The 57,671-nt window shown below is 36.8% G+C and carries 60 protein-coding genes, 1 other RNA gene and 1 pseudogene (1 of these 62 running past the window's edge); 54 read left to right on the top strand and 8 right to left on the bottom strand.

Going from position 1 to position 57,671, the window contains the following annotated elements:
- Positions 1 to 246 precede the first annotated feature (246 nt).
- Entirely contained in the window at positions 247 to 891 is a 645-nt protein-coding gene (locus HMPREF1140_RS11635) for a superoxide dismutase (RefSeq protein WP_009664094.1), read from the bottom strand.
- Positions 892 to 1,193: 302 nt separating this feature from the next.
- Here HMPREF1140_RS11635 and HMPREF1140_RS11640 point away from each other — a divergent pair, with 302 nt between their 5' ends.
- From HMPREF1140_RS11640 to HMPREF1140_RS14100, 4 genes are all read left to right on the top strand, one after another.
- A complete protein-coding gene (locus HMPREF1140_RS11640; RefSeq protein WP_009664204.1) occupies positions 1,194 to 1,781 on the top strand; it encodes a Maf family protein in 588 nt (195 codons plus the stop codon).
- Positions 1,782 to 1,923: 142 nt separating this feature from the next.
- Positions 1,924 to 3,492: a DUF438 domain-containing protein gene (locus tag HMPREF1140_RS11645; protein WP_009664067.1), complete on the top strand. Its 1,569-nt coding sequence runs from the start codon at positions 1,924 to 1,926 to the stop codon at positions 3,490 to 3,492.
- Positions 3,489 to 3,773, top strand: a complete 285-nt coding sequence (locus HMPREF1140_RS14095) for a DUF4491 family protein (protein WP_083846519.1) — start codon at positions 3,489 to 3,491, stop codon at positions 3,771 to 3,773. The genes HMPREF1140_RS11645 and HMPREF1140_RS14095 overlap by 4 nt, the downstream gene beginning before the upstream one ends.
- An 88-nt stretch (positions 3,774 to 3,861) precedes the next feature.
- Positions 3,862 to 4,029 (top strand): Maf family protein, encoded by a 168-nt coding sequence (locus tag HMPREF1140_RS14100; protein ID WP_083846520.1) that lies wholly within the window; start codon positions 3,862 to 3,864, stop codon positions 4,027 to 4,029.
- Between the two features lie 98 nt (positions 4,030 to 4,127).
- On the opposite strand, the gene HMPREF1140_RS13450 is transcribed toward HMPREF1140_RS14100, so the two are convergent.
- The 6 genes and pseudogenes from HMPREF1140_RS13450 to HMPREF1140_RS11675 form a co-directional block, all read right to left on the bottom strand.
- Positions 4,128 to 4,292, bottom strand: a complete 165-nt coding sequence (locus HMPREF1140_RS13450; protein ID WP_156789907.1) for a hypothetical protein — start codon at positions 4,290 to 4,292, stop codon at positions 4,128 to 4,130.
- 14 nt (positions 4,293 to 4,306) lie between these two features.
- Complete coding sequence (locus HMPREF1140_RS11650; protein WP_009664154.1) at positions 4,307 to 4,924, bottom strand: hypothetical protein; 618 nt, start codon at positions 4,922 to 4,924, stop codon at positions 4,307 to 4,309.
- 108 nt (positions 4,925 to 5,032) lie between these two features.
- Positions 5,033 to 5,263, bottom strand: coding sequence for a hypothetical protein (locus HMPREF1140_RS11655; protein WP_009664079.1), 231 nt, complete (start codon positions 5,261 to 5,263; stop codon positions 5,033 to 5,035).
- 555 nt (positions 5,264 to 5,818) lie between these two features.
- A pseudogene (locus tag HMPREF1140_RS11665) lies at positions 5,819 to 6,379 on the bottom strand (transposase); the annotation flags it as partial.
- A gap of 143 nt (positions 6,380 to 6,522) precedes the next feature.
- Positions 6,523 to 7,515, bottom strand: coding sequence for an N-acetylmuramoyl-L-alanine amidase family protein (locus tag HMPREF1140_RS11670; protein ID WP_009664150.1), 993 nt, complete (start codon positions 7,513 to 7,515; stop codon positions 6,523 to 6,525).
- Positions 7,516 to 7,585: 70 nt separating this feature from the next.
- Positions 7,586 to 8,260 carry an MgtC/SapB family protein gene (locus tag HMPREF1140_RS11675; RefSeq protein WP_009664068.1) on the bottom strand — a complete coding sequence of 225 codons (675 nt, stop codon included), beginning with the start codon at positions 8,258 to 8,260 and terminating at the stop codon, positions 7,586 to 7,588.
- Positions 8,261 to 8,397: 137 nt separating this feature from the next.
- Between HMPREF1140_RS11675 and nusB the strand changes: the two genes are divergently transcribed.
- The 44 genes from nusB (at position 8,398) to HMPREF1140_RS11885 (ending at position 51,808) form a co-directional block, all read left to right on the top strand.
- Positions 8,398 to 8,835, top strand: a complete 438-nt coding sequence (nusB, locus tag HMPREF1140_RS11680; protein ID WP_009664112.1) for a transcription antitermination factor NusB — start codon at positions 8,398 to 8,400, stop codon at positions 8,833 to 8,835.
- Positions 8,836 to 8,853: 18 nt separating this feature from the next.
- Positions 8,854 to 10,032, top strand: coding sequence for an exodeoxyribonuclease VII large subunit (gene xseA, locus HMPREF1140_RS11685; RefSeq protein ID WP_009664086.1), 1,179 nt, complete (start codon positions 8,854 to 8,856; stop codon positions 10,030 to 10,032).
- Positions 10,033 to 10,045: 13 nt separating this feature from the next.
- On the top strand, positions 10,046 to 10,258 hold the full coding sequence (gene xseB / locus HMPREF1140_RS11690) for an exodeoxyribonuclease VII small subunit (RefSeq protein ID WP_009664201.1): 213 nt from the start codon (positions 10,046 to 10,048) through the stop codon (positions 10,256 to 10,258).
- Positions 10,251 to 11,141, top strand: coding sequence for a polyprenyl synthetase family protein (locus tag HMPREF1140_RS11695; RefSeq protein WP_009664050.1), 891 nt, complete (start codon positions 10,251 to 10,253; stop codon positions 11,139 to 11,141). The genes xseB and HMPREF1140_RS11695 overlap by 8 nt, the downstream gene beginning before the upstream one ends.
- Positions 11,142 to 11,149: 8 nt before the next feature.
- On the top strand, positions 11,150 to 13,027 hold the full coding sequence (gene dxs / locus HMPREF1140_RS11700) for a 1-deoxy-D-xylulose-5-phosphate synthase (RefSeq protein ID WP_009664091.1): 1,878 nt from the start codon (positions 11,150 to 11,152) through the stop codon (positions 13,025 to 13,027).
- Positions 13,017 to 13,808, top strand: coding sequence for a TlyA family RNA methyltransferase (locus HMPREF1140_RS11705; RefSeq protein ID WP_009664145.1), 792 nt, complete (start codon positions 13,017 to 13,019; stop codon positions 13,806 to 13,808). Before dxs ends, HMPREF1140_RS11705 begins: the two co-directional genes overlap by 11 nt.
- Positions 13,809 to 13,825: 17 nt before the next feature.
- Complete coding sequence (locus HMPREF1140_RS11710; protein WP_009664153.1) at positions 13,826 to 14,650, top strand: NAD(+)/NADH kinase; 825 nt, start codon at positions 13,826 to 13,828, stop codon at positions 14,648 to 14,650.
- 1 nt (position 14,651) lies between these two features.
- On the top strand, positions 14,652 to 15,107 hold the full coding sequence (gene argR / locus HMPREF1140_RS11715) for an arginine repressor (protein ID WP_007592901.1): 456 nt from the start codon (positions 14,652 to 14,654) through the stop codon (positions 15,105 to 15,107).
- Between the two features lie 40 nt (positions 15,108 to 15,147).
- Positions 15,148 to 16,797 (top strand): DNA repair protein RecN, encoded by a 1,650-nt coding sequence (recN, locus tag HMPREF1140_RS11720; protein ID WP_009664129.1) that lies wholly within the window; start codon positions 15,148 to 15,150, stop codon positions 16,795 to 16,797.
- Between the two features lie 13 nt (positions 16,798 to 16,810).
- Complete coding sequence (gene glgA / locus HMPREF1140_RS11725; protein WP_009664075.1) at positions 16,811 to 18,253, top strand: glycogen synthase GlgA; 1,443 nt, start codon at positions 16,811 to 16,813, stop codon at positions 18,251 to 18,253.
- Positions 18,250 to 18,735, top strand: a complete 486-nt coding sequence (locus HMPREF1140_RS11730; RefSeq protein WP_009664126.1) for an HD domain-containing protein — start codon at positions 18,250 to 18,252, stop codon at positions 18,733 to 18,735. The genes glgA and HMPREF1140_RS11730 overlap by 4 nt, the downstream gene beginning before the upstream one ends.
- Positions 18,732 to 19,190 (top strand): divergent PAP2 family protein, encoded by a 459-nt coding sequence (locus HMPREF1140_RS11735; RefSeq protein WP_009664058.1) that lies wholly within the window; start codon positions 18,732 to 18,734, stop codon positions 19,188 to 19,190. The genes HMPREF1140_RS11730 and HMPREF1140_RS11735 overlap by 4 nt, the downstream gene beginning before the upstream one ends.
- Positions 19,190 to 19,969: an HAD family hydrolase gene (locus HMPREF1140_RS11740; protein ID WP_009664118.1), complete on the top strand. Its 780-nt coding sequence runs from the start codon at positions 19,190 to 19,192 to the stop codon at positions 19,967 to 19,969. The genes HMPREF1140_RS11735 and HMPREF1140_RS11740 overlap by 1 nt, the downstream gene beginning before the upstream one ends.
- A gap of 9 nt (positions 19,970 to 19,978) precedes the next feature.
- Positions 19,979 to 20,956: a hypothetical protein gene (locus HMPREF1140_RS11745; RefSeq protein ID WP_009664207.1), complete on the top strand. Its 978-nt coding sequence runs from the start codon at positions 19,979 to 19,981 to the stop codon at positions 20,954 to 20,956.
- The gene (locus HMPREF1140_RS11750) at positions 20,943 to 21,422 is read left to right on the top strand and encodes a DUF5721 family protein (RefSeq protein WP_009664114.1); all 480 of its coding nucleotides are present in this window, start codon (positions 20,943 to 20,945) and stop codon (positions 21,420 to 21,422) included. Before HMPREF1140_RS11745 ends, HMPREF1140_RS11750 begins: the two co-directional genes overlap by 14 nt.
- A gap of 1 nt (position 21,423) precedes the next feature.
- Positions 21,424 to 21,942, top strand: a complete 519-nt coding sequence (locus HMPREF1140_RS11755) for a sigma-70 domain-containing protein (protein ID WP_009664187.1) — start codon at positions 21,424 to 21,426, stop codon at positions 21,940 to 21,942.
- A gap of 15 nt (positions 21,943 to 21,957) precedes the next feature.
- Positions 21,958 to 23,181, top strand: coding sequence for a 6-phosphofructokinase (locus HMPREF1140_RS11760; RefSeq protein ID WP_009664082.1), 1,224 nt, complete (start codon positions 21,958 to 21,960; stop codon positions 23,179 to 23,181).
- Between the two features lie 22 nt (positions 23,182 to 23,203).
- Positions 23,204 to 26,938, top strand: coding sequence for a phosphoribosylformylglycinamidine synthase (locus HMPREF1140_RS11765; RefSeq protein WP_009664073.1), 3,735 nt, complete (start codon positions 23,204 to 23,206; stop codon positions 26,936 to 26,938).
- Between the two features lie 27 nt (positions 26,939 to 26,965).
- Positions 26,966 to 28,285, top strand: coding sequence for an aspartate kinase (locus HMPREF1140_RS11770; protein WP_009664161.1), 1,320 nt, complete (start codon positions 26,966 to 26,968; stop codon positions 28,283 to 28,285).
- A gap of 1 nt (position 28,286) precedes the next feature.
- Positions 28,287 to 29,528: an NAD(P)/FAD-dependent oxidoreductase gene (locus HMPREF1140_RS11775; RefSeq protein WP_009664087.1), complete on the top strand. Its 1,242-nt coding sequence runs from the start codon at positions 28,287 to 28,289 to the stop codon at positions 29,526 to 29,528.
- On the top strand, positions 29,509 to 30,174 hold the full coding sequence (cmk, locus tag HMPREF1140_RS11780) for a (d)CMP kinase (RefSeq protein WP_009664138.1): 666 nt from the start codon (positions 29,509 to 29,511) through the stop codon (positions 30,172 to 30,174). The genes HMPREF1140_RS11775 and cmk overlap by 20 nt, the downstream gene beginning before the upstream one ends.
- Positions 30,171 to 31,019, top strand: coding sequence for a 4-hydroxy-3-methylbut-2-enyl diphosphate reductase (gene ispH / locus HMPREF1140_RS11785; RefSeq protein WP_009664081.1), 849 nt, complete (start codon positions 30,171 to 30,173; stop codon positions 31,017 to 31,019). The genes cmk and ispH overlap by 4 nt, the downstream gene beginning before the upstream one ends.
- A complete protein-coding gene (gene rpsA / locus HMPREF1140_RS11790; protein ID WP_009664160.1) occupies positions 31,000 to 32,106 on the top strand; it encodes a 30S ribosomal protein S1 in 1,107 nt (368 codons plus the stop codon). The genes ispH and rpsA overlap by 20 nt, the downstream gene beginning before the upstream one ends.
- Before the next feature lie 74 nt (positions 32,107 to 32,180).
- Complete coding sequence (locus HMPREF1140_RS11795) at positions 32,181 to 33,026, top strand: CPBP family intramembrane glutamic endopeptidase (RefSeq protein ID WP_009664205.1); 846 nt, start codon at positions 32,181 to 32,183, stop codon at positions 33,024 to 33,026.
- Between the two features lie 5 nt (positions 33,027 to 33,031).
- On the top strand, positions 33,032 to 34,054 hold the full coding sequence (cbiG, locus tag HMPREF1140_RS11800; protein WP_009664095.1) for a cobalt-precorrin 5A hydrolase: 1,023 nt from the start codon (positions 33,032 to 33,034) through the stop codon (positions 34,052 to 34,054).
- Entirely contained in the window at positions 34,035 to 34,283 is a 249-nt protein-coding gene (locus tag HMPREF1140_RS11805; RefSeq protein ID WP_009664194.1) for a hypothetical protein, read from the top strand. The genes cbiG and HMPREF1140_RS11805 overlap by 20 nt, the downstream gene beginning before the upstream one ends.
- A gap of 143 nt (positions 34,284 to 34,426) precedes the next feature.
- Complete coding sequence (gene plsX / locus HMPREF1140_RS11810; protein WP_009664051.1) at positions 34,427 to 35,419, top strand: phosphate acyltransferase PlsX; 993 nt, start codon at positions 34,427 to 34,429, stop codon at positions 35,417 to 35,419.
- Between the two features lie 13 nt (positions 35,420 to 35,432).
- Positions 35,433 to 35,666 (top strand): acyl carrier protein, encoded by a 234-nt coding sequence (gene acpP, locus HMPREF1140_RS11815; RefSeq protein ID WP_007592858.1) that lies wholly within the window; start codon positions 35,433 to 35,435, stop codon positions 35,664 to 35,666.
- A gap of 291 nt (positions 35,667 to 35,957) precedes the next feature.
- Complete coding sequence (gene rnc, locus HMPREF1140_RS11820) at positions 35,958 to 36,656, top strand: ribonuclease III (protein ID WP_009664134.1); 699 nt, start codon at positions 35,958 to 35,960, stop codon at positions 36,654 to 36,656.
- Entirely contained in the window at positions 36,647 to 40,204 is a 3,558-nt protein-coding gene (smc, locus tag HMPREF1140_RS11825; RefSeq protein WP_009664049.1) for a chromosome segregation protein SMC, read from the top strand. The genes rnc and smc overlap by 10 nt, the downstream gene beginning before the upstream one ends.
- A gap of 9 nt (positions 40,205 to 40,213) precedes the next feature.
- Complete coding sequence (ftsY, locus tag HMPREF1140_RS11830) at positions 40,214 to 41,143, top strand: signal recognition particle-docking protein FtsY (RefSeq protein ID WP_009664101.1); 930 nt, start codon at positions 40,214 to 40,216, stop codon at positions 41,141 to 41,143.
- A gap of 44 nt (positions 41,144 to 41,187) precedes the next feature.
- Positions 41,188 to 42,417: a threonine ammonia-lyase gene (gene ilvA, locus HMPREF1140_RS11835; RefSeq protein WP_035620563.1), complete on the top strand. Its 1,230-nt coding sequence runs from the start codon at positions 41,188 to 41,190 to the stop codon at positions 42,415 to 42,417.
- A complete protein-coding gene (locus tag HMPREF1140_RS11840; RefSeq protein WP_009664115.1) occupies positions 42,410 to 43,735 on the top strand; it encodes a chloride channel protein in 1,326 nt (441 codons plus the stop codon). The genes ilvA and HMPREF1140_RS11840 overlap by 8 nt, the downstream gene beginning before the upstream one ends.
- Positions 43,736 to 43,745: 10 nt before the next feature.
- Entirely contained in the window at positions 43,746 to 44,627 is an 882-nt protein-coding gene (gene dapA / locus HMPREF1140_RS11845; protein ID WP_009664066.1) for a 4-hydroxy-tetrahydrodipicolinate synthase, read from the top strand.
- A complete protein-coding gene (gene dapB, locus HMPREF1140_RS11850) occupies positions 44,627 to 45,379 on the top strand; it encodes a 4-hydroxy-tetrahydrodipicolinate reductase (protein ID WP_009664062.1) in 753 nt (250 codons plus the stop codon). Before dapA ends, dapB begins: the two co-directional genes overlap by 1 nt.
- Positions 45,380 to 45,381: 2 nt before the next feature.
- Positions 45,382 to 46,638 carry a tRNA(Met) cytidine acetate ligase gene (locus HMPREF1140_RS11855; protein ID WP_009664048.1) on the top strand — a complete coding sequence of 419 codons (1,257 nt, stop codon included), beginning with the start codon at positions 45,382 to 45,384 and terminating at the stop codon, positions 46,636 to 46,638.
- 41 nt (positions 46,639 to 46,679) lie between these two features.
- Positions 46,680 to 46,998: RNase P RNA component class A (gene rnpB / locus HMPREF1140_RS13100), an RNA gene on the top strand.
- Between the two features lie 186 nt (positions 46,999 to 47,184).
- Positions 47,185 to 47,676 carry a Panacea domain-containing protein gene (locus HMPREF1140_RS11860; protein WP_009664137.1) on the top strand — a complete coding sequence of 164 codons (492 nt, stop codon included), beginning with the start codon at positions 47,185 to 47,187 and terminating at the stop codon, positions 47,674 to 47,676.
- Positions 47,673 to 48,041, top strand: coding sequence for a hypothetical protein (locus tag HMPREF1140_RS11865; RefSeq protein WP_051000451.1), 369 nt, complete (start codon positions 47,673 to 47,675; stop codon positions 48,039 to 48,041). The genes HMPREF1140_RS11860 and HMPREF1140_RS11865 overlap by 4 nt, the downstream gene beginning before the upstream one ends.
- 124 nt (positions 48,042 to 48,165) lie before the next feature.
- Positions 48,166 to 49,110, top strand: coding sequence for a 4Fe-4S binding protein (locus HMPREF1140_RS11870; protein ID WP_009664057.1), 945 nt, complete (start codon positions 48,166 to 48,168; stop codon positions 49,108 to 49,110).
- Positions 49,100 to 50,188, top strand: a complete 1,089-nt coding sequence (locus tag HMPREF1140_RS11875; RefSeq protein WP_009664136.1) for a HAMP domain-containing sensor histidine kinase — start codon at positions 49,100 to 49,102, stop codon at positions 50,186 to 50,188. The genes HMPREF1140_RS11870 and HMPREF1140_RS11875 overlap by 11 nt, the downstream gene beginning before the upstream one ends.
- Positions 50,185 to 50,346, top strand: coding sequence for a CD1871A family CXXC motif-containing protein (locus HMPREF1140_RS13615; protein WP_009664104.1), 162 nt, complete (start codon positions 50,185 to 50,187; stop codon positions 50,344 to 50,346). Before HMPREF1140_RS11875 ends, HMPREF1140_RS13615 begins: the two co-directional genes overlap by 4 nt.
- 41 nt (positions 50,347 to 50,387) lie before the next feature.
- On the top strand, positions 50,388 to 51,140 hold the full coding sequence (locus tag HMPREF1140_RS11880) for a hypothetical protein (RefSeq protein ID WP_009664193.1): 753 nt from the start codon (positions 50,388 to 50,390) through the stop codon (positions 51,138 to 51,140).
- A gap of 74 nt (positions 51,141 to 51,214) precedes the next feature.
- Positions 51,215 to 51,808 (top strand): TlpA family protein disulfide reductase, encoded by a 594-nt coding sequence (locus tag HMPREF1140_RS11885; protein WP_009664210.1) that lies wholly within the window; start codon positions 51,215 to 51,217, stop codon positions 51,806 to 51,808.
- A 41-nt stretch (positions 51,809 to 51,849) separates the two neighbouring features.
- On the opposite strand, the gene HMPREF1140_RS11890 is transcribed toward HMPREF1140_RS11885, so the two are convergent.
- A complete protein-coding gene (locus HMPREF1140_RS11890) occupies positions 51,850 to 52,512 on the bottom strand; it encodes a response regulator transcription factor (RefSeq protein ID WP_009664096.1) in 663 nt (220 codons plus the stop codon).
- A gap of 316 nt (positions 52,513 to 52,828) precedes the next feature.
- Here HMPREF1140_RS11890 and HMPREF1140_RS11895 point away from each other — a divergent pair, with 316 nt between their 5' ends.
- The 6 genes in view from HMPREF1140_RS11895 to HMPREF1140_RS11920 are tightly spaced (at most 30 nt apart) and all read left to right on the top strand, a layout consistent with a single transcriptional unit that may run on beyond the window.
- Complete coding sequence (locus HMPREF1140_RS11895; protein ID WP_035620565.1) at positions 52,829 to 53,539, top strand: CpsB/CapC family capsule biosynthesis tyrosine phosphatase; 711 nt, start codon at positions 52,829 to 52,831, stop codon at positions 53,537 to 53,539.
- Between the two features lie 26 nt (positions 53,540 to 53,565).
- Complete coding sequence (locus HMPREF1140_RS11900) at positions 53,566 to 54,246, top strand: YveK family protein (protein ID WP_242822887.1); 681 nt, start codon at positions 53,566 to 53,568, stop codon at positions 54,244 to 54,246.
- A 16-nt stretch (positions 54,247 to 54,262) separates the two neighbouring features.
- Entirely contained in the window at positions 54,263 to 54,943 is a 681-nt protein-coding gene (locus tag HMPREF1140_RS11905) for a CpsD/CapB family tyrosine-protein kinase (RefSeq protein ID WP_009664084.1), read from the top strand.
- Entirely contained in the window at positions 54,940 to 55,938 is a 999-nt protein-coding gene (locus tag HMPREF1140_RS11910) for an LCP family protein (protein WP_009664139.1), read from the top strand. The genes HMPREF1140_RS11905 and HMPREF1140_RS11910 overlap by 4 nt, the downstream gene beginning before the upstream one ends.
- A gap of 16 nt (positions 55,939 to 55,954) precedes the next feature.
- Positions 55,955 to 56,677 (top strand): hypothetical protein, encoded by a 723-nt coding sequence (locus HMPREF1140_RS11915; protein ID WP_009664186.1) that lies wholly within the window; start codon positions 55,955 to 55,957, stop codon positions 56,675 to 56,677.
- A 30-nt stretch (positions 56,678 to 56,707) separates the two neighbouring features.
- Positions 56,708 to 57,671, top strand: partial view of a polysaccharide biosynthesis protein gene (locus HMPREF1140_RS11920; protein ID WP_009664078.1) — the beginning only. 1,088 nt of this gene lie beyond the right edge of the window; only the first 964 of its 2,052 coding nucleotides appear in the window; its start codon is at positions 56,708 to 56,710; the stop codon falls past the right edge of the window.

Here is a 57,671-nt window from a genome sequence, read left to right on the forward strand (position 1 = left end):
CGAAATAAAAATGCCCTTAAAGCCTGTAAAACACTGGGCTCAAAGGGCATTTTAACTTTTGAAACTGTCAAAGACAGGAGTATATACTAAAAAAGTGGATTTGTCAAAAAATACAAAAATACACACTGCAATAACGCTTTTATACTTAAATTAATAATAAAATCATATAAGCTAATTAAGAGAATATATTATTATAAAAGGGTACTATTGCAAGTTATAGTACCCGATACAATATAAAATCAAATTTTATTTTTGTAAATTTGCCAGAGTATTCTTAGCTACATCATAATTTTCGGCAACTTTGTTCCAATCAAGTACTTCAAAGAAAGCCTTTATATAATCAGCTCTTAAATTTTTATACTTTAAATAATAGGCATGTTCCCATACATCTATGGCAAGAATAGGGTAAATCTTACCTTCACTTTCAAGAATAGGATTGTCTTGATTAGGACTTGAAGAAACACTTAAATTACCGGATATATCAGTACTTAGCCATGCCCAGCCGGAACCAAACTGACCTGTTGCAAGTTTAGTTAAACTTTCTTTAAGAGAGTCTAAACTGCCAAAAGCCGTATTGATTTTATTCGCAAATTCTCCTGTTGGTTCATGAGTCGGAGTATCGGAAAATTGTCCGAAAAATAAGTTGTGGTTAAAATACCCCCCACCATTATTGCGTATACCTTGTGCATCAGACTTACCTTCTGATTTATTCTTCCAGTGAGCAAGAATAACCTCCACCGGTTTATTATCAATACCGGCTTCCTTAGTCAAAGTATTAAAGTTTTTGGTGTAAGCAGCATGGTGCTTTAAATAGTGAGTTTCCATAGTAAGGGTATCAAAATGTGGTTCTAATGCATCAAATGCATAAGGTAATTTGATTTGTTCGAACATAATTAACTCATCCTCCTTTATAAAATATTAAAATATCAATATTATTTAAATTAAATTTAATAAATATTAAGCAAAATAGCAATCTGATAAAAAATAATATTGATTTTTATCTATATTATCATAAAAAACAATGCTTTTCAATGCGTAATAACATACAAAAACACATGTAAAAAATTACCTGTATCATTTAGTTAATATTATTATATAATAGCTTTATCAAGGATAGTTATTCAATTAGTATATTAAAAATATAAAACAATAATACTTTTTAAAAACAAATTGATAAGGAGATAAAAATATAAATGAGAGATATAAAAATAATTCTTGCTTCGGCATCACCAAGAAGAAAGGAATTATTAAGTCAGATCGGACTTGATTTTGAGATAATGGTTTCGGATAAGGAAACAGAGATAGACAGTAAAGACCCAATCGAGGCTTGTGAAAAGCAGGCCTGCCAGAAGGCGGAGGATATTGTAGAGCAGGCGACACTAAAATATAAGGAAAAAGATTTTATTGTAATAGCTGCAGACACCATAGTGGCATTTGAAGGGAAAATACTTGGGAAACCGAAATCAAGAGAAGATGCAAAACAGATGATTGAAGCCATTTCCGGCAGAAAGCATAGAGTATATACGGCGGTATGTGTTTATAATTCTATTAAGAAAAGCTATGAGAGTTTTGTAGATGATACTCCGGTGGAAGTAGCCAAACTTTCAGAGGGAGAAATAGAAGATTATTTAGATAAAAAAGAACCCTATGATAAAGCGGGTGCCTACGCCATACAGGGATATTTTTCAAGATATATAGTCGGAATAGAGGGGGATTATTACAATGTAATGGGATTACCGATAGGAAGACTTTACAGGGAACATTTAAGAAATTACATTTAGGATTGGAAATTTCATTGTTTTTCTTTCTTCTTTTTTGCTATAATATTATAAGTTAGATTAGTCTAACCAACTATGCAATACTATATTTTCCTTTCTAATCTAATTGGATAGCAGATAGGAATATCCCCTGAAGGAGAAAACTATGAGAGAGAATTTTCAAAATATTGATGGTAAGAAGTTAGAAATTGTCCATGAAATAAAATCCGCCTATGATGAGGGAAAGATTTCTTTAGAAGAAGCAAGAAAAGCCCTTAAAGATAGAGTACAGCACCTTGCCCCCTATGAAATCGCCATTATTGAGCAGGAAATGGTGGAAGAAACTGAAGATGAGTGCATTAAGGAAGATATTCAAGCTATGCTGGAGGTCTTCCAGGATGTTTTAGTCACAAAGGATCAAGAGCTTCCGGAAAATCATCCCATCTCCTGTTACCGTAGGGAAAATGCCAAAATGAAGGAACTACTGCTTTCCGTTGAGGATTTGGTACAGTACCCTCTCATTAAAAACCAATGGCTGGAGCTTTATGAAGACTTGTTGAAATTCAAGATTCATTTGTCCAGAAAGCAAAACCAATTATACCCGGTTTTGGAAAAGAAAGGCTTTACCCGCCCTACTACCACCATGTGGACTTTGGATGACTTTATCCGGGATGAGATTTCAGAGTGCTACAATCTTCTTTTAGAGGATAAGGAAGAGGAATTTATCGGAAAGCAGGCAGAACTTGTGGCTGATGTTCGGGATTTGATGGACAAGGAAGAAAATATCCTCTACCCTACCTCCTTGGAAATGATCAACGAAGAAGAGTTCCGTTATATGGCTGAGGGAGACCGGGAAATCGGTTTTGCCTATATTAGCGTGCAGGCAGATAAGTCCGGCAATTCAGCTTCGGCTTCCTCTTCTGCCTCAGCTTCTACAGCCGGTGCTCCCCTCTCCGGTCTTTCTTCTGCTCCCGGCTTTGCAGAAGAGCTTGCCGGTCTATTAGGAAAGTATGGCTTTAATAATAAGGAAGAGAAGCTGAATGTTAGCACCGGTCAACTTACCTTGGAGCAGATTAACCTGATTTACCAGCATATGCCGGTGGATCTTTCCTATGTGGACGAAAATGAACTGGTGTGCTTCTACACCGACACCAAGCACAGAGTTTTCCCCAGAAGTAAAAATGTCATCGGAAGAGATGTGAAAAACTGTCATCCAAAGGCTTCGGTACATATCGTTGAGGAAATCATTAAGAAGTTCCGTTCCGGAGAACAGGATAAGGCGGAGTTTTGGATTAATAAGCCGGACCTCTTTATTTACATCATTTACTATGCGGTTCGAGATGAAAACGGAAAGTTCAGGGGTGTGCTGGAAATGATGCAGGACTGCACCCATATCCGTTCCCTACAGGGCTCTCAAACTCTTCTGACCTGGGAGCAGCAGGAAAAGGGAAAAAGCAAGGAGACTTTTGAAGACGAAGAAAATAGAGAAAGTACAGAGTCTTTGACAGCCGGCAAGCTGACAGAAATCACCGAAGACACTCTGTTAAAAGATATTTTGGAAGCAGATCCCAATGTAAAGACTCTCCTTTTCCGATTAAGCGATCGCTTTAAGGCCTTAAACACTCCTCTTGCTCGTATTATGTTGCCGAAAGCCACGGTAAAGATTATGAGTGAACGGGCAGAGGTGGATCTTAACACTCTGCTTCGAGAGCTTAGGGAGTATTTTAAACTATGAGTTTTCAAGGTTTACTCTTAGGATTGGTTTGCTTTCTCTGCATAGGGATATTTCATCCCATAGTGGTGTATGCGGAGTATTACTTTAGTAAAAAAATATCCTGGCTTTTTTTCTTAATAGGTCTATCCGCTTGTATAGCCAGCATTTTTCTCCCTTCTCTTTTCCTCTCCGGAAGTTTGGCCATCTTTGGCATTTCCTGCTTTTGGAGTATCCATGAATTATATGAGCAGGAAAAAAGAGTGGAAAAAGGATGGTACCCGAAAAATCCAAAGAGAAAATAGTTCAATACAACGAAAATAAAGCTATAGATGCTGTAAAAATAGAAAGCTCTCTTTAGGCAACAACTCATGAAAAGAGTTTCAAGCTTCTATTTTTACAGCCACTTTTTCTAATTTTCTATTTGTAGCCAAACTTTCAGAGGGAGAAATAGAAGATTATTTAGATAAAAAAGAACCCTATGATAAGGCAGGTGCCTATGCAATACAGGGATATGTAACGGAGAAAGATGGTTATCGTTATCCATCTTTTTTTATGTAAAAATTTAGGGAGGAGTGACTCATTTTGAGTTACTCCTCCCTCTTTTATGGCTGCCATTTCCCGATAGCCCCCTTTCTTTGTCATTTATATTTTCTCATTCATCCAAGAAAAACGTTGCATACTGACAAAACAGCAGAAATTATAGCTAATATCTTGATTATTTGTCGTTCATTATCTTTCATAATCTGATTTTTGCACACATTAGGTAACCACATAAATACTACCGTTATAAGCCATGATACTCTTACTATTATTCTCAACATAATACCCCCTAACCTTACTGTGGTTTTATCCAATAAAAAGTCGCTAATGGTTGTGGTACTAATGTGTATATTCCACTTATAATTACACCTCTCCCCTGATTATTGAAAGCAATCAACCCTGCAGATACACCTAAAGCTGTTGATACAATTTTAGAAACAAGAGGTTCAGGTATCCAAGTAGACAATGCAACTCCAATACCTGTTCCTGCCACTACTTTATTACTTAAATTATTATCTAAATATATCTCAAAACGGTCAAATGAAAGCCACTTTACTTTGGTTACACCACTATTTGAACTTCTCATAAACATTGCCGGAGTATTTTCAACAATTGTTATAGTGTCACCATCAGCTAAAACGCTAACAGAAACGCCTCTCTCTTCCATCTTTTTTTGTACATAATCTACATACTTATCAGTAATCCTAACGCTTCCATCTGAATTTAATTCCAAGTACCCGGAAGTCACCATCTCATAATTTTTGGGGGCAAGATTGTAATTATCGTCACTCGCCACCATTAATTGGTCATTAGTATCAGATTTATTCTCAATCGCAAAAGCTGAAAAGCTAAAACTAAATAGCATAACTAGAACCATCAAAACACTTGTAAAAATTTTAGACAACTTCTTCATATTACTCCTCCTCTAATATACTTTTTATAATCAAAATTTAAAATCATTTCATGTCCTAATAACTCTAAAAATTATCTACGTTTTTATACCTCTGAGGATTGTTAAAGTTCATAAATTCCACCTCCTTACTTTCTTTATAATGGTCTTTCCACTATTGCAAGCTGAACACCTATAAGTTTCTTTTCCATCCAAATCAAAAACCTGATACATACAAACTCCTAAAGCATTTGCTATATCATTTGCAATCTTTAATGTAGGAATTATTTTTTCAGTTTCTATTCCAGCTATATCCGCTGCTCCAACGGATAATACTCTATCTATTTTACTTTCCTTGATCATTTCTATTATTCATAGAATATCACACTCTTTTACTATGCTAATTAATCTAATGCTCAGCTATTGATAATAATCTTGGTATTAATTTTTACTTCTACAACAAAATCAAAGGATTGATAAAGAAAAACTCCTAAGTAATAGCTATATTACTTACAGTTTGCAATATGGAAATGGACTTTTCTATCTCTCTTAGTTTGCTCTCATTCTTGAAAGTTCCATTTTTCTGATTTATAGAATGTTAGATTTATAGAGTAGCACGTCTATAGCTATTCACTTTCTTAATTTCCCGATCAGTTACTTATATCTTACCATATTTTTTAATAAAAAGCAAATTTCCATATTTTAGTTAGTAATAATTAGCTCATTCAATCAAATATTCATACCATGTGGCTGTCGGGAAATAAATAAATTTACTTCTCGTAGAACGAAATAGAAATATCCTGACAAATACAAGGCATTTTTGCTTTGTAACTTTGTCAGGATATTTTGTTTTTCTGTTATGCTATCTATTTTTGGGCATACCCCACCTTGGCTGAAATTTTGCTTTTGCATTTTTTACTATGCGGTTTTCTCCTGTGGTTTACCTTCTAATTTCTTTAGTTTTGCGTAGAGAAAACGATGATATTTATTTATATTTTTTTCGATTGCAAAAAGCATAAATTCTTTATATACCTTATCTGAAGAACGATAGTTAAAGTGTCGGAAATCCTCATTCTCTTTAATATCTCCAAAATGACCTTCTGTTTGAATAGAGCGTATCTGTCGTTTCAAAATGCCTTTTTCACTCTGGATGTTAGCATGTGACTTCTCTCGAAGCTCTTCCCATACTTCATTTATCTTCATTACTTTGTTCTTATCAACATCCTTATCAGGATTATATTTGTATAAGCATTTAGACTTATGTTCACATCCGCTACAGTCTGAACATCCATATACATCATAAGTTTGTGTATAACCATTCTATTCTTTCTTTTCTGTGTTGATATGTCTCAGTTCACGGCCGTCATGACAGATATAGACTTGCTCATCCTCAAATACCGTTGTCTTCATGTTGCAGTATTTACCTATATCTTTACTGTATGCTCTTGTTTTTCGTTTCTCGTGATCCTGTTTTATGTAAAAATTTAGGGAGGAGTGACTCATTTTGAGTTACTCCTCCCTCTTTTATGGCTGCCATTTCCCGACAGCCCCCTTTTTATACAAGGTGATTATTATAATGTAAACGGATTGTAAAATAAAAGCTGTTATAAATTAAATATATTTTAGTTTCCTTCAGGGTTTAGGCATTTGCCTTCTTTATCAAATTGATAGCTGACACCCTTTATATCAATGGAGCGGTCTCTGGCCATCTTGCCGTCAAGAAGCATATAGTACCAGCTGCCGTCATCATTAGGTATCCATTCATTGGTAGCCATAGTACCGTTTGAATGCACATAGTAAGTATTGTTGCCGTCTTTTATCCACTTACGCATAGCCATCTTACCGTTGTAATTGAAATAATACCACTCGTTGTTGTCAGGATTTTGAGCCCACTCACCTTGTGCCATAGTACCGTTTGAGTGGAAATAGTAGTAACCGTCTTTTATCTTCTGCCAACCGGTAAGCATTGAACCGTTATTGCTTAAATAATACCAGTTGCCGTCTATTACTTTCCAACCTGTGGTTTTTTTGCCGTTAGCATCATAATAATACCAATAACCGTCTTTTTCTTCCCAATTTGTTTTCTCAAGGACATTCACATGGATAGATTTGGTTATATCTCTGTATGTAACATTGATATTGGTCTCACCGACCTTTTTAGCATGTACCTCACCTTGATAAACATCTGCAATATCGGGATCCTCCGAACTCCATACAGCAAATTGGCTTACATTGGTATAAATACCGCCTTCTAAAAATATTGCACTTGTATCAACATCAAACAATAATTCCATATCCATCTCTGTGGGAGCTACAATAAGATGCTTAGTCAATCCGTCGGCAGAATCAGTACCGGCATTTGCCATTGCAAGGCCTGTCATCTTTTTTTCAATGGAATCCACATCATATTCATTTTCATAGTCGACACCGATACTGTTATAAACATCTCCGATATCTGTAGAACTGTTTAATTCCCTTACGACACCTGTCTTAACCGAATTGTCTACAGCTGTAAGGCTGCCCTCTTCACCGGAAGACTTATTTTCACAGCCTGTTATTAAAAAACTACTACCTATACCTAATGATAGTAATAAGAACGGTATAATCCTCTTCATATTCCTCCAAACTCTAAAACATTTACTTAGGGTATTATAGCTATTTAAAAATAGCATTTCAACATATATTTTAATATAATTCCATGAAAAAAATAATTCCCTGAGTATTTTTTACAAGATCCAATATAATATCGCGGCTGTTCTTTTGTTTACCCTGTATTGTAATTGTGGCGGCACCGCAGGTATCGGGTATCAAATTATTTTTGGTTAATTCAAGCTCGACTATATCCAAGTCATTTTGCCTGACATTGCTTAAGAAAATACTTAAAGGTATTTTTCTGTCGTATTCTATATATAATTCGACAGAGGTTGAGTCTTTTCTTAAAATCCCGTCCAAGTTTTGAAGCAATGCCATTACTATAAAAATAGCCACTCCGCCTGCTATAGCACCTTCATAAAACCCTATTCCGACAGTCAGACCGCAGCAGGCGGCGGCCCATATACCTGCAGCTGTGGTAATACCTTTAACTTGATTTCTGCCGGTAAGTATTATTGTTCCGGCACCCAAAAAACCTACACCGCTTACAACTTGAGCGCCGAGTCTTACAGGATCGCCGCTTTTAAATACCTGAAATACATATTGATTTGTCATCATAACAAGAGTTGAACCAAGGCAAACCAATATATATGTTCTAAAGCCTGCAGGCCTGTTTTTCCTTTCACGATCAAAGCCCAATATTCCGCCTATCAAAACTGACAGTATAATGCGAAGTATCATAGAGTAAAAATTTAATTCCCTTGGCATACACACTCCTTAAAATATTTAATGTGCCTATTATATATGTAATATCGGATAAGGTAAATATCAATATAAATTAATTTGCTTTTAACCTTGCTATAAGCTATAATTATATGATTAATGTAGACAATATGGAGGATCATATGACAAGGCATTTGCTAAGAGAACATTGTTTTAAAATATTATTTGTTTTAGATTTTTATCCGGAAGAAGAGGTGGAGATCCAAATAGATAATTATTTTGAATCACCGTCTTTAGAAGATGAAGAAGATACACTTATTCATGATGCAAATTACAGTGATGGGGATATAGAATATATAAAGTCAAAGGCAATGCTTGTAATTGAAAGACGTCCTGAGATTGACAAAATAATAAGCGATTTGTCACAGGGCTGGAAGCTTGAGAGAATAGGACGAGTTGAAAGAAATATTTTGAGACTTGCTATAGCTGAAATGAAATACGATAGTGATATACCTGTAAGCGTAGCGATAAATGAGGCGGTAGAGCTTGCAAAGACATTCGGTAGAGATGAGTCTTATTCATTTGTAAATGCTATATTGTCAAAGGTGGAAGTAGAGTAGTAAAGACCCGGAGGATATATGGTTTATTCCGTATCAAAAGTGAATGCATATATAAAAAACATGTTTATGCAGGACTTTGTACTAAATAAGATATCAGTAGAAGGAGAAGTAAGCAATTGCACATATGCTAACTCTAATCATATATATTTTACCATAAAGGATGAAGGAGGGACCTTATCTGCGGTTATGTTTGCCGGTCAGAGAGGAGGTCTCTCTTTTGATATGAAAAGAGGGCAAAAGGTTGTCGTTACAGGCACTATATCCTGCTATGAAAAAGAGGGCAGATATCAGCTCTATGCAAATAAGATAGAGGAAGCCGGAAAAGGTGATTTATATGAAAAATATCTTCAGCTTAAAGAAAAGCTTGAAGATATGGGGATGTTTGATCAAAGATATAAAAAAGAAATACCTAAGTTTGTACAGAGTATAGGTGTGGCAACAGCTCAGACCGGAGCCGTAATAAATGATATACAAAATGTAAGTTACAGAAGAAATCCCTATGTCAGAATTGTTTTGGCTCCATGCCTAGTACAAGGTGATGCGGCACCTAAAAGTATTATTTCCGCTATAAAAAAACTTGATAAAATGAATCTGGATGTTTTGATAGTGGGAAGAGGCGGAGGATCTATAGAAGATCTTTATTGCTTTAATGATGAAGAACTTGCAAAAACTATTTTTAATGCCAAAACTCCTATAATAAGTGCTGTGGGACATGAAACCGATTTTACAATAGCCGACTTTGTGGCGGATTTAAGAGCTCCCACACCAAGTGCGGCTGCGGAGATTGCAAACTTTATCTATAATGACTATATGTATACATTGGACGTCTATAATAGAAAGCTTACAGAGCAAGTTGAGAGAAAGATAGATTATGTAAAAAGAGATTTAGATATGCTTCTTATAAAGCTGAATACTCTAAGTCCGCAGATACGTATAAGAGAACAAAAGCAAAGATTGGAAAACTTTGCAAAGATATTACAAAATACTTTTAAAAACAATTTGGAAAATAAAAAGACTGCACTCGTAAACTTAAGTAAGAGGCTTGATACGGTATCACCTCTTAAAAGATTGTCAGGCGGCTACGCATATATAAGTGATAATAAAAATAACAAAGTTTTAAGTGCCGAAAGCGTAAAGCCTGAGGATGAGTTAAATATATATTTTTCCGATGGTAAGGTAAGAGCAAAGGTCTTATAATAGAGGGAGAAAAATGCCGAAAAAAGAAGAAAAAAAGCTTGGTATAGAAGAAAATCTGATAAATATAGAAAATGTAATAGCAAAACTTGAAGAGCCGCAGACTACACTTGAAGAAGCGTTTGTACTCTATGAAGAGGGTATAAAGTTGGTGAAACAGGCAAGTGAGGGAATAGCTCATGTAGAGAGACAGATGGAGATACTGTCAGGGGATACAAAAGATGAATAAGGACAATTTAAAGAAAATAGAAGAGATAATAGAGTCCTTCTTTTTCAGTGAGGACGATTTAAATAAAAAGGTTATTACAGCCGCAAATGAAGCAATAAAAAACGGAGGTAAGAGACTTAGACCTCTTATAATGTTTGAAACTTATAAGGCTGTTGCAGGGGCGGAGTATGATGAGGGTATAATTGCACCTTTTTTGGCTGCAATAGAGATGATTCATACATTTTCTTTGATTCATGATGACCTTCCCGCAATGGATAATGACAAACTGAGAAGAGGTAAACCCACCACTTGGGTAAGCTATGGTGAGGATATTGCAATACTTGCAGGAGATATGCTTTCTGTACAGGCGTTTGAAATAATATCCGAAAAAATGCAGGATATTGAAGATGACGTTATTTTAAAAAGAATGTCAAAAGCATTATACACATTGGCAAGAGCCACCGGAGGTTTCGGCATGATAGGCGGACAATGTGTGGATGTGGAGTATTGCGGTAAAAAGATGAGTGAAGATGTGATGAGATATACTTACTCATTAAAGACCGGAGCATTATTACAGGCATCCTTTGTTATCGGAGGGATACTTGCAGGAGCAAATGATGAAGAAACCGAAATGCTTAAAAAAGCCGGAAGCTATATTGGAGAAGCGTTTCAGATAAGAGATGATTATCTTGATATTGTGGCGGATGAAAAGGAGCTTGGAAAACCTACACATTCGGATGAAAAAAATGAGAAGACAACCTATGTAAATATTGTAGGTATTGATGAAAGCTTAAGAAGAGTTGAATCACTTAGTGCTGACGCTAAGAAATGCTTGAAAGAAGTAAGGGGAAATATGAACTCTATTTTTGAAATCATTGATATGATGGTAAATAGAACTTCATAAGAAGAAATATGATACTTGAAAATATTGAAAAGCCAAGTGATATAAAAAAATTAAAGAAAAAAGAATTGGATATATTAGCAAGAGAGATAAGAGATTTTCTTGTTGAGAAAATAAGTATAACAGGCGGACATCTGGCAAGTAATCTTGGAGTTGTGGAGCTCACCATGGCTATACATATTGCTTTTGATCTGCCAAAGGACAAGATAATATGGGATGTAGGACATCAGTCTTATACTCATAAAATACTCAGTGGAAGAAAGAATGCTTTTGATAATCTTAGAAAATTCGGTGGAATGGCAGGATTTCCAAAGACCAGTGAGTCAAAATTTGATGTCTTTAATACCGGGCATTCTTCAACAAGTCTGTCTGCGGGACTTGGAATGGCATTCGGAAGAGATATAAAGGGTGAAAACTACAGAGTCATTTCAGTAATAGGAGACGGTGCTCTTACAGGCGGTATGGCTTATGAAGCATTAAATAATGCGGCTCAGATAAAGAAAAACTTTATCATGGTTTTAAATGACAATGAGATGTCCATTTCAAAAAATGTAGGCGGTATGAATGATTACCTTAACAATATCAGAACCGGTGACGGATACAATAATCTGAAAAAGAGAGTTGTAAATTCCTTGGAACATTTGCCATATATTGGAAAGCCTATGATAGACAGTATAAGACAAACCAAAAACGGAATAAAGCAAATATTGATACCGGGAATGCTGTTTGAAAATATGGGGGTTACCTATCTGGGACCTGTAGACGGACATAATATCGCATCACTTTTAAAAGTCTTTGAAGAGGCAAAAAAGGTGGAGGGACCTGTGCTTGTGCATGTACTTACCAAAAAAGGAAAGGGATATTCGCCGGCTGAAAATCACCCTGAAAATTTCCATGGAATAGGTGCATTTGATATTGCAAGCGGTAATGCAAAGTCCGGAAGCAAAAAGCCCACATATACGGATGTTTTTTCCCAAAAAATAGTGGAACTTGCAAGTGAAAATAAAGATATAGTTGCAATAACCGCCGCAATGCCGGAGGGTTGCGGACTTTTGGATTTTAAAAACAAGTTTCCAAAAAGATTCTTTGATGTGGGTATTGCGGAACAGCATGCCATAACATCTGCGGCAGGACTTGCGGCATCAGGTCTGATACCTGTTGTTTGTGTATATTCCTCATTTTTACAAAGAGGATTTGATCAGATAGTGCATGATGTATGCTTACAAAATCTTCATGTGGTATTTGCAATTGACAGAGCGGGACTTGTAGGCGCTGACGGGGAAACGCATCAGGGAATATTTGATGTGTCATTCCTTAGCTGCATTCCGAATATGACTTTACTTGCACCAAAGAACGCTAAAGAGTTGGAAGCATGTCTTGAGTTTGCGATAAATTATGACGGACCTGTTGCTATAAGGTATCCGAGAGGTATCGCATATGACAGTTTAAATGAGTTTGAAACGCCTATAGAGTTTGGAAAGGGTGAGATGCTTTTTGAAGAAAGCGATATAGCCCTGCTTGCAATAGGAAGCATGGTAAGTACTGCAAAAAATCTCAGGGAAAAGCTGAAGGCAAATGATTTGAATGTATCCGTTGCAAACGCCAGATTCTTTAAGCCAATAGATTTTGATTTGGTGGATAAATTATGTGAAAAACATAAGCTTATTGTGACCATGGAAGAGAATGTGATAAACGGTTCCATGGGTGAAAAAGTGAAAGCATATATTCATGAGAATCACAAAGAGGTGGAAGTTTTAAATATTGCACTGCCTGACGGATATGTGGAGCATGGAGATGTGAGTCTTTTAAGAGAAAAACTTGAGATAGATTCAGATTCCATACTGAAAAAAGTTTTAGACAAATATGAGATGATGAAAAATGAAAGATAGATTGGATATACTTTTGGTAAAGCGTGGTCTTGCCGAAAGCAGAGAAAAAGCAAAGGCCATAATAATGTCGGGCATTGTATATGTTGACGGACAAAAGGAAGATAAAGCCGGACAGACATTTGCCGAGGAAGTAGATATTGAAGTGCGAGGCAGTACATTAAAATATGTGAGCCGAGGCGGACTGAAACTTGAAAAGGCTATGGAGTGCTTTGATGTAAGTGTAGAAAATAAAGTCTGTATGGACATAGGAGCATCAAGCGGAGGCTTTACCGACTGTATGCTTCAAAACGGTGCAACAAAGGTATATGCCGTAGATGTAGGGCATGGACAGCTTGCATGGAAACTTAGAAATGACGAAAGAGTAGTAGTCATGGAAAAGACGAATATAAGATATGTAAGACCTGAGGATATAGGTGAGGAGATAGATTTTGCAAGTATAGATGTATCTTTTATCTCATTGTCAAAAGTTCTACCGGCAGCTTACAATCTTTTGAAAGAAAACGGTGAGATTGTTGCACTTATAAAGCCCCAGTTTGAGGCCGGAAGAGAAAAGGTAGGTAAAAAAGGTGTGGTCAGAGAAAAGTCCACACATATAGAAGTCATAGAAAATTGTTTTCAGTATGCAAGAGAAAATAATTTCTCTGTGGAAGAACTTGAATTTTCACCTGTAAAGGGTCCTGAGGGAAATATTGAGTACCTGTATCATCTCGTAAAGAATAAAAAAGAAGAGAGTAATATAGATATAGAGGCGGTAGTAAACACCGCTCATGAGAGCTTATAAGAGAACGTGGAGGAAGCATGAAAAGTTTTTTTCTTGTTGGAAACAGTGAGAAGGACGGAATAAAAAGAGCACTGTCCAATCTGGAAAATGAAATAAAGTCAAAGGGCGGAGTATGCTATAAATCCTATGGCTATATTGATATAAAAGACTTCCCGAAAGTTGACTGTGTTATTACGCTGGGTGGTGACGGTACTCTTATAAGGGCTGCAAGAGATATATCACATCTTGGGACACCTATAATAGGCATAAATATGGGACATATGGGTTATCTTACAAGTATCAATAAAGCGGGTGATATCAAGAATATGGTGGATATACTTATCAATGATGAATATTTCATAGAAAAAAGAATGATGATATCCGCCACAGTTATAAGAGACGGAAAAGAAATATGTACTTTGAATGCTCTTAATGAAGCCGTTATCACAAGACTTGAAAGATTAAAAACTATAAGATGTAATGTTTATATTGACGGGGATTTCTTGAATGAATATTCATCTGATGGTATAATTGTAGCAACGCCTACAGGCTCAACCGCATATAATTTGAGTGCGGGAGGACCTATCATAGAGCCGAGCTCCAAGATGATGCTGATAACGGCAATTTGTCCTCATGCCCTAAGTCAAAGAAGCATAGTACTTTCATCCTCAAAAGTAATACGTGTTTCATTTAATGACAATTTAAAGTCCAACAGAGAACTTGTAGTGGACGGCGATGAGAGTGTGATCCTGGAAAATAAGGACGTGATTGAATTAAGAGAGTCGGAAATATATGCCGGACTGATAAAATTAAAGAAGGGGAGTTTTCTGGACAACATCAGAAATAAGATGAATAGGATTTGATATGAAAACAAAAAGACATTCAAAGATTGTGGAACTCATTAACTCGTATGATATCGAGACACAGGAGGAACTTGCTCAAAAGCTGGAAGAGGGCGGCTTTGTAGTAACTCAGGCTACAGTTTCAAGAGATATCAGAGATTTAAAGCTTTCAAAAGTGGTAACAGCTAACGGAAAGCAAAAATATTCTCTGATGCCTAAGCAGGACGGGATCTCTGAAAAATATGTAAGAATACTTGGAGAAGCCTTTGTATCAATGGATATGGCACAAAATATTCTTGTAGTAAAGACCGTATCGGGTATGGCTATGGCGGCTGCTGCGGCTCTTGACTCCATGCAGATGAGTGAGATAGTAGGTTGTATTGCGGGTGATGATACAATTATGGCTGCCATAAGAAGTGTAGATGATACAGTGGTTGTCATGGAAAGAATAAGAAAACTTGTTTATAAGAATGAATAAGTATAATGATGTATCAGGGTAGTATCTAAAAAGGAGAATTATGCTGATAGAATTACATATAAAAAATCTTGCATTAATAAAAAAAGCGGATATTTACTTTAAAGAGGGACTAAGTGTACTTAGCGGTGAGACAGGTGCGGGAAAATCTATTTTGATAGACTCAATAAATCTTGCCTTGGGTGCGAAGACGAGTAAAGACATTATAAGAACAGGTGAAAATGAGGGTATTGTAGAACTTATTTTCACATTGGATGAAAAGCGAAAAGAAAAACTGAAAACATTGGATATATCTTTTGAAGACGATTTGCTGATAATAACCAGAAAAATAAGCTCCACAAGAAGTGTGTGCAGAATCAATGATGAAACAGTAACTCTTGCCAAGTTAAGAGAGATTACAGACACATTGATTGATATTCACGGACAGCATGAACATCAATCACTTCTAAGTGCAGGTAACAATCTGATACTGTTGGATTCTTTTTGTCCTGAAAAGCTTATGGAGATAAAGAAGAATTTATCAAAAAATTACGGTGAGTTAAAAAAGATAAATCAAAGAATTCAGGAAGGAATAGATGAAAGGCTCAGGAAAAGAGAAATCGATATACTTGATTTTGAAATTTCCGAAATAAAAAAAGCAAATATAAAGCCTAATGAAGAAGAGGAACTTGAGCAGGTATTTAAAAAGGGAAAGAGTATATCAAAGATAAATGACGTGCTTTCAGATTTGCTTGAAGAGCTTGAAAACGAAGATATAGGAAGCAATATCAAGTCGGTTTCAGAGATTGCCGTATTGGACGACAGTCTGGACATTGTATTGTCAAATTTAAATACAATTGAAGATTTGATAGCCGAAACAATGCATTATACAAGCAGATATCTAGATAATCTTGAATATGACGAGGAAGAACATGACAGGGTTATAGAGAGACTGGATACAATTAGACATATAAAATCAAAGTATTCAAGTGATTATAATAAAATCAAAGAACTCTTAAAAGATAAAGAAAAGAGACTTGAATTTTTAAAAGACTTTGAGGATGAAGTACTTGTGCTGAAGGAAAATGCGATAAAACTTGAAGAAAGTATTATAAAAGACTGTACCAAAATCAGCGAAATAAGAAAAGATGTTGCAGTTACATTGGCAAAAAAAATAAAGGAAGAACTTGAAGATTTAAACTTCCTTGGAGTGGAATTTGAAATCAAATTTACAAAGAGAGAGAAGATTTCAAGAGACGGATTTGATGCGGTGGAATTTTTGATAAGTACAAATCCGGGGCAACCTCTAAAACCTTTACAAATGGTTGCAAGCGGCGGTGAACTTTCCAGAATAATGCTGGCATTAAAGACTGTTTTTGCAAACAATGATGATATACAGACTTTGATATTTGATGAGATAGATACTGGAATAAGCGGAAATACTGCTGTAAAAGTCGGTGAAAAGCTTAGTCATATTTCAAGAAGTCATCAGGTACTGTGTATTTCACATTTGCCGCAGATAGCGGTAATGGCGGATCAAAATTTATTTATATCAAAGTCTACAGACGGAAAGTCGACACAAACGAATATTGATTTACTGGATAAGGATGGTAAAATAAAAGAGATAGCCAGATTGATCGGCGGGAATAATTTGACTGAAGTTGTACTTAAAACCGCAAGGGAAATGATACAGGAAGCGGACTCAAGGAAATAAGGAGGGAACACCTATGAAGAAGATATTATTTGTTGCATCGGAAGCGGTACCGTTTATTAAAACAGGCGGTTTGGCGGATGTGGTCGGCTCTTTACCGAAGTATTTGGATAAGAGATATTTTGATGCCAGAGTTATTTTGCCGAAGTATATGTGTATGAAGGAAGAAATAAGAAATTCTCTGGAATATATAGGTGATTTCTATATTGATTATGCCGGCTCAAGTAAGTATGTCGGAGTATTAAAGAAGGAAGTTGAAGGAGTAACATTTTATTTTATAGATAATGAAGAGTACTTCGGAGGTCCAAAGCCTTATGGAGACTGGCTTTATGATATTGAAAAGTTTATTTTCTTCTCACAGGCCGCTCTTTGTGCACTGCCTTTTGTAGACTTCAGACCGGACCTTATTCACTGTCATGACTGGCAGACAGGCTTGGTACCTGTATATTTGAAGGACAGATTTGCAGGCGGAGATTTCTTTAGGGGAATAAAGTCTGTATTTACAATACATAATCTTAAATTCCAGGGAACTTGGGATGTTAAGACGATACAATATTTTTCAGGTTTAAGTGATTATTATTTTACACCTGATAAGTTGGAGGCATTTAAGGATGCTAACCTCTTAAAGGGTGGACTTGTATATGCTGACGCTATAACAACCGTATCAAAGACATATGCAAATGAAATACAAAATCCTTTCTACGGTGAAGGAATGGACGGACTTTTAAGAGCCAGAAGTAATGATCTTAGAGGAATTGTAAACGGTATTGATTATAATGAGTTTGATCCTGAAACAGACAAGCTTATTTATAAAAATTATAACAGCAAGAACTTCAGAAAAGAAAAAATTAAAAATAAGAGAGCTTTACAAAAAGAGCTTGGACTGCCTGTAGACGACAATAAGTTTATGCTTGCGGTTATTTCAAGACTTACAGATCAAAAGGGATTTGATTTGGTGGAATATATGATGGATCAAATTTGTGAGGAAAATGTACAGCTTGTGGTACTTGGAACCGGAGATGATAGATATGAAAACATGTTCAGACATTATGCATGGAAATATCCTGACAGAGTATCTGCAAATATCTATTACTCCGAGGAGATGTCACATAAGATATATGCCGCTGCAGACGCCTTCCTTATGCCTTCGCTGTTTGAACCTTGCGGTCTCAGCCAGCTGATGTCTTTAAGATACGGAACTCTTCCGATAGTTCGTGAGACAGGTGGACTTTGTGATACCGTAGAGAGCTATAATGAATTTGAGTCAAAGGGTACAGGTTTCTCATTTGCAAACTATAATGCACATGAGATGCTTGACAGAATAAATTTTGCTAAGCATATTTATTATGATAAAAAAAGAGAATGGAATAAGATGATTGACAGAGCAATGGCTGTGGACTTCTCATGGAAGCAGTCTGCACTTGAGTATCAGGCTCTGTATGATTGGTTAATAGGATGAAAGAATATTTAAATAATATAGAGTATATGGAATGTGTAAAAGATATACTTAACAGTGGAATTTTTAAAAAACTGGACGGCTACGTTCAACATGGATGTACATCTACAATGGAGCACAGTATAGACGTTTCATATACAACATATTTAGTGTGCAAAAAACTTGGTTTAAATTATAAATCTGCTGCAAGAGCGGCACTTTTACATGATTTTTACCTATATGACTGGCATAGACCGACAAAGGAAACGGGAGCATTTTTACATGGTTTCACACATCCTTATAAAGCGGCAAAAAATGCCAAAAAGTATTTTAATATAACAAATAAGGAAGCAAGTATGATTAAAACTCATATGTTTCCTTTAACACCGATTCCTCCTCTTTCAAGGGAGGGATGGGTGCTTACAATGGCTGACAAGTCAACTTCAATAAATGAAATAATTGCAAATATGAAAAATGTTCACAGAGCAGGGGAGGGGACTGTATGAGTGTTTTAGATGAGATTGTTTCAAATCAGGTGCTCATCAGTGCGGCTCTCGGATGGCTGGTCGCTCAGTTTTTAAAGACAATGATTGATATATGGTATAATAAATCATTTTCACCGGACAGACTTTGGGGAAGTGGTGGAATGCCAAGTTCACATTCGGCTACGGTATGTGCTCTGGCAACCTCAAGTGCATTAAAACACGGATTTGCAGGCTTTGAGTTTGCCGTTACATTTATTTTGGCTCTGGTTGTTATGTATGATGCAATGGGAGTAAGAAGAGAGACGGGAAAGCAGGCAAAACTTCTTAATATGATCCTTGAAAACAATATTTTTGAGGATAATTTTGAACATTTTGAAGAGAGATTGAAAGAATTTGTAGGGCATACTCCGCTGCAGGTATTTATGGGTGCGATTTTAGGTATTGTTATAGCATTTGTAATTGGAGGAATATATTAATGATAAAACTTATTGCCTCGGATGTGGACGGAACTTTAGTAAGTGACGGCGGTGGCAAGCTTGATAAAAGAATAGTCGATATGATAAAGGCTGTTCATGACAAAGGAATTCATTTTGCCGTTGCCTCCGGAAGGCAGTGGGTGAGCATAGAAAATGTCTTTGAAGAAGTAAAGGACAAGATATTTTATATATCCGATAACGGAGCTTATATCGGTGTAAACGGTAGAAGTCTGTTTATAAATAAAATGGATGATGAGATTTCAAAGAAATTGATTATTGATATAAGAAAAAATAAGGATTTGATTGCGATAGTTGCCGATGAATCATCATACTATATTGAGGAAAACAATGAATTTCTTATAGACTGGATAAGAGGAGGATACATGGGCAGAATAGAACTTGTAGACGATCTTACCAAGGTGAAAAATGTAATAAAAATTTCAGCATATTCAGAGAATGTATGCGGTAAGGCCGATGATATTATAGAAAAATATTCGGATAAACTTTTAGTGAATTATGCAGGCGAGATGTGGCTTGACTGTACAGCAAAAGGAGTGAGCAAAGGAAATGCGCTAAAGAAGCTTCAGGAAGCTTTTGATATAACAGAACATGAAACAATGGTTTTCGGTGACCAAGCCAATGATGTTGAAATGTTTAAAGCTGCTTACTATTCATTTGCAGTAAAAAATGCCGCACCGGTAGCAAAGGAAGCGGCAAGATTTATGGCAGACAGCAATGAAAACCTTGGAGTTTTGAAGATATTAAACTATCTGCTTTAGGAGACGGAATTGAAGAGAAAATTTTTAATCGGATTCGTAACGGCTCTTTTTATTTCAGGTTGTGGAATAAAAACGTCCGGCATAAGTGAAAATATAAAGATAAATTTATCGGAAAACAAACTTGGGTATAATTACAGTCAGATGCTTATTCCCGCATTGTCGGAGAGCCAAATTATGACCGATACATATACCGATGCAATATGGGACAGCTATGTTGACAAGGACAAAAATATTACATTCAGAGATAATTTTTATAATGATTTAAAAAATTATTATAAAGAACTTGTTGTACTTAAAAGGATTGCGGAAAACGAAAATATTACATTATCTGAGCAGGATAAAACAAAGGCATTAAAACTTTCAAAGATATTTTACGATGAAAATGCAGCAAACGGTGGAAGCTTTCCCGGACTTACAAAAGAAGACTGTGATACGGTTTTCATGGATTATATTCTGGTGGATAAAACAAAAAAAGAATTGATTGAAAAGAATGTAAAAGAAGTCAGCGAAAGTGAAGCCAGAATAATGGATTTTCATGTGATTGAGGTTTCAGATTTTGAACTGGCAAATACTCTTTTAGACAGATTAAATAATGGTGAGAATTGTGTGAAACTGGCAACTCAATTTTCTGAAAGCGACAGTATTTCAAGAAGTATAGCGATAAATAACGAAACTGAAGATGTAAAGAATACGTTGGGAGTAATGGAAGACGGAAGTGTAAGTCCTATAGTTACAAACAAGGGTAAATATGTGCTTTATAAATGTGTAAAGAGCTATAATGCGGAAGCCACAAAAAAGAATAAGCAAAGAATAAAAGAGGAAAGAGAATCGGCATATCTGTTGAATTTATATAATGAGTTTGTGAAAGAAAATCCTATAGATATAAACGAAAGCGAGTTCGATAAGGTTTGCAAAAATTCAGGGTCTCATCTTTCGGGAAGAGATTTCTTTACACTGTGGTCGGAGGAAGTAAATGCAGGTCTTTGAGATTTTAGAAGTTAAGGAATTTACAAAATTACTCTTTATGACAGATATATTCGATAAATTCACTGTTGTGGAAGCCGAGTTTCATACATTTGTAAAATATGATATCAACTGTAAGCTTAATAAGCCTTATTTCGACGAAGAGGAAAACAGAGATTTTTGCACTTGGGGTGAAATAAGGCATATTTGCTTTGGAATAATAAAGGGAAAGAGAAGACCTACTTTTTTCAAGCTGATTTTTAAGTTTTCAGAAGAATTTAAAAGAGATTGGATTAAAAGCAATACAACAAAAGATATAGATGGGGATTTGTATTTGAATATAAGATATTCAGATAAAGAAATGAATTTAATATCTTCATTTTCGCCGAAAACTTTTTTACTTGACAGAGCGATTATAAATGCATTTGATTTATATGTAAAAAATATGTTTGGAAGAATAAATATTACAGTGGAAGAAACGGGAGAATAAAGTGAAAGATAAGAGCATTCTTGAGATGTATCTGGAGGATATGAAGGAAATAAAACCTCTTGAAGAATCGGAACTTGATACATTAAAAAAAGCACTCTTAAGTGGGGATAACAGTGCAAAAAACAGGATTATCGAAGGTCATATGATGTATGCTACAGAGCTTATACAACCCTTTGTAGGTTGCGGTCAGGAAATAACGGATTTGATAAGTGAGAGTCATCTGGCGCTTACAATGGCTGTGGCTGAGTATAAATCGGGAGATTTAAAAGCTCAGATAAGAACAGCGGTGGAAAAAAGACTAAATGAGATAATTGATGAGGAAACAAAGGTAAAGAATGCTTCAAATATGCTGGCGGAGAGATTGAACGACTTGATGGAAGCATCAAGGATTTTGGCACAGGAGTATGGCAGAGAAGCAAGTGTAGAAGAACTTTCAGACAGACTTATGGTTCCGAAAGATGAAGTGGAAGAACTTTTAAAAATAAGTTTGAACGCAATGGATCCGGAAAAAAATATTTAGAATATGGAGAAGCTTATGGAAGAGAAAAAAAATTTGATTGTAGGTCAGTCGGGAGGGCCTACAGCGGCTATTAATGCATCTTTGGCGGGAGTGTATTGCGGAGCAAAGCATTTCGGATTTGAAAAGGTGTATGGAATGAGATTCGGAATCGAGGGATTCTTAAATGAAAAAATAGTAGACCTTGATGAAACACTTAATTCAGAGCTTAATATTGAACTTTTAAAAAGAACACCGAGTTCATATCTGGGTTCTTGCAGATACAAACTGCCAAAGCCCGAAGCTGATAATGAAGTTTATCAAAAGGCATTTGAGCTGCTTGAAAAGTACAGTATAGATGTCTTTGTCTATATAGGCGGAAACGATTCTATGGATACAATTCTTAAGATGTCGGAGTATGCAAAAATTATAGGAAGCCCGATAAAGTTTGTCGGAGTTCCGAAGACTATTGATAATGATTTACCTGTTACAGATCATACACCGGGATACGGAAGTGCGGCAAAATACATAGCTACATGTATTTCGGAGGTTGTAAGAGACTCAAATGTATATGACTTAAAGAGTGTGACATTTGTTGAGATAATGGGAAGAAATGCAGGCTGGCTTACAGCGGCTGCAGCTTTGGCAAAGAACAGTTTCAATGACGGAGCGGATTTTATTCTCTTACCTGAAATAGGTTTAAATTTAAAAGAATTTATAAATATACTCGGAAACAGACTCAATGAAAAGAATAATATTGTTGTGGCGGTATCTGAGGGTATAAAAGATCAAAACGGAAATTATATAAGCGAGGATGAGGGAAATGTGGATGCATTCGGACATAAGATGCTTTCAGGAACTGCAGCTTACCTTGCTAAAAAAATAAAAAGTGAACTTGGCGTAAAAACAAGAGCCGTGGAAATAAATACATTGCAAAGAGCGGCGGCTCACCTTCAAAGTAAAACCGATATAGACGAGGCTTTCAATATCGGATTTTTAGGCGTAAAGGCCGGAATTGAGGGTGAAACCGGAGTTATGATGTATTTTGACAGGGTAAATGACGCACCATATTTGTCTATCGTAAGAAAATGTGATATAAATTTAGTTGCAAACATAGAAAAAGAAATCCCGAGAGGTTGGATAAGCGAGGACGGATTCGGAGTAAATGAAAAATTCATTGAGTATGCGAAACCGCTTATTACGGGTGAGCTTTCAAATATTGTTTGCGAAGGAATACAAAGTCATATAATTAGTCTTAAGTAGTGGTTTCCGAGGAGGAAAGAAGATGGGCGTTAGAAGGATTTATGTAGAAAAAAAGCCGGATTTTGCTATCAGAGCAAAGGAACTTTCGGGTGAGCTTAGGAGCTATTTGGGCTTGAAAAACCTTGATAATGTAAGGGTTTTGGTCAGGTACGATATTGAAAATATATCGTATGAAGACTATCAAAAAAGTCTGGGTACTATATTTTGTGAGCCACCGCTTGATATCTGTTATGAGAGTAAGTTTCCACATCTTGAAAGTGACTTTTACTTTACCGTAGAGTATTTGCCGGGACAGTTTGATCAAAGGGCTGATTCCGCCATACAATGTGTGAAGCTGCTTGGAAGTGAAGATGATATAAATATCTGTTCCGCAACAACTTATATTTTCTCAGGACAGTTTAGTGAAACCGACAAGGAGAGTATAAGAAATTACTGTATAAATCCTGTAGACTCAAGGATTGCCGATGAGTCTATACCCGAAACTTTAAAAACAGACTTTGAAATGCCTAATGATGTGGAGTCTATAGAAGGCTTTATAACTATGGATGAAAATGCCTTGAAAGATTGCTATGAGAGTCTTTCTTTGGCTATGGCATTTGATGACTTTAAATTTATACAAGACTATTTAAAAAATGATGAAAACAGAAATCCCTCTGTCACTGAGATAAGAGTACTGGATACATATTGGTCCGACCACTGTAGACATACCACTTTTTCAACTCAGCTAAAAGACGTAAGCTTTGAGGAGGGATTTTTTGGCGTTCCTGTAAAAGAATCATATGAAAGATATTTAAATGACAGAAAGGTCCTTTATAAGGACAAAAAAGATAAAAAAATCTGCTTGATGGATATTGCACTTTTGGCTATGAAGAAGCTTAAGGCCGACAAGATTCTTACCGATGTTGAGGAAAGTGATGAGATAAACGCCTGCTCAATCGTAGTGCCGATAGTTATTGACGGCAGAATAGAGGAGTGGCTTATCAATTTTAAGAATGAAACGCATAACCATCCTACGGAGATAGAGCCGTTCGGTGGTGCGGCAACCTGCCTTGGAGGTGCTATAAGAGATCCGCTTTCAGGAAGAACTTATGTTTATCAGGCCATGAGAATTACAGGTGCCGCAGATCCTACACTGCCTATTGAAAAGACAATGCAGGGTAAACTTCCGCAAAGAAAGATAGTAACAGGAGCCGCACACGGATATTCATCATATGGCAATCAGATAGGTCTGGCTACTGGCTATGTAAAAGAAGTTTACCATCCAAACTATGTTGCAAAGAGAATGGAGATCGGAGCGGTAATGGGAGCCGCAAAGAGAGCAAATGTTATAAGAAAAACTCCGGATCCGGGTGATATCATAGTACTTCTTGGCGGTAGAACAGGAAGAGACGGCATAGGAGGTGCTACAGGTTCAAGCAAAGTTCATAAGACCGATTCTATAATGACTGCAGGTGCAGAGGTACAAAAAGGTAATGCACCTACAGAGAGAAAGATACAAAGACTCTTTAAAAGACCTGAGGTGACAATACTTATAAAGAAATGTAACGACTTCGGTGCAGGCGGAGTGTCTGTAGCAATAGGAGAACTTGCAGACGGACTTATTATTGATCTTGATAAAGTGCCTAAAAAATATGCGGGACTTGACGGTACAGAGATTGCAATCTCTGAATCACAGGAGAGAATGGCTGTGGTGCTCTCACCTGAATCGGTAGAGGAATTTTGCAAATATGCAGAGGAAGAAAATCTTGAAACAAGTATTGTAGCAAAGGTTTTGGAAGAAAAAAGGCTGCAAATGACATGGAGAGGCAAAACTATAGTCGATTTATCAAGAGCATTTCTTGATACAAACGGTGCCACCTCCACAACAGATGTTTATGTGAAAGCACCAAATGAAGAAAAAAATCCTTTTGAATACAATAATACAGAAAAAAACATAGAAAAAAGATGGCTGGAAACAGTGTCTGATTTGAATGTAGCTTCACAAAAGGGACTTGTTGAGATGTTTGACTCAAGTATAGGAGCAAAGAGTGTACTCATGCCATATGGTGGAAAATATCAGCTTTCAGAGACTCAAAGTATGGTAGCCAAGTTGCCGCTCTTGAATGAAGAAAGTGATGCGGTTACCATCATGAGCTATGGATTTGACCCGTATCTGTCAAGCTGGAGCCCATATCATGGTGCAATGTATGCTATAGTCGGCTCTTTAAGTAAAATTGTAGCGGCAGGCGGAGATTATAAAAAAGTACATTTTACTTTCCAGGAATACTTTAGAAGAATGACTGACAGCTCTACCTGGGGAGAACCGATCTCGGCACTTCTTGGAGCTTATGAAGCACAGATGAAGCTTGGACTTGCGTCCATAGGCGGTAAGGACTCGATGTCGGGTTCATTTAATGATATAAATGTACCTCCTACCTTGGTTTCTTTTGCAGTGGCGGTAGGTGATAATAAAAATATTATATCAACAGAGCTGAAAAATTCCGGAAATAAGCTCTACTTCGTAAAATTAAAGAGAGATAAATACGATCTTCCCGATTTTGAATATTTAAAGAAAATTTACTGTGATATTCAAACAGAGATAACAAATAAAAAAATAGTAAGTGCATTTGTTTTGGAGAGAAACGGAATAGCTGAGGCTGTTTCAAAGATGTGCTTCGGAAATATGTTGGGTGTAAGCCTTAAAGCGGATGAAGAGATTTTGTTTAGTCCGGAGTTTGGAGGCTTTTTGCTGGAATCCGAGTCGGAACTTGATTTTGAAGGAGCAAGCTATCTTGGAGAGGTAATTGAAGAGCCGAAGATTATAGTAAATTCAGAAGAGATTTCACTTGATAAGATATTAGAAAACTGGAAAAAACCTCTTGAGAGTGTATTCCCGTCAGTAGAAGAGCCTGAGAATAAAGAGGAGCTTGAAGATAAATTATACCAAGCTGAGAGCATTTATATTGCAAAAGAAAAAAATGCTCTACCAAGAGTATTCATTCCGGTTATGCCGGGAACCAACTGCGAGTATGATTCTATAAGAGCGTTTAGAAGAGCCGGTGCAAGTGCTGAGGCATTTGTATTTAGAAACAGTTCACCTTTAGCTATAAAGGAATCTGTTGAGCATTATAAAAATGAAATAAGAAATTCACAGATAATAATGTTCCCGGGAGGATTTTCTGCAGGTGATGAGCCTGACGGTTCCGCAAAGTTTTTTGCTACAGTGTTCAGAAATGAAGTTTTGAAAAAAGAAATTGAAGATTTGCTTTTGCGAGACGGTCTGATACTTGGAATTTGTAACGGTTTTCAGACACTTATAAAGCTTGGACTTTTGCCTGACGGAAAAATAAAAGCACAGGAAGAGTTTTCAGCAACTTTGGCTAGAAATACTATCGGCAGACATATTTCCAAAATGGCATATCTTAAGGTGGTAAGTAATAAATCACCATGGCTTATGAATGCAAATCTTGGAGATGTTTATGCAAATCCGGTTTCACATGGAGAAGGAAGATTTGTGGCTCCGAAAGAAATAATTGATGAGTTGTTTAAAAACGGACAGGTAGCTACAAGATATGTGGATTTAAACGGAAATCCTACCATGTGCGGTGAGTACAATCCGAACGGCTCTTATGCAGCCATAGAGGGAATTACAAGTCCGGACGGAAGGATTTTCGGTAAGATGGCACACTCCGAAAGAAGAGAAAACGGTGTTGCTATAAATGTTTTTGAAAAACAGGACTTGCAAATCTTTGAATCTGGTGTAAAATATTTCAGATAAATCAGATAAAAAGGTTTGGAGAAGATAATGATAAAAGTAGTAAAATTTGGAGGCAGCTCACTGGCCAGTGCACATCAATTTAAAAAAGTGGGAGATATCATAAAGGCTGATAAATCAAGAAGATTTGTTGTTCCGTCCGCACCGGGAAAAAGAAATTCCAAGGATGAGAAGGTAACAGACCTTTTATATGAGACATATGATGCGGCTGTAGAAGGCGGTTCATATAAGAAAAAGTTTGAAAAGATCAAAGCAAGATATGAAGAGATTATAGACGGACTTTCGCTTGATTTGAATCTTGATCATGAGTTTGCAAAGATAGAAGAACAGTTTTTAAATAAAGCCGGAAGAGAGTATGCCGCTTCAAGAGGTGAATATTTAAACGGTATTATAATGGCAAAATATCTTGGAGTTGATTTTATAGATCCTGCGGAGATGATTTTCTTCTTTGAAGACGGTACATTTGATGCCGAGGCTACAAACAAGGAAGTTTCCGAGAGACTTGAGAAAGTTCAAAGAGCGGTAATTCCGGGATTTTACGGCAGCGATCATTCAGGAAAAATCAGAACATTTTCAAGAGGCGGTTCAGATATAACAGGTTCTATAATCGCAAGAGGAATAAAGGCCGATTTGTATGAGAACTGGACAGATGTATCAGGCTTTTTGGTGGCTGACCCGAGAATTATTCCAAATCCTGAGACTATAGAGTCGATAACATATAAGGAGCTTAGAGAGCTCGCATATATGGGTGCCTCAGTACTTCATGAGGATGCAATCTTCCCTGTAAGAAAAGAGGGTATTCCTATCAATATCAGAAATACCAACAAGCCGGAAGATAAGGGTACAATGATAGTAGAGAGCACTTGTAAGAGTGCAAAGTTTACTATAACAGGTATCGCCGGAAAGAAGGGATTCTGTGCCATAAATGTAGATAAGGCAATGATGAACTCGGAGGTAGGCTTCTGCGCAAAAGTATTGGATGTTTTTGCACAGAACAATATATCTATAGAGCATATGCCTTCAGGTATCGACACTATGACCGTACTTGTACATCAGTCCGAGTTTGAAGAGCATGAGCAGCAGATAGTTTCAGGTATACATAGAGCCGTAGGTCCGGATACTGTAGAAATGGAATCGGGACTTGCACTTATAGCTGTAGTTGGAAGAGGTATGAAGGCAAACAGAGGTACTGCAGGAAGAATATTTGCGGCACTTGCGCATGCCAGAGTCAATGTAAAGATGATAGATCAGGGTTCATCAGAGCTTAATATCATTGTAGGCGTTAAGGAAAACGACTTTGAAACAACTATAAAGGCTATATATGATATGTTTGTAAAATCGGTATCTTAAAATGGCAAAAGTAATAATAATAGGCGGAGGTGCGGCAGGAATGATAGCAGCATACTCCGCTGCTTTAACATCAAAGCAGGTAATACTGCTGGAAAAAAACGAAAAACTCGGTAAAAAGATATTTATTACAGGCAAGGGCAGATGTAATCTTACAAATGCCTCAGACATGAATACAGTGATGGAAAATGTTGTAAGTAATAAAAGATTTTTATTCAGTGCATTTAAAAATTTCACAAATGAAGACATTATGAATCTTGTGGAGAACAACGGGACGAAGCTTAAGATTGAAAGAGGAAACAGAGTATTTCCTGTCAGCGATCATTCCTCAGACATAATAAAGTCGCTTGAAAATGCCATAAGAGATCTGCATGTGGATATAAGACTTAATATAAAAGTGGATGAGCTTATAATAGAAAATGACAGATGCATAGGTGTGACAATCGGTAAAAATAAAATTATGGCTGATGCCGTAATAGTGGCTACAGGAGGAATGTCCTATCAGGCCACAGGTTCAGACGGTGACGGATACAGATTTGCAAAAGAGGCAGGCTTAAGCGTAAGTAAACTATATCCTTCTTTAGTACCTTTTAATATAGAGGGGGAGAGAATAAAAGCATTGCAGGGACTTTCCTTAAAGAATATTCATGCTTATATCTACAATGACAAAAAACTTGTATATGATGAATTCGGTGAAATGCTTTTCACACATTTTGGAGTGAGCGGACCTGTAATAATATCCGCATCTGCAGTTATCGGAAACAAAAATATAAAAGGTTATAGACTAAGTATCGATCTAAAACCGGCTCTGGATGAGGAAAAGCTTGATGAAAGAATTTTACGAGATTTTACGGAGCAAAAGAATAAAGCTTTGAAAAACTCTCTAAATAAGCTCTTTCCCGCAAAGCTGATAGATGAGGTCATATTTCAAAGCAAACTCGATCCCGATAAAAAGGTGAATTTACTTACAAAAGAGGAAAGACATAGTCTTGTTCATGCTACAAAAAATCTGGAATATGTGATAAGCTCTACAAGAGGCTTTAATGAGGCTATAATAACAAAGGGTGGAGTTGAAGTTTCACAAATAAATCCGAAGACTATGGAATCGAAGAAAATAAAAGGATTGTTCTTTGCAGGTGAGGTGCTTGATTTGGATGCATTCACAGGCGGTTATAATCTTCAGATAGCATGGTCAACGGGATATGCGGCAGGAGAAGGAGCAGGAAATGAGCAGTATAGCGATTGACGGACCTGCGGGAGCGGGCAAGTCGAGTATAGCAAAGGCTTTAAGTAAAAGACTTGGTTATATTTATATAGATACAGGTGCAATGTACAGAGCTGTAGCACTTTTCTTCGTGGAGAATAATGTTTCGGACGGCACGGACAGCAGAATCGAATCTTTGCTTGAAAAGCTTGAGATAAGTATAAAGTACGAAGACGGTGCACAGAAAGTTATCCTAAACGGAGAAGATGTCACAGGTAAGCTGAGACTTGAAGAGATAGGTAAACTGGCAAGTAAATTCAGTGCCATCGGCAGTGTAAGAGAAAAGCTTGTGGCACTTCAAAGAAAACTGGCACAAAAAGAAAACGTGGTGATGGACGGCAGAGATATAGGTACCGTGGTACTTCCAAATGCCGATTTAAAGATTTATTTAAGTGCAAGTTCAAAAGTCAGAGCTAAAAGAAGATATCTGGAGCTTTTAGAAAAGGGATATACGGATTTGGATATAAATGAGATAGAGGATGAGATAATAAAAAGAGATGAAGCCGATATGAACAGGGAAATATCACCTCTAAAGCAGGCTGATGATGCTTATTATCTGGATTCATCCGATATGACACTTGAAGAGGTGGTATCAAAGATACTGTCAATGGTAAAAGAGGAAAGATGAAAGTCGAATTAGCAAAAAGTGCCGGTTTTTGCTTTGGAGTTGAGAAAGCGGTAAACACCGTATATGAAGAAGCAAAAAAGGGCAATGATATAGTCTATACTCTGGGACCCATAATTCACAATGAAGAAGTTGTGAAAGATATGAAAAAAAGAGGTGTGGAGGCTGTGAAGATAGAAGATTTGGCTTCACTGCCAAAGGGCACTGTAATCATACGCTCACATGGGGTAAGCAGAGAGATATTTAATTTTGTAAAAAGAAGCGGACATAGAGTGGTAGATGCCACCTGTCCGTTTGTAAAAAAAATTCATGCCATAGTTTCAGTACAAAGCGGAAAAGGAAAAACTGTGGTAATAATCGGAAATCCCGAGCATCCTGAGGTAATGGGAATAAGAGGCTGGGGAGATGAAAATACCTATGCTGTTGAAAACATCGAACAATTTATAAATTTGGAATTAAAAAAAGATGAAGAAATTATAATTGTAGCTCAAACGACATTTAATCATAAAAAATTCCAAGAAATCATTGATAAAATATCGATTTTGGGTTATGATGTAAGATGTTTTAATACGATTTGCAATGCAACACAGGAAAGACAAGCTGAGGCAAAAAAAATAGCATCAAATGTGGATGCCATGATAGTTATCGGAGACAAAAAAAGCTCCAATACAGGCAAGCTTGTGGAAATATGTCAGGAAGAATGTAAGAATACAGTTTTTATTCAAACTCTTGAAGACCTAGATTATGGTGCTTTACTTTCTGTGGATAGTGTAGGTATTACGGCAGGGGCGTCAACCCCAAAACATATCATTGAGGAGGTTCAAAATATTGTCAGATCTAAGTTTTGAACAAATGTTAGATGAGTCATTCAAGACTCTACACACGGGAGAAGTTGTCAACGGTAAGGTAATTGATGTTAAGGAAGATCAGATCATTCTTAATGTCGGATTTAAGTCAGATGGTATCATCACAAGAAGTGAATATAGTAATGACAACGGTTTAGATTTAAGAACAGTTGTAAATGTCGGTGATGACATGGAAGCAAAAGTCTTAAAGATAAATGACGGAGAAGGTCAGGTTCTCCTTTCATACAAGAGATTGGCTCAGGATAGAGGTAATAAGAAGCTTGAGGATGCTTTCAACAACCACGAGGTTCTTACAGGAAAAGTTGTACAGGTAGTTGAGGGTGGTCTCAGTGTAGTGGTAGAGGATGCAAGAGTATTTATACCTGCATCACTTGTATCAGATACATTTGAAAGAGATTTATCTAAATATAAGGATACAGAGATTGAGTTCGTTATTACAGAGTTCAATCCTAAGAGAAGAAGAATCATCGGTGACAGAAAGCAGCTTCTTGTAGCTAAGAAAGAGGAGCAGAAGAAGGCTTTATTTGAGAAGATAACACCGGGTGATGTAATTGAAGGTACAGTAAAGAATGTTACAGATTTCGGAGCATTCGTTGACCTTGGTGGTGCAGACGGTCTTTTACATATCTCAGAGATGAGCTGGGGTAGAGTAGAGAATCCTAAGAAGGTATTTAAGTCAGGTGATACCGTTACAGCCTTCATTAAGGATATCTCAGGAGAGAAGATTGCACTTTCAATGAAGTTCCCTGATCAGAATCCATGGCTTGACGCTGAAGAGAAGTTCGCACGTGGTAATGTTGTTAAGGGTAAAGTTGCAAGAATGACAGATTTCGGAGCATTCGTTGAGATTTCAAACGGTGTTGATGCATTGTTGCACGTATCTCAGATTTCACACGACCATGTTGAAAAACCTTCAGATGTGCTTAAGGTAGGAGATGAGGTTGAGGCTGTTATCGTTGAGTTCAACGAGGCAGACAAGAAAATTTCATTAAGTATCAAGGCTTTGACACAGGCAAATGAAGAGCTTGAGAAAGAGAACGCAAGAAATTCAGAGTCTGATGAAGAATAATAAATACTTTAGTTAATACAAGGTCGTAGGTGTTTTCATCTGCGACCTTTTTAACTGAAAAAAGAAGGAGTTATATGAAGAGAAATTATAGAAATATAGTGTTTTGGTGCATTGTGGTTGCACTTTTATACCTTAGTTACGAGTGGCTGAGTGATGTCATATTCAGAGGATTTAATTATCTGGATGTAAAATACATGATAGTACCTGATGTACTTTTGCCGAGTATAAATGCGTTTGTGGATACATTGATATCTGTGGTGCTTATTGTTATCTACCTGATATTGGCTGTTTTTATAGTAAAAAAGCATGAAAAAGGAATTAAGCTCGGATTTGTAAAAGGATTTATTTTCTGTATTGTAATGGGATTTGCATTCTATGGAATAGCAGGTCTTTGGTTTGAAATTGTCGACAGATTTTTGGTATCCATACCTTTTATAGCTAAAAATGTAGAATATTTTTCAGGAGTATATGACGATCTTGAGTCGGGAGCATATATCTGGTCATTGCTTTCAATATCAATTATAGGACCTATAGTTGAAGAGATACTTTTTAGACTTCTTATCTTCAATTCTCTTGAGAGAATAACAAAGAGTCCGTGGTTTGCAATAATTGTATCGGGAGTATTATTCGGTATCTGGCATATGATCTTTGTTCAGAGCGTATATACGGCGATAATGGGCTGCATTATGGGACTTATTTATTATAAGACCAGAAATATTTTCTACACAATTTTTATACATATGGTAAACAATACAATCGGAAATCTACCTTCCGCTCTTGACACAGATTTGGTAAATACGGCTATAAACCATATATCATATGCAATGGTTATTCCGGCTGTTATTTTGCTTGTTATTTTCTGCTTAAAGAAACCTGAAAGCAGAGATACCGAAACCGAAACATATACATACGGATTATAAAAGAAATGAATATAACTGTTTTTTCATTTACAAAAAATGGTAAAGATATAAATATCAGATTGATGGATATATTAAAGAATAATAATATTTCCTCATATACAATGCAAAAGTATCTTACAGACAGTAGAATGAGAGTTTTTACAGATTTGAAAGAAACCGTAAAGGAGCATTTTAATGATGATGCAATTATTTTTGTCGGCGCCACAGGAATTGCGATAAGAAGTATTGCACCATATATAAAAGATAAATTTAGCGATCCTGCGGTGCTTGTTATAGATGAGCTTGGCAGATATGTGATATCTCTGCTCTCAGGACATATGGGTGGTGCCAATGAATTGGCGGAATATATAGGAGGGGCACTTGGTGCCACTCCTATTATTACTACAGCCACTGATATTAACGGAGCATTTGCGGTAGATGTATTTGCAAAAAAGCATAATTTAATAATCTCATCAAGAAAACTTGCAAAGGATGTGAGTGCCGCATTGCTTGATAAAAAAGCAGTGGATATTGACAGTGATATTGACGGTATAAATGTGAAGGATATCAAAAAGAAATTGAATCCTTTAAATGAGGACTGTGAGCTTAGAATAAGGATTACCGACAGAGTTTATGATGAAAATGTACTGGCGCTTATACCAAAGGATATATATCTTGGCGTAGGATGTAAAAAAAATACGGATTCACGAAAAATGTGGGATTTTGTAAATGAAGTACTCAAAGAAGAAGGCATTGATATAAGAGCTGTAAAAGCTGTAGGAAGTATTGATATAAAGAAAGATGAAAATGCAATCAAAGAACTTGCCGATAGACTCTCGGTTCCCTTTAATACTTTTTCAAAGGATGAATTAAACGGAGTTGAAGGAGAATTTAATGAGTCTGAGTTTGTAAAACAGACTGTAGGTGTAGGGAATGTATGTGAAAGATCGGTTCTTATACAGTGCAATAATCTGATAATGGGAAAGACGGCAAAAGACGGAATAACTCTTGCTATAGGACGGGGTTTATATGGTATATCTGATAGTTGATAAAAAAAATGAAAATGATTTTGAAAAAATAAATTATTACAAATTATATTTGCAGAATATCTATCATGATGATGTGGAATGTATCATAGAAGACAACAGGGTAATTACACCTCTCGGCAAAGAGGGAGAAGCTTTGGAAGAAAAGGGGAGAACCGTCAGAAAGAAACTATCCGGTGCAAAGGCGGTATATCTTTTTCGTGATAAGGAGTTTGCGGCGTTAAAGATTTGACGGACAAATTATTAGACTATAAGTACAGGTTATACCAAATATAACAAAAATATTTTTGATATTAACAATTTCATATTGCGAATATTTTTCTATTCATATATGATACAATGGTATCAAAGTAAAACTTACTTTCGAGGTGTGTTATGGTTACAGTTGCATTAGATGCAATGGGTGGAGATTATTCACCCGAAGAAATAATAAAAGGGGCGTTTGATGCCTTAAAGAAAGATAAAGACATTAATGTTATTTTAGTCGGTAAGAAGGAGGTTTTAGAGGGGAAGATAACTGAAGAGTATAAGGACAGATGTAGTGCGGTTTACGCAACAGAGGTAATAACAAATGAGGAAGCACCTGTAGCGGCTATCAGAGCAAAGAAAGATTCATCGATAGTGGTGGGAATGAACCTTGTAAAGGAAGGTAAGGCGGACGGCTTTGTAAGTGCCGGAAGCACAGGAGCCGTTCTTGTAGGTGGACAGCTTATAGTAGGCAGGATTAAGGGAATACTTAGACCTGCATTGGCGCCACTTATTCCTACAGAAAAAGGTGTGTCTTTGCTTATAGACTGCGGTGCAAATGTAGATGCAAGGGCTGAACATCTGGTTCAGTTTGCCAGAATAGGTTCATTGTATATGGAAAAAGTAATAGGTATAAAAAATCCGAGAGTCGGCATTGTAAATATAGGTGCCGAGGAAGAAAAAGGAAATGCTCTAGTAAAAGAGACCATGCCGCTTTTGAAAGAGTGTGATGATATCAACTTCATCGGCAGCGTAGAGTCAAGAGAGATACCTAAGGGCGGTGCCGATATTATAGTTTGTGAAGCATTTGTGGGTAATGTTATACTAAAGCTTTATGAAGGCTTGGGTTCTACACTGTTAGGCAAGATAAAAGGTGCTTTGATGAAAAATGTCTTTACAAAGATAGGTGCAATGATGATAAAATCATCATTAAAAGAGACATTAAAGTCTTTTGATGCGAGTGAATACGGCGGAGCGCCACTTCTTGGTTTAAACGGCCTCGTGGTAAAAGCACATGGTAATTCAAAGGCAAATGAAATTTGTAATTCAATTTTACAATGCAAGAGCTTTAAAGAAGAAGCTTTGAGTGATATTATAAGAGAAAAAATGACAAAGAATTAGAATGGAGAAAAAAATGGAGTTTGAGAAATTAAAGAAAATTATTGCTGAGGTTTTAAATATTGATGAGAGTACAATTGAGCTTAATTCAGCTTTTGTAGACGATTTGGGAGCTGATTCACTTGACCTGTTTGAGATTATCACAGGAATTGAAGAAGAATTTGAGCTTGAGATACCTCAGGAAGTTGCAGAGAATATTCATACTGTAAATGATGCGGTAGAAGAAATAAAGAAGGCAACCGGCAACTGACTCCTTGATGAAAGATAATGAGGCTATTAACCATTATGATTTATTATCGCTTATATTTTACAATCCTAATCGCAACACTTTCTTAAAGCTTCGCAGGATTTTACGCAGTCTGCGGAACTCGTTTGTTCGCTTGAAGAGCAGCGAACTGCACTCAAACAGGTCCTCGACTGCTGAATACTGTCTCGCTTTGCGAAAGTGTTAAACGCTACAAGGATTGTAAAATAAGAAGCATAATATTTAATCTAATGATAATAGCCTCTTTTGTAAAATTAGAAATAGTAGAGGGTTTGTATGAATAATAATTTAAATGAATTACAGGAATTATTAGGATATGAGTATAAGAATAAAGAGCTTTTGAACCAGGCGCTTACACACAGTTCATATGCAAATGAGCATCAGCTGGGGAAAAACGGATCAAATGAAAGACTTGAGTTTTTGGGAGATGCCGTTTTGGAACTTGTAAGCAGTGAATTTTTCTATGGAGTCTACCCTGATAAACCTGAGGGTGAGCTTACAAAAATAAGAGCCGGTTTTGTCTGTGAAGCGGCTTTGGCGGACTGTGCCAAAAATATAAAACTCAGTAAGTTTTTAAAGCTTGGAAAAGGCGAGGAACATACAGGCGGAAGGATGAGGCCGAGCATTATAAGTGATGCATTTGAGGCACTCATCGGCAGCATCTATTTAGATGGTGGTTTTGCTAATGCAAAAGAGGTGATTTTAAAATTCATTCTGAATGAATACGAAAATAAAGTCTTCTTTTATGATAGCAAGACTATATTACAGGAAGTGATTCAATCACAGGACTCAAAATCTGTAGAGTATACCCCGATATCTGAAGAGGGGCCAGATCATTTGAAAAAATTCGTAGTTGCGGTAAAAATTGACGGTAAAACAATAGGAATGGGAGAAGGTGTAAGCAAAAAGTCGGCGGAGCAGGCGGCAGCCTATGAAGCACTAAAAAAATTGGGGAAAATTGAAGGATGTATTTAAAACGTATTGAAATTCAAGGATTCAAATCCTTTGCAAATAAAATTGTATTTGATTTTCACAATGGAATAACCGGTATTGTAGGCCCGAACGGCTCAGGAAAAAGTAATGTTTCGGATGCGGTAAGATGGGTACTTGGTGAACAGAGTGCAAAGCAGCTCAGAGGCGGAAATATGCAGGATGTCATATTTGCAGGTACCGAGCTTAGAAAACCGCTTGGATTTGCCTATGTTGCCATAACTTTAGATAATTCCGATCATAAGCTTGATATCGACTTTGAAGAAGTTACGGTTTCAAGAAGGCTTTTCAGATCCGGAGAAAGTGAGTATATGATAAACGGTTCCGCCTGCAGGTTAAAGGATATCAGTGAGCTATTCTTTGATACAGGTATAGGCAAGGACGGATATTCCATTATAGGACAGGGACAGGTAGATAAGATACTCAACGGAAAGCCTGAAGAAAGAAGAGAACTTTTTGACGAGGCGGCAGGTATCACAAAGTTTAAAAGAAGAAAAGGTCTGGCTCTAAAAAAACTGGAGTCTGAGAGAGAAAGTCTTGTGAGAGTAAACGACATTCTTACAGAGCTTGAAAAACAGGTAGGTCCTCTTGAAAGACAGGCAAAGGTTGCCAAAGAGTTTTTAGCATTGCGTGAAGAACTGAAAACCTTTGACGTAAACAGCTACATAATGGAGTATGACAGCATAACTCAGAATCTGAATGAATATAAGAAGAGAGAAAAACTTCTTTCAGATGATTTAAACGATGCCAAAGCTTCACTTGAAAGATCGAAGCAGGACTATGAAAATATCACTGCAGATTTAAAAAAGATAGATGAAGAGCTGGATGAATTAAGAAATACAAGAAGCGCTACAAGTATTACATTGCAGGAAATCACTTCACATATTGAAATCTTAAAGGAGCAGATAAATTCCGAAAACAGGAATAATGAAAATCTTGCATCAAGAGGCGAAAATATAGACAGTGATATAGAAAAAAAGCAAAAAGAACTTGATAAACTTGAAGAGGAAAAGAACTCTTTACAAAGGCTTTTAAATGAAGCACATGAAAAAGAAAACAGTGTTTTTGAAGAACTTGAAAATATTGATAAGAATATCAATGAACTCACAAAAAGACTTGAAGATTTAAAAAATGCTTCAGAAGAGTTCAACTCAAAGAATGCCGATCTTAGAGCAAAGAAGGAAAGGTATAAAGGTATCCTTGAGCAGGTTAGACTTAGAAAATCTCAAATGACACAGAGACTTTTGGAGAGTAAAACAGGCCAAAATACTTTAGAGATAAAGATTGAAGAAGAGGATAAAAATCTTTCAGAGATAAATGCTTCTATAGATACAGTCAATGCGGCAAAAAAAGAACTTGAAAATAAAAATGAAGCAATTCATACGGAGATAACAAGATTTGCAAAGGTGGCATCGGACTTGCAGATTAAATACCAAAGAGAATCCGCAAGACTTACTTCGATGAAAAATATTGCTGAAAGATATGAAGGCTATGGAAATTCCATAAAAAAGATTATGGAGACCAGAGACAGAATCGGCGGCATTCATGGAGTTGTTGCCGATATTATCAAGGCGTCACAAAAGTATGAGATTGCTATAGAAACGGCTCTTGGAGGAAGAATTCAGAATATAGTTACAGATTCGGAGAACACTGCAAAGATTCTTATTGACTATATTAAGAAAAATAAATACGGAAGAGCCACATTCCTGCCGCTGTCCTCAGTGAGAAATTCAACGTTTTCAAATAAAGAATTTTTAAAAGAAAAAGGTGTTATAGGAATAGCATCGGAGCTTGTGGAGTTTGACAGTGCCTATGTAAACCTTGTAGGAAGCCTGCTTGGAAAGATTGTTGTTATCGATAATATTGACAATGCAATCGCATTTGAAAAGAAGTTCAGATATGAGTACAGAGTTGTTACACTTGACGGCGAGTCTTTAAGTCCCGGAGGTTCTATAAGCGGTGGTGCTTTTAAAGGCGCAGGAAATTTGCTTGGCAGAAAGCGTGAAATAGACGAACTTGAAGCCGAAATAACGGAACTTTTAAAAAATTATACAGAGGCAAATGATAAGGTGGAAGCCTTAAAGGCCGAGAGAAATTCTATAAATGCAAAACTTGAAGAAAACAGAGTGCAGAACCAGGAACTTATTATTGAAAAAAATAATATAGCGCATAGAAGAAACAGTCTTATAGAGAAACTTGATGAATTAAAGGCTTCATCTATTTCCGTTCAGACAGATTTTGAAAATATCGATAATGAACTTACAGAAATAGAAAATGAGACTAAGAGACTTGATAATACACTTCTTAATGTGGGCGAGGACTTTGGAAAAGTCGGAAAAGATATTGAAAGTATTGAAAAAGAAATCCAAAGCCATAGAAGCAAAAGAGAAACTGTGGTTGAAAGACTTAATTCTTCAAAGCTTGAATATGCAAATATATCGCAGAGACTTGAATTCAGCGATGAGAATGTAAACAGAACAAAAGCGGATATGGATGCTCTTATAGCCGAGAAATCAGGACTGAAGGGTAAGGCTGAAGATATCATAAGAAACATAACCGAAAAAAATCAGAGAATTGAAGAAGAGCAAAGGGCAAGAGAGGAACTTGCTCAAAAAATAGAGGAACTTAAGAAAAAAGAAGAAGAGCTTAGTGAAATCAAGGAAACAAAGAATAAGTCACAGAATAAGATATTTGAAAACAGAGATATTTACAGTGACAGAGTTTCGCTTCTTGACAGAGATATCTATAGGCTGCGAGGTCAGATAGAAAAATCTGAAGAAAGAATTTCAGAGCGAACAAACTATATGTGGAATGAATATGAACTCACATATAATTCTTCTTTGGAGCTAAAGACCGATACAGGTATGAGTTTAAATGATATCAGAGCAAAGATACAGGAACTCAGATCAAAAATCAAAGCTCTTGGAAATGTAAATGTAAATGCTATTTCAGATTATAATGAAGTTTCAGGAAGATATGAGCTTATGAAAAAGCAGCATTCAGATATCCTGGAAGCTGAAGAGACTTTGATAAAGATCATAGAAGAACTTGATATTGCTATGAAAAAGCAGTTCGCTGAAAAGTTTGAAGAAATAGCCAAAGAATTTGATGAAGTATTTAAGGAACTCTTTGGCGGTGGTAGCGGTAAGTTGGTACTTGAAGAGCAGGATGATATGCTTGAAGCGGGTATTGCAATTATTTCACAGCCGCCCGGAAAGAAACTTCAAAATATGATGCAGCTCTCAGGAGGAGAAAAGGCGCTCACAGCTATTGCACTTCTTTTTGCAATACAAAATCTTAAACCTTCACCTTTTGCGCTTCTTGACGAGATAGAGGCGGCTCTGGATGATTCAAATGTAGACAGATTTGCAAAGTATTTGCATAAGTTGACAGATCATACACAATTCATAGTAATTACACATAGGCGTGGTACTATGGTATCTTCGGACAGACTTTATGGAATTACTATGCAGGAAAAAGGAGTTTCAACACTTGTTTCAGTAAATCTTATAGAGAATGAATTGGATAATTAGGAGTTTGACATGGAAGAAAAGAAAAGAGGATTTTTTTCAAGGCTTGTAGAAGGCCTTACCAAGACAAGGAATGCCGTTGTAAGCGGAATAGAAAATGTCTTTCTTGGATATGATGTAATAGATGAAGACTTTTATGAGGAGCTTGAAGAGACCCTTATTATGGGTGATATCGGTATCAGAGCTTCCACAGATATCATAGAAGAACTCAGAAAAAGAGTAAAGGAAGAACATCTGACTTCACCTTCACAGTGTAAAGATGTGCTTATTGAGACTATAAAGCAAAGAATGGATTTGGGTGAGAATGCTTATGAATTTGAAAACAGAAAATCTGTAGTATTTGTTATAGGTGTAAACGGTGTAGGAAAGACCACATCTGTCGGAAAGCTTGCAAGCCAACTTAAAAAAGACGGAAAAAAAGTACTTGTGGTAGCGGCGGATACTTTCAGAGCTGCGGCAATAGAGCAGCTTGAGGAATGGACAAAGAGAGCCGGTGTGGATATAATAGCTCAAAATGAAGGTTCGGACCCGGGAGCGGTGGTATTTGACGCCTGCAAAGCCGCAGTGGCAAGAAATACCGATGTAATGATAGTCGATACGGCAGGAAGACTTCACAATAAGAAAAATCTTATGGAAGAGCTGAAAAAGATAAATAAAATAATTGAGAGAGAATATCCGGATGCATACAGAGAGACATTGGTGGTACTTGACGGTACTACAGGACAAAATGCACTTGAGCAGGCAAGGGTATTTAATGAAGCCGCGAATATAACAGGAATAATACTGACAAAACTTGACGGAAGCGCAAAAGGAGGTATCGCTGTAGCAATACAGGCGGAGCTTTCAATTCCGGTAAAGTATATTGGTGTGGGGGAGAAAATAGACGATTTACACAAGTTCGATTCACAGGAATTTGTAGATGCACTGTTTAGTAATGAGTAATAAAAAAGCTGTTACAAATTATGCAAAATAGAATCGAGGCAATCATGAAGGAATTTACATTAGAAAAATTTGAAGAAGCCAGCGAGCTGGTACAAAGAGTTACATCGGAAACCAAGCTGGTTTTCAGTGAGTTTTTTTCAGAGCAATCAGGAAACAAAGTGTTTTTCAAGCCTGAAAATATGCAGTATACAGGAGCATACAAGGTAAGAGGAGCATACTATAAGATATCGACTTTATCTGAAGAAGAAAAGAAAAAAGGAATTGTAACGGCATCGGCAGGTAATCATGCACAGGGAGTGGCATATGCCGCAAAACTTGCAGGGATCAAGGCTACTGTGTTTATGCCTACCACAACACCACTTATAAAGATAAACAGAACCAAAAACTACGGTGCAAATGTGGAGCTTTACGGTGACGTATTTGATGAGGCTGCAGCAAAGGCTATGGAGTACGCTAAAGAGAGCGGAGCAACCTTTATACATCCTTTCAATGACTTGACAGTGGCTACAGGACAGGGAAGCATTGCCATGGAAATAATCAAAGAACTTCCTACTGTAGACTATATACTCGTACCGATAGGCGGAGGCGGCTTATGTGCAGGAGTTGCAACTCTTGCCAAAATGCTGAATCCGAATATACATGTTATAGGTGTAGAGCCTGAAAATGCGGCATGTATGAAAGCGTCTATAAAAGAAGGTCATATAGTGACTTTAGAATCTGCAAATACAATTGCAGACGGTACAGCAGTAAAGACACCGGGAGATAAGTTATTTAACTATGTTAAGGAAAATATAGACGATATCATAACAATAAACGACAACGAGCTGATAGTTTCATTCCTTGATATGGTGGAAAACCACAAGATGATAGTTGAAAACTCAGGTTTACTTACCGTTGCCGCACTGAAACATCTGAATGTAAAGGGTAAAAAGATTGTTGCTATATTAAGCGGCGGAAATATGGACGTTATAACAATGGCATCTTTGATACAACACGGACTTATAGAAAGAGACAGAATATTTACCGTTTCAGTGCTCTTACCTGATAAGCCGGGTGAACTTGCAAAGGTAGCAGACCTTTTGGCAAGTGAGAGAGGAAATGTTATAAAGCTTGAGCATAATCAGTTTATAAGTATAAACAGAAATGCGGCAGTAGAGTTAAGAATCACTATTGAAGCCTACGGAACGGAGCATAAGGAACAGATAGTTGAAAGATTGAATAAAGAGGGGTACAGACCGAAACTTGTAAGGAGTAAGGGAACTTATAATGCTTGATGGAAAAGTAAATGTAGATTTCAGGGGATTTTTAGATAAATTTCATTTTAAAACCAATATAATCTATTGCATAAAATGGGGGATAGTTTCAGTTATAATAGGCGTAGTTGTCGGTGTTGCGGGGTCAAGCTTCGGACATGCCATAGATTTGGCGACAAGAATCTGGAGAAGTCACAGCTATACACTTTACCTTATGCCTATAGCGGGACTTTTGATTGCGGCACTTTATCATTTTATACATGCCGACAATCCGAGAGGTACCAACTATGTAATTGATTCTATCTCCTCAGGAGAAAGACTGCCTTTAAAGATGGCACCGGCTATTTATATATCATCATTTCTTACACATTTGACTTCAGGAAGTGCGGGAAGAGAAGGTGCGGCATTGCAGATAGGCGGAAGTATCGGAAGTTTTATAGGAAGAAGATTAAAGCTTGGACAGAGCAGATTTTCAGATAAGGCCGATATAAATATTGCAATAATGTGCGGAATGGCGGCATGCTTTTCGGCACTTTTCGGAACACCGATTACAGCATCAATATTCAGTATGGAAATATTCAGCGTAGGTGTAATGTATCATGCGGCACTTATTCCATGTATACTTTCATCATATGTTGCGGTATATATTGCAGGACTTTTACATACACCCGAAGAGAAATTTATATTGCAAAACACACCGGAGTGGAGCCTTAAGATGGTATTATTTATGATATTGCTTGCGGCTTTAAGCGCAACGGTGGCGATATTGTTTTCTGTAGTGATGCATGAAAGTGCGGATCTTTATAAAAAATATTTTAAAAATCATTATATTAGGATTGTAGTTGCATCAATTTTATTTATAATATTAACTGTAATCTCGGGAAGCAGAGATTATAACGGAGGCGGATTCTGGCTGATAGAAAGAAGTATGGAAGGAGATGTGAGATATGAAGCATTTCTTATGAAAATACTTTTTACAGCGGTAGCCCTTGGAGGAGGCTTTAAAGGTGGAGAGATAGTTCCGACATTTGTTATAGGAGCAACCTTCGGAGGTGCTTTTGCAAAGGTATTCGGACTTCCTTATGAGCTATGTACTGTATGCGGAATGATTGCATGCTTTGTCGGAGTAACCAACTGTCCGATAGCCTCGATTTTTATGGGAATAGAATTTTGCGGTAGCCTTGGACTTAATTATTATGCTATAGTAGTGGGAGTCAGTTTCGTTTTATCAGGCTATTACGGACTATACAGTTCGCAAAAGTTTGCATACTCAAAAACAGAAGCGAGATATGTAGGTTCAGACGCAATAAGTATCAGAAAGAAAAGACAAAACAGTTAGGAGGTCATTTATGGCTATATTTGAAGGAGCAGGTGTTGCACTTATTACACCTATGAATGAAGACGGTAGTGTAAATTATAATAAATTGGAGGAAATACTTGAGGAGCAGATAGCAGGCGGTACGGACTGTATTATTGCATGCGGTACAACAGGTGAAGCGTCAACTCTTACAATAGAAGAACATTTAGATGTTATAAAGAGAACAATTGAGATAGTAAATAAAAGAATTCCGGTAATTGCAGGTACAGGTTCAAATTCTACGGAAACAGCTGTGGAGTTTTCAAAAGAAGCACAGGAATACGGTGCTGACGGTGTGCTTGTGGTTTCACCTTATTACAATAAAGCTACACAAAAAGGACTTATACAGCATTTCAGTGCAATAGCAAATGCAATAGATATTCCTGTTGTGCTTTACAATATTCCGGGAAGAACAGGAGTAAATATCGAGCCTGAGACTATTGCATACCTGGTAAATAATGTACCTAATATAGTCGGTGTAAAAGAGGCAAGCGGAAACTTTTCAAATGCAATAAAGACTTTGAGACTCTGCCCTGAGATAGATATGTATTCAGGAAATGACGATCAGGTTGTTCCGCTTATGAGTATCGGAGCAAAAGGAGTTATATCAGTTTTATCAAATGTAGCTCCAAGACAGACACATGATATGTGTCAGGCCGCACTTGACGGTGATTTTGTAAAGGCAAGAAAGATGCAGATAGAGGCTCTTGATGTTGTAGAGAATTTGTTTACAGAGGTAAATCCTATACCTGTAAAGGCTGCAATGAACTTACAGGGAAAGAATGTAGGACCGCTTAGACTTCCTCTTACACAGATGGAAAAGGCACATGAGGATGCTTTGGCTAAGGCTATGAAGGAGTACGGTATATTATAATGACTAAAATAATATTAAACGGTGCAAACGGAGCCATGGGTAAGGTAGTCAGCGAGCTTATAGCTTTGGATTCAACTGTTGAAATAGTTGCGGGAGTTGACTTAAATACAGATGTGGACTTAGGATTTCCTGTATTTGACGATATAAGAAAGATAGATATAGAGGCGGATGCCGTAATTGACTTTGCTTCAGTGAAGGCTGTGGATAATCTTCTGGATTTTATTGAAGAAAAAAAGATACCTGCCGTTATTTGTACCACAGGACTAAGCGAGGAACAAATCGGAAGAATCAATGAACTTTCAAAAAACACAGCGATTCTTCGTTCAGCAAATATGTCCTTGGGTATAAACACTCTATCAAAAGTTTTGGCACAGATAGCTCCCACACTTAGAGCTGCAGGCTTTGATATAGAGATAGTGGAAGCACATCACAGAAGAAAACTTGATGCACCGAGCGGTACGGCTATTTTACTTGCGGATGCGGTAAATGAAAATATGGATGAGAAGCTTACTTATACCTATGACAGAAGCAAAAGACATGAGCCTAGAAGAGCTGATGAGATAGGGCTTTCTGCTGTAAGAGGCGGTACAATAGTCGGAGATCACGATGTGATCTTTGCAGGTGAAGATGAGGTAATAACGTTCAGTCATAGAGCATATTCCAGAAAGATTTTTGCAAACGGTGCGATATCGGCAGCGAAATTTTTACAGGGTAAGACTGCAGGATTATATGATATGAGTGATGTAATCTAAATATGAAGATATTGGGGATTATTGCGGAATATAATCCTTTTCACAACGGACATGATTATCAGATAAAAAAAGCAAAAGAAATGTCAGGTGCCGATTATATAATTGCAATTATGAGCGGTAATTATGTACAAAGAGGAGCACCGGCTATATTTGATAAAAGCATAAGAACGAAGATGGCGTTAAATGTCGGAATTGATGCGGTTTTTGAAATTCCGGCTCTGTTTAGCGGTGCAAGTGCAAATGATTTTGCGGGATTTGGGATAAGTCTTTTAAAAATACTTGGAGCAGACTTTATATCTTTCGGTGCTGAAAATGACAATTACAAACTTCTTGATACTGTAGCAAAAGTTTTGACGGATAAAGAGCAGGAGCTTGCTGTAAAAAAATATATGGCGGAGGGGCTAAACTATGCCAAAGCAAGGCATAATGCGATAATAGAGGCATTGAAAGAACGGGAGAGGGAAGATATTACTGAGATAGAGAATATACTTTCTTCTCCCAATAATATACTTGCAATCGAGTATCTAAAAAATATAAGACTAATTAATGCTGATATTCATCCTGTTATAATCAGTAGAAGCGGAAGCGGCTACCATGAAAAGGAAATAGAGGAGAGCAAGTTTTCATCGGCTACAGCCATCAGAAGGCTTGTCAGTGAATCAAACTCGGATATATTTATGGAAAGCATAAAAACTGCCATACCCGATGTAAATATAGATTTATTTAGAAAAAGTAATCCTGTGTTTGATGATGATTTTTTATTTACTGTACAAAGAAGCATATTGGAAAAGCTAGGTAAGGGTGATGATCTTTCAGAGTATTGCGATGTTTCAAAAGAACTTGCCAATACTATGGAGAAAAATATATTTGAACTTGAAAATAAAAACTACGGTGATTTTATTTTGAAGCTTAAAAGTAAGAACTTCACATACACCCGAATAAGTAGAGCAATTTTTCATCTGCTTTTAAATCATAAAAAGAAATTATTGGAAGAGATAAAGGCGGAAAAAAATATGGTCGCCTATCCGATGCTTTTAGGTTTCAGAAAGGATGCAGGCGATCTGCTTTCGGAACTGAAAAAAAGAAGTGAGCTTCCGATTATCAGTAAGGTAAGTAATGCAGGGAATATATTAAGTCCTGCCAGTCTTAAAATATTTGAAAATAATATCTACGCCGATTTTTTATACAATTCAATTTATTTTGAAAAATACGGTGAAAAGCTTTGTAATCCGTACAGAAGGAATGTGGTTATGGTATAATTTTACCTTGCCAAATCTTTTCCCGGATGTTAAAGTATCCTTTAGTAAAACAGACGGTCGCACAAGTGTGAGGAAAGTCCGGGCTTTATAGGGCAGGATGCCGGATAACATCCGGTGGAGGCGACTCCAAGGAAAGTGCAACAGAAAATAACCGCCGAAAGGTAAGGGTGAAAAGGTGGTGTAAGAGACTACCGCTCATATGGTAACATATGGGGACAGTGTAAACCCCATCCAAAGCAAGACCGAAGCGAATAGGGCGGCCCGTCCGAAGTTCAGGTAGGTTGCTAGAGCCTTGTGGTAACATAAGGACCAGATAGATGACCGTTTAATACATAACCCGGCTTATGTTTTGCTCAGGCTCCCAAAAGGGAGCCTGTTTTTTATACTATGAGTATGTAATATATTTTTCAAAATTCATTGAAATTTAACATATAAAGGTATATGATTGTGTTATCATATATTCATAGAGTAGTCTTTTCTTGTAGGTATTTTTATTGGTGCCATTTTATATGGCGAATTTTTATAAGAAAAGAATGGAGGGTAACTATGGAAAGAGTGATTGATGTTGCACGATATATTTGTGATGAATATCAAAAAATGTCAGGGGAAGCAATTGATGAGATGAAATTGCATAAACTGCTTTACTTTTCACAGCGAGAAAGCTTTGCAGTAACAGGTAAGCCACTTTTTGCTGATGAATTTGAAGGATGGCGTTACGGTCCTGTTTGTGTTGCAGTCAGAAAAAGCTTTTGTCAAGGAGAAATTATCTCTAAGGAAATAGAAAAAATATCTGATGAAGCAGTATATATTGTTTCTAATGTAATAGCACAATACGGAGAACTGGCATCATGGAAACTTAGCAAACTTTCACATGATGAGATTTCATGGAAAAATGCACGCAAAGGCTTGAGTGTTTGTGAGAATGGAGATAATAAATTATCTTTGGAAGATATTGAAGAGGATGCAAAAAAGGTTAGACCATATGACTATATATGGGATATGTATCTGGATGAATTCGAAGATTACGAGGATTTATGATGATAGGAAAAGTCTATAAATCCATTGTTCCTTATTATGATAGAGTTAATCGTAGACAAAGTTTTAAAAGTAGACCATGTTTAATAATAGGTCAGGCGGATGCAGGTGACTATGTAGTTTTGCCTATATCGTCAATTTCTGATAAAAGTAAGGTGAATCCGATTTATGACATAAGTCTTGATTGTTCCGTTTTTACATTTTTACACAAAAATTCTTATTTGAGAACACATAAACAAACTGTAGTAAATATATCATTACTTAAAGATCAGTTAGTAGATTTTAAATCAGTACATGAAGAAACATTTTTAGAAAGTATCATTAAAGTTGAGGAGTTTCAGAAGAAAATGACCTCTGATGCTTTATAAAACAGCTTCATATTAAATGCCGAGGGTAGGTTGATTATCAACCTGCCTTTTTTGTATAAAGATTTACTCTATCTTAACCTAATACATGGTAGAATATAGGAAAGCTTAAACGTAGGAGAGTAAGATGAAATATTTCGAGAATAAGTACACGAGATTTCAAGAGAGAAAAAAGAATATAATACAGGCATTGGCGACACTGGCAACAAATGCAAACTTAAAAGGATTTTTTGAAGGCAGGATATACACAGGAAATACCAAAGTTGCATGTGTACCGGGGCTTAATTGCTATTCATGTCCGGGGGCGGTAGGCTCATGCCCCATAGGTTCATTACAGGCCGTAATAGGCAGTAAGAAATTCAGCATATCATACTATGTATTCGGAATAATGATACTGATAGGAGCATTACTCGGAAGACTGGTATGCGGACTTTTATGTCCTTTCGGATTTGTACAGGATCTTTTATATAAGATACCGACACCGAAATTTAAAATACCTGAAAAGATAGACAGACCGCTCAGATACTTAAAATATGCAATATTACTTGTATTTGTAATACTTCTGCCGATGTTTTTGACAAATCAATTCGGACTTGGAGCACCTTATTTTTGTAAGCTTATCTGTCCGGCAGGAACATTGGGCGGAGCACTGCCTTTACTTGCAACAAATGAAGGACTCAGAAGCACTATCGGATTTTTATTTTTCTGGAAACTCAGCATTTTAATAGTAATAGTGGCATTATCAATATTTACATACAGACCGTTTTGCAAATATATATGTCCGCTTGGAGCATTCTACTCATTCTTTAACAAAATAGGATTTTATAAGATGGAGTTTGTTCCGGACAAATGTGTAAATTGCGGACTTTGTGAAAAGTCATGTAAGATGGATATAAATGTCAGAGCAAATCCGAACTCATTGGAATGTATCAGATGCGGAGCCTGTACAGCGGCCTGCAGACATGACGCACTTGTAATGACATATGCCGGATTAGGAAAGAAAAAAGAAGATAAGCCTGTAGCGGCTAAGACATGCAGTGGAAATTGCAGAGGATGTGCCCATGTGGAATAGACTTTCTATAAGAGCAAAACTGACGCTGGTTACAGGTGCTGTGCTTTGTACAATATCTTTAGTGTCATATCTTATAAATATAGGAAATGCCTCAACGATATTTATATTGCCGGATAATGCCAATATAACAGAGGCCGCCGGTGAGAACTGTTTTCAGCTGGATATGAATGTGGCACAGGAGACATTCAGAATAAATTGTTTTTATATAACAATGCTCTGCTCTGTGATAGGAACTGCACTTATGTGGTATGTCAGCGGAAAAGTCTTAAAGCCTTTGAATACATTTGCGGATACTATAAAAGATCTTGATATAAATAAAATAAATGAAGAGATAAATGTGGTTAAGACAAAAGACGAAGTAGGAGAATTACAAAACGCCTTCAACTATATGCTTCAAAATATCAAAGAGTCATATATAAGACAAAAAAGTTTTTCACAGAATGCCGCGCATGAACTTAAGACTCCTGTTGCCGCAATAAAGACAAACTTGGAAGTTTTGAGTATGGACGATGAACCGGGAGTTGAGGAGTATAAAGACTTTGTAAACGTAGTGGACAGACAGGTGGAAATGATGAGTTCAATAGTACAGGGACTCAGACTTTTAAGCAGCGGTGAAGAGCTTAATCTTGAGAAAGTATGCCTTCAAACAATTGTTGATGAGGTAATATCGGATTTAAGAAATGATTTGGAAAGTAAAATGCAAAAGATAAGTATAGATTTTGATAATAAAAAATTTATCGTATCTGCAGACAGAGTACTTTTAAAACAGGCAATCTTTAATCTTATGCACAATGCAATAAGATATTCAAATAAAGAGGCAAGCATTGAAATCAGGCTTAAAGATAATATATTAAGTATAAAAAATTACGGAGTCGGAATACCGAAAGAAGATTTGGAAAAAATATTTGATGCATTTTATTGTGTAGACAAATCCAGATCGAAAAAATACGGCGGAAGCGGCCTCGGACTTGCAATAACCAAGGAAATAATGAATAAGCACAAGTTTAATATAAGTGCGAACAGTATGAAAAATGATTTTGTAGAACTTTTAATAGATTTCAAAGGAGAACATAAATGAAAGAATTGATAAAAAAAGCTGAAAAGAGCAGAATACTTCCATTTGCAGCTCTCGGAATAGGAGCAATAATGGTGGTAGCCGGTGTTATAAGAGATGAGCATCTTGTAGTATTAAAAAAGGCGGTCAATATATGCCTTGAATGTATCGGTATAGGATAATAGCGATATTACATCGTTAAAATAAATTTAAGGAGAAATATATGAAAAAGAATTTGAAAAAGCTTATGATAGCGGCTGCGGCAGTATCGGTTTTGATGGGTTGTGCAAACAATGCAAAAACAAATGAGACTAAAGAAACGGTTGCGGAAAGTGTGGATGCAAAAGAAGCCGGTATGAGTATTGAAGCAAACACTGATATGCCGACAGATATGCCTTATTTGCCGGGAGCAGAAAACGGAAAGATAAAATCAATTTCAGATGATGTGATACGTATAGAGAGGATATCATATGTCGGAAATGAACCGGTAAGCAGTGAAAGTACAGCCGGTAAAGATGAACAGGAAGTTCCGGATGAAGTTGACCTTTTACTTGATAATTCGGGAATAAAGTTTGTAGATATATCTACAGGACTTGTAAGTGATGCACCGAAGGAAGGCGATACTATTTATGCATGGGTGGCGCCTGAGTATATGATGAGTTTGCCACCACAGGTAAATTCATATGTGGTACTGACCAATGTACCTGATAAATTACATATGCCTATGTATACAGACAGTATCGAAGGATATGAGGAGTCTGACGGTAAAGTAAAGCTTAAAGATACTCTAAACAATGCCAAATGGAGTATTGACAATAAAGTAAAACCTGTACTTTCATCGACAGGTGAAGAAGTTGAGTTTTCAGATATCAAAAAAGGTGATAAAGTCCTCGTATGGTCTGATAACTTCATGCTTACAGGTGATAGTAAAGAAGCGCCTGAGATAAATGTAAGCAGAGTGGTAATATTAAGATAGAATACTGAATTTCTTAACCTTAGCTTTACCTAAGTTATGGTATACTACCACAGTATTATAGATAAGGAGTAATTATGAGGAAGAAAATATTGATTTTAGGTATGGCTCTTATGATGGCAGCCGGAATAAGTGCTTGTAATGCAAGCAGCAAGACTTCATCAAGTGAGGCCACAACTACAGAGTCAAAGCAGGCTGATGCCAAGGCGGAAGATTCCAAACAGGCTGAGTCCGATAAAGAAGATAAGAAGTTCCCTGAGTTCACTGCAAAGACTGTTTCAGGAGAGGATATAAGCAGTGATTTATTTAAAGACAGCAAACTTACAGTTGTAAATGTATGGGGAAGCTGGTGCGGTCCATGTGTTCAGGAGATTCCTGAGTTGCAAAAACTCTATGAAAGCATGAAAGACGAAGATGTGAATGTAATCGGTCTTGCACAGGATGCCGGAACAGACTTGGATGCTGTTAAGGAAATAATTGATAAGAACAAAGTTACATATCAGAACATAGTTCCTGAAGGTGCTACTGAGGACTTTGTAATGAGTCTTATGGCTTTTCCTACAACATTCTTTGTAGATTCTGACAGAAATATAGTAGGCGTAATACAGGGTGGCAGAAATCTTGAGGCATTTACAGCAGCCGTTGAGGGTGTGTTGGAAAAGCTTAAATAATGTAGGGATTAAATATATAGGATAACAGAGGAATGGGCATACTAGTCATTTATAGTATAGCCCATTCCTCTGTTTGTTTTTATAACATCGCTTCCAAGTTTTTTTCTTATAGCCGCTATATGTACCTTTATAACACCTGAGGCGTCACTTGCATTCATATCTACATTGTGCTCAAGCAGTTCATCGGCAGAAACCAAAGTATCCTTATGCAGACAAAGATACTCAAAAATAGCGTATTCCTTCGGAGTAAGAGCAATATTTTCACCGTCCTTTTGAACCTGCTTTTTATTTACAAACAGTGTAATACCGTGAGAGTCAAGCTTTATACAGTCATTGTTTGCGCTGTATGAAGTACGAAGCAATGCTCTTATCCTTGCCTCCAGCTCTTTAAAGTGGAAGGGCTTTACCATATAGTCGTTTGCACCGAGGTCAAGTCCCAGAACCTTATCATTTAAAGTATCCCTTGCAGATAAAATAATGACCTTACAGTCAGGATTATCCTCTCTTATAACCTTTAAAACCTCAAGACCGTCAAGCTTCGGCATATTCAAATCAAGAACTATCAGATCGTACTCGGATTCAAAATATAGACTCAGAGCCTCTTCGCCGTCCATAGCCGTATCCACATAATAGTTAAGTTTACGAAGTCCCTTTGCAAGTCCGTTTAAAATATCCTCTTCATCTTCACATATTAAAAGTCGCATATAATCTCCCTGAAATATTGATAAGTATAAAGATACAATGAAATTACACGAATGGCAATATAGGAAAAGTGAATAAATACACAAATTTTATGAATGAAAAGAATCAAAACATTCATTTATAGAATAAAAACACTGCTGTTTATTAATGGAAGAACGTCTATTGAAAAGCAGACTGAAAGTAGAGAACAAAGTTTTAACAAAGTTGACAAAATTCTTAATATGTCTTTAAGTAATCTTAATTTTTTCGTTGAATAAATAATATTCGGTTGTATAATAGTATAAAGAAAAAGTTCTTTTTAAAAGAAAATAAACATATATGAAAGGAAATAACCGATTGATTGACATTCATGCCCACATAGTTTTCGGTGTGGATGACGGAGCAAGAAATCCTGACGAGTCTCTTAAACTTATAGATATGGCAGTTAGTCAAGGTATAGAGAAAATAATAGCAACGCCACATAACATGCCGAACCTAAGACCCGAGGAGATAGTTGAAAAAATAAATGTATTAAACACAAAACTGAAAGAAGAAAATATCAAATGTGATATTTATACTGGACAGGAGATATTTTATTCAAAAGACACTATAGAGTCATTGAAAAAGAAAAAGTATCTGACACTGGCAGGCAGCAATTATGTTCTGGTGGAATTTGATCCCGGAGTAAGTTTCAATTACTTGAAGATGGCAACAAGAGATATAATCTTTGGCGGCTTTATTCCGGTATTTGCTCATGTTGAGCGGTATTCATGTTTAAGAAAGAATAAGAGACTTGAAGAAATAAAAACCTTAGGTGCATTGTTTCAAATGAACTACAGCAGTTTGAACGGTGGAATTTTCAATATGAATACACTTTGGTGTAAGAAGAAGATAAAGGAAGGTAATATTTCCTTTATGGCTACAGATATGCATAGAATTGACTTAAGGAAACCTGAAATCACAAAAGCATTATCATGGATTTCAAAGAATGCGGAAAAGTATCTGATAGAAATGACATATGAAAATGCAAACGTAATATTACAGAAATAGAATGGAGTAGATAAATGGAGGAAAGAATGACAAATGAAGAGACAGAAATAGATCTGCTCGAACTTATCTTTGTATTAAAAGAAAAATGGTGGATGATTTTATCGGCAGGAATACTGGGGTTTGTATTAGCGACGGTTTTCAGCATATTTTTTATCACACCGCAGTATCAGTCCACATCACAGATGTATGTCTTGTCAAAAGAGACAACATTGAACTCTTTGGCAGATCTTCAAATAGGAAGTCAGCTTACAAAAGACTATAAGATCATGATACAGAGCAGACCTGTACTTGAAGAGGTTATAGAAAAACTCGGGCTTAATATTAATTATAAGCAGCTGAGAAAAAAGCTGAAAGTGGATAATCCTTTGGATACAAGAATATTGTCACTGACGGTGACTGATCCCAATCCTGAAAATGCAAAGGAAATTGTAAATCAGATAGCACTTTCATCATCAAAATATATAGGCGATTTGATGGAGGTGGTTCCTCCAAAAATAATAGAGCTTGGAATAGCACCGGAAGAAAAATCGGGACCAAGCATAAAGAAAAATGCCATGATGGGAGCAATCTTGGGAATATTTCTGATTTCGGGAATAATAGTAGCGATAGAACTTCTGGATGACAGTGTAAAGAGCGAGGAAGACCTGGAAAAGAATCTGAAACTCACAATACTTGCAAGCTTACCGGAATACAAAAAGAATAAATAACTTGAGAGGGGGAGACATGGAAATATTATTCAATCTTGAAGGAATGGACAAAGGCTTTTTATATGACGAGTCCATGCGAATGCTAAGAACCAATCTTCAATTCTCAGGTTCAAATATCAAAGTTGTACTTTTTACAAGTTCAATACAGGGTGAGGGAAAGTCGGAGACAAGCTTTCAGCTGGCAATGAGCCTGGCACAAATAGATAAGAAGATATTGTATATCGATGCGGATATGAGAAAGTCAGTACTGACCACAAGGTATCAGATAAAAGAAAGTGTTGAAGGACTGAGTCAGTTTTTAAGCGGAATGAATACCGCAGATATAATTTATACAACGAATATTCAAAATCTTGATGTGGTGTTTGCAGGGCCTTATGCACCGAATCCTGCAGAGCTGTTGTATGAGCCGAGACTTGATGAATTTATAAAAGCACAGAGAGAAGCCTATGACTACATAATAATAGATACTCCGCCACTTACAAATATTGTGGATGCGGCAATTATCGGAAGATGTGTTGACGGTGCGGTGATAGTGGTAAAAAGCTCCACAGTCAGTCAAAGGATGGTAAAAAAAGTAAAGGATCAGCTTGAAAAAGTAAACTGCAGGATATTAGGTGCTGTTCTTAACGGACTGGAGATGAAAAAAAGCAGCTATCATTATAAATACTACGGCGATTACTACAGTTATAAAAAATGAAAACACATATAAAGAAAAAAACAGTCGGGTTTTGTGTGTTGCTTTTACTTGCAGTAACAATTACAGCTATAAATATATGGCAAAACAACAGGTACAGGGCGATAGCCACTACATTGACAAATAAAGCCGATGTAGCTTCAGGTACCGGGCATATAAGTTTTAAAGGTAAAAATTACAGACGGAAAAGCTATGTAAAGGCAATACTTGTACTGGGAATAGATTCAAATGTAGATATGTACTATATACAGGATGCAGGTTCAGGCGGACAGGCTGACGGTATAGGACTTATAGCATGGGACACAAACAGTAATAAATTAAATATGATAATCATACCGAGAGATACTATGACGGAAATTCCGGTTACAGATGTAAATGGAGATATCGTAGGAAAGACTTTGCAACATATTACAATGGCATATGCATTTGGAGACGGAAATGAAATAAGCTCGGAGTTTATGAAAGAATCTGTAAGCGATCTTTTTGGAGGATTATATATAGATCAATACTTTGCCATGAATACGGTTGCAATAAAAACAATCAATGATGCAATAGGCGGAGTTGATGTGGTAATACCTTATGAAGGTATGGAAGCAGCTGATCCTTCTTTTATAAAAGGGGCAAAGGTTAATCTGAAAGGAGATTTGGCTGAAAAGTTTTTGAGATATAGAGATACAAACAAAGATTTTTCGGCAATGACCAGAATAGAGGCACACAAAGTATACATTGAAGCATATCAAAATAAACTTAAAAAATATAATGGAGATTCACTTATAGAAAATATATTGAGAGATATCGACCCGTATTGTTATACAGATATGCAAAAAGATATGATTTTAAAACTTGGTGCCTGTGCCATGGCGGATGACGACTTCAATGAAGACAGATTTTATGTGCTTGAGGGTGAAAATAAGAAAACAGGGCTTTATGACGAGTTTTATGCAGACCGTGAAAAAGCAATGAATAAAATTATTGAACTGTTTTATACAGAGGAATGAAGAAAGGGATAGAGATATGAAGAAAAAAGGTATAGCAGTGTTGGCATGCATATTGGCTGTTTCAATGGCAGGCGGAGCATTCGGCGCTTCCAGTATACAAGGAGGAAGCGGATCAAGTTCAGGTAGCCACAGAAGAGGCGGCGGCGGCGGAGGTGGTGGCGGCGGCAGCCACAGAAGAAGCGGCGGCGGAAGTTCAGGCGGAAGCGGAGGCGGCGGAGGCGGCAGCGTTCGCAGAGGAGTAACAGGTTCATATTCAAGCTCGAGCACAAGTACTCAAACAAACAATCAGACAAATACTCAAAGCTCGGCAACAAATACACAGGTAGCATCTACCGCAATTCGTTTTGTAGCTGCACTTGAGAACGGTCATGCCACAACACCTGCAGCAGGAAGCGAAACCACAGGACTTCCTGAAAAAACAGTCGCAAGTATAAACAGCTTGAACCAAGGCGGAAATATAAATGATGCAACAGCTTTAAAAGACTATGCGGAATATAAAGCTTTGGATAAAACTATTGCGATACTTACTACAGATGCAAACGGCAAGATTGCCGATGTTCAGACAAAAGTAACTATATATGTACCCAACATAGTGGAGGGTAAGGACATAAAGGTACTTGCCTATGCCAATATTACAGGTACATGGTCACCTGTACAGGTAATAGGAATAAATTATCAGGCAAAGACTATAGATGTTTTGCTGAACGGCTCATCAACAGTTTGCGTGATTTACAAATAAAAAATTTTAAAATTGAGGCAATGGGGAAAAATGCAAGAACATGACGTTAAACTAAAATACTTACATGGTGCGGCTGTAATGCTGGCTATCTATGATATGATTGCGGTAAATTTGTCATATCTTATAGGACTATGGCTACGCTTTGATTTACAATTTTCACATATTGAGGGTAAATATATATTGGCGTGGTCAAAATTTGTTCCGATATATACCCTCATAACCTTGATAACTTTTATTGCTTTGAAGCTATACAGAAGCATTTGGCAGTTTGCAAGCTATACGGAATTAAAGCATGTAATGTATGCAAGCATTATAACAGGATTTTTACATACTTTACTTATTACATTGATGTTTGAAAGAATGCCGATAGCTTATTATCTGTTTGGAATATTGATACAATTTTTGGCAGTTCTTGGAAGTCGCTTTTCCTATAGATTTGTGCTTTTACTTCGTTCAGACAGAGAAAATGTCAGAAAATCACAAAAAGATATGTCAAGAGTGATGATAGTAGGTGCGGGAAATGCGGGAAGATTGCTTTTAAGAGATATCAAAAGATCGGTTGACTATAATGACAGCGTGATTTGCTTTATAGATGATGACAAGTCAAAATGGGGAAGAACGGTTGACAATATACCGATAGTAGGCGGAAGAAACCGAATACTTGATAATGTAGTGCATTACAGAATAGATAAAATATACGTGGCAATACCCGGAAGCAGTCCTGAGGAACTTAGTAAGATATTAAATATCTGCAAGGAATCAGGATGTATACTGAAAAATTTACCCGGAATGTGTCAGCTTGCAAACGGTAAAGTTGCCGTTAAAGATCTAAAGGACGTTAATATTGAAGACTTACTTGGAAGAGCGCCTATAAAAGTGGATCTTGATGAGATATTCAACTATCTAAACGGTAAGACTATCATGGTAACAGGCGGAGGAGGTTCTATAGGAAGTGAGCTTTGCAGGCAGATTGCTGCGCACTCACCAAAGCATC

Origin of the sequence: Lachnoanaerobaculum sp. ICM7 (assembly GCF_000287675.1) — a bacterium.
In the GTDB taxonomy this organism is placed as follows: Bacteria; Bacillota; Clostridia; order Lachnospirales; family Lachnospiraceae; genus Lachnoanaerobaculum.

What these genes read in the sequence shown, in the direction of transcription:
- smc (WP_009664049.1), top strand. Translation starts at nt 36,647, where the DNA reads ATGTATTTAAAACGTATTGAAATTCAAGGATTCAAATCCTTTGCAAAT.
- HMPREF1140_RS11645 (WP_009664067.1), top strand. Translation starts at nt 1,924, where the DNA reads ATGAGAGAGAATTTTCAAAATATTGATGGTAAGAAGTTAGAAATTGTC.
- HMPREF1140_RS11860 (WP_009664137.1), top strand. Translation starts at nt 47,185, where the DNA reads ATGGAAAGAGTGATTGATGTTGCACGATATATTTGTGATGAATATCAA.
- HMPREF1140_RS11905 (WP_009664084.1), top strand. Translation starts at nt 54,263, where the DNA reads ATGGAAATATTATTCAATCTTGAAGGAATGGACAAAGGCTTTTTATAT.
- HMPREF1140_RS13615 (WP_009664104.1), top strand. Translation starts at nt 50,185, where the DNA reads ATGAAAGAATTGATAAAAAAAGCTGAAAAGAGCAGAATACTTCCATTT.
- dapA (WP_009664066.1), top strand. Translation starts at nt 43,746, where the DNA reads ATGGCTATATTTGAAGGAGCAGGTGTTGCACTTATTACACCTATGAAT.
- HMPREF1140_RS11875 (WP_009664136.1), top strand. Translation starts at nt 49,100, where the DNA reads ATGTGGAATAGACTTTCTATAAGAGCAAAACTGACGCTGGTTACAGGT.
- dapB (WP_009664062.1), top strand. Translation starts at nt 44,627, where the DNA reads ATGACTAAAATAATATTAAACGGTGCAAACGGAGCCATGGGTAAGGTA.
- HMPREF1140_RS11670 (WP_009664150.1), bottom strand. Translation starts at nt 7,515, where the DNA reads ATGAAGAGGATTATACCGTTCTTATTACTATCATTAGGTATAGGTAGT.
- HMPREF1140_RS11705 (WP_009664145.1), top strand. Translation starts at nt 13,017, where the DNA reads ATGAAAGATAGATTGGATATACTTTTGGTAAAGCGTGGTCTTGCCGAA.
- HMPREF1140_RS11695 (WP_009664050.1), top strand. Translation starts at nt 10,251, where the DNA reads ATGAATAAGGACAATTTAAAGAAAATAGAAGAGATAATAGAGTCCTTC.
- HMPREF1140_RS11760 (WP_009664082.1), top strand. Translation starts at nt 21,958, where the DNA reads ATGGAAGAGAAAAAAAATTTGATTGTAGGTCAGTCGGGAGGGCCTACA.
- HMPREF1140_RS11770 (WP_009664161.1), top strand. Translation starts at nt 26,966, where the DNA reads ATGATAAAAGTAGTAAAATTTGGAGGCAGCTCACTGGCCAGTGCACAT.
- HMPREF1140_RS11870 (WP_009664057.1), top strand. Translation starts at nt 48,166, where the DNA reads ATGAAATATTTCGAGAATAAGTACACGAGATTTCAAGAGAGAAAAAAG.
- HMPREF1140_RS11840 (WP_009664115.1), top strand. Translation starts at nt 42,410, where the DNA reads ATGCTTGATGGAAAAGTAAATGTAGATTTCAGGGGATTTTTAGATAAA.
- plsX (WP_009664051.1), top strand. Translation starts at nt 34,427, where the DNA reads ATGGTTACAGTTGCATTAGATGCAATGGGTGGAGATTATTCACCCGAA.
- HMPREF1140_RS11655 (WP_009664079.1), bottom strand. Translation starts at nt 5,263, where the DNA reads ATGATCAAGGAAAGTAAAATAGATAGAGTATTATCCGTTGGAGCAGCG.
- HMPREF1140_RS11635 (WP_009664094.1), bottom strand. Translation starts at nt 891, where the DNA reads ATGTTCGAACAAATCAAATTACCTTATGCATTTGATGCATTAGAACCA.
- acpP (WP_007592858.1), top strand. Translation starts at nt 35,433, where the DNA reads ATGGAGTTTGAGAAATTAAAGAAAATTATTGCTGAGGTTTTAAATATT.
- rnc (WP_009664134.1), top strand. Translation starts at nt 35,958, where the DNA reads ATGAATAATAATTTAAATGAATTACAGGAATTATTAGGATATGAGTAT.
- HMPREF1140_RS11640 (WP_009664204.1), top strand. Translation starts at nt 1,194, where the DNA reads ATGAGAGATATAAAAATAATTCTTGCTTCGGCATCACCAAGAAGAAAG.
- HMPREF1140_RS11880 (WP_009664193.1), top strand. Translation starts at nt 50,388, where the DNA reads ATGAAAAAGAATTTGAAAAAGCTTATGATAGCGGCTGCGGCAGTATCG.
- ispH (WP_009664081.1), top strand. Translation starts at nt 30,171, where the DNA reads ATGAAAGTCGAATTAGCAAAAAGTGCCGGTTTTTGCTTTGGAGTTGAG.
- argR (WP_007592901.1), top strand. Translation starts at nt 14,652, where the DNA reads ATGAAAACAAAAAGACATTCAAAGATTGTGGAACTCATTAACTCGTAT.
- HMPREF1140_RS11795 (WP_009664205.1), top strand. Translation starts at nt 32,181, where the DNA reads ATGAAGAGAAATTATAGAAATATAGTGTTTTGGTGCATTGTGGTTGCA.
- xseB (WP_009664201.1), top strand. Translation starts at nt 10,046, where the DNA reads ATGCCGAAAAAAGAAGAAAAAAAGCTTGGTATAGAAGAAAATCTGATA.
- recN (WP_009664129.1), top strand. Translation starts at nt 15,148, where the DNA reads ATGCTGATAGAATTACATATAAAAAATCTTGCATTAATAAAAAAAGCG.
- dxs (WP_009664091.1), top strand. Translation starts at nt 11,150, where the DNA reads ATGATACTTGAAAATATTGAAAAGCCAAGTGATATAAAAAAATTAAAG.
- HMPREF1140_RS11765 (WP_009664073.1), top strand. Translation starts at nt 23,204, where the DNA reads ATGGGCGTTAGAAGGATTTATGTAGAAAAAAAGCCGGATTTTGCTATC.
- HMPREF1140_RS11735 (WP_009664058.1), top strand. Translation starts at nt 18,732, where the DNA reads ATGAGTGTTTTAGATGAGATTGTTTCAAATCAGGTGCTCATCAGTGCG.
- HMPREF1140_RS11740 (WP_009664118.1), top strand. Translation starts at nt 19,190, where the DNA reads ATGATAAAACTTATTGCCTCGGATGTGGACGGAACTTTAGTAAGTGAC.
- HMPREF1140_RS13450 (WP_156789907.1), bottom strand. Translation starts at nt 4,292, where the DNA reads ATGTTGAGAATAATAGTAAGAGTATCATGGCTTATAACGGTAGTATTT.
- HMPREF1140_RS14095 (WP_083846519.1), top strand. Translation starts at nt 3,489, where the DNA reads ATGAGTTTTCAAGGTTTACTCTTAGGATTGGTTTGCTTTCTCTGCATA.
- glgA (WP_009664075.1), top strand. Translation starts at nt 16,811, where the DNA reads ATGAAGAAGATATTATTTGTTGCATCGGAAGCGGTACCGTTTATTAAA.
- HMPREF1140_RS11865 (WP_051000451.1), top strand. Translation starts at nt 47,673, where the DNA reads ATGATGATAGGAAAAGTCTATAAATCCATTGTTCCTTATTATGATAGA.
- HMPREF1140_RS11710 (WP_009664153.1), top strand. Translation starts at nt 13,826, where the DNA reads ATGAAAAGTTTTTTTCTTGTTGGAAACAGTGAGAAGGACGGAATAAAA.
- cbiG (WP_009664095.1), top strand. Translation starts at nt 33,032, where the DNA reads ATGAATATAACTGTTTTTTCATTTACAAAAAATGGTAAAGATATAAAT.
- HMPREF1140_RS11805 (WP_009664194.1), top strand. Translation starts at nt 34,035, where the DNA reads ATGGTATATCTGATAGTTGATAAAAAAAATGAAAATGATTTTGAAAAA.
- ftsY (WP_009664101.1), top strand. Translation starts at nt 40,214, where the DNA reads ATGGAAGAAAAGAAAAGAGGATTTTTTTCAAGGCTTGTAGAAGGCCTT.
- HMPREF1140_RS11915 (WP_009664186.1), top strand. Translation starts at nt 55,955, where the DNA reads ATGAAGAAAAAAGGTATAGCAGTGTTGGCATGCATATTGGCTGTTTCA.
- HMPREF1140_RS11890 (WP_009664096.1), bottom strand. Translation starts at nt 52,512, where the DNA reads ATGCGACTTTTAATATGTGAAGATGAAGAGGATATTTTAAACGGACTT.
- HMPREF1140_RS11775 (WP_009664087.1), top strand. Translation starts at nt 28,287, where the DNA reads ATGGCAAAAGTAATAATAATAGGCGGAGGTGCGGCAGGAATGATAGCA.
- HMPREF1140_RS11750 (WP_009664114.1), top strand. Translation starts at nt 20,943, where the DNA reads ATGCAGGTCTTTGAGATTTTAGAAGTTAAGGAATTTACAAAATTACTC.
- xseA (WP_009664086.1), top strand. Translation starts at nt 8,854, where the DNA reads ATGGTTTATTCCGTATCAAAAGTGAATGCATATATAAAAAACATGTTT.
- HMPREF1140_RS11650 (WP_009664154.1), bottom strand. Translation starts at nt 4,924, where the DNA reads ATGAAGAAGTTGTCTAAAATTTTTACAAGTGTTTTGATGGTTCTAGTT.
- HMPREF1140_RS11730 (WP_009664126.1), top strand. Translation starts at nt 18,250, where the DNA reads ATGAAAGAATATTTAAATAATATAGAGTATATGGAATGTGTAAAAGAT.
- HMPREF1140_RS11895 (WP_035620565.1), top strand. Translation starts at nt 52,829, where the DNA reads ATGAAAGGAAATAACCGATTGATTGACATTCATGCCCACATAGTTTTC.
- HMPREF1140_RS11855 (WP_009664048.1), top strand. Translation starts at nt 45,382, where the DNA reads ATGAAGATATTGGGGATTATTGCGGAATATAATCCTTTTCACAACGGA.
- HMPREF1140_RS11900 (WP_242822887.1), top strand. Translation starts at nt 53,566, where the DNA reads ATGACAAATGAAGAGACAGAAATAGATCTGCTCGAACTTATCTTTGTA.
- HMPREF1140_RS11885 (WP_009664210.1), top strand. Translation starts at nt 51,215, where the DNA reads ATGAGGAAGAAAATATTGATTTTAGGTATGGCTCTTATGATGGCAGCC.
- HMPREF1140_RS11675 (WP_009664068.1), bottom strand. Translation starts at nt 8,260, where the DNA reads ATGCCAAGGGAATTAAATTTTTACTCTATGATACTTCGCATTATACTG.
- HMPREF1140_RS11910 (WP_009664139.1), top strand. Translation starts at nt 54,940, where the DNA reads ATGAAAACACATATAAAGAAAAAAACAGTCGGGTTTTGTGTGTTGCTT.
- ilvA (WP_035620563.1), top strand. Translation starts at nt 41,188, where the DNA reads ATGAAGGAATTTACATTAGAAAAATTTGAAGAAGCCAGCGAGCTGGTA.
- cmk (WP_009664138.1), top strand. Translation starts at nt 29,509, where the DNA reads ATGAGCAGTATAGCGATTGACGGACCTGCGGGAGCGGGCAAGTCGAGT.
- nusB (WP_009664112.1), top strand. Translation starts at nt 8,398, where the DNA reads ATGACAAGGCATTTGCTAAGAGAACATTGTTTTAAAATATTATTTGTT.